At 70.4% G+C, this 55,654-nt stretch carries 52 protein-coding genes and 1 tRNA gene (1 of these 53 running past the window's edge); 35 read left to right on the top strand and 18 right to left on the bottom strand.

The window, feature by feature from the left end; genetic code table 11:
• A protein-coding gene (locus ACIBA9_RS31265) for a hypothetical protein (protein ID WP_399368285.1) crosses the window boundary here: on the top strand, positions 1–1,115 show its 3' portion. 37 nt of this gene lie to the left of the window's left edge; only the last 1,115 of its 1,152 coding nucleotides appear in the window; the start codon falls outside the window, past its left edge; it ends in the stop codon at positions 1,113–1,115.
• 292 nt (positions 1,116–1,407) lie between these two features.
• Here ACIBA9_RS31265 and ACIBA9_RS31260 read toward each other — a convergent pair whose 3' ends face one another.
• Positions 1,408–2,103, bottom strand: a complete 696-nt coding sequence (locus ACIBA9_RS31260; protein ID WP_399368283.1) for an HAD family hydrolase — start codon at positions 2,101–2,103, stop codon at positions 1,408–1,410.
• Positions 2,093–2,959: a GntR family transcriptional regulator gene (locus ACIBA9_RS31255; protein WP_399368281.1), complete on the bottom strand. Its 867-nt coding sequence runs from the start codon at positions 2,957–2,959 to the stop codon at positions 2,093–2,095. The genes ACIBA9_RS31260 and ACIBA9_RS31255 overlap by 11 nt, the downstream gene beginning before the upstream one ends.
• 814 nt (positions 2,960–3,773) lie before the next feature.
• On the opposite strand from ACIBA9_RS31255, the gene ACIBA9_RS31250 reads away from it, so the two are divergent.
• From ACIBA9_RS31250 to xerC, 13 genes are all read left to right on the top strand, one after another.
• Positions 3,774–4,043, top strand: a complete 270-nt coding sequence (locus ACIBA9_RS31250; RefSeq protein ID WP_399368279.1) for a DUF6284 family protein — start codon at positions 3,774–3,776, stop codon at positions 4,041–4,043.
• Positions 4,040–4,900 carry a protein spdB gene (locus ACIBA9_RS31245; RefSeq protein WP_399368277.1) on the top strand — a complete coding sequence of 287 codons (861 nt, stop codon included), beginning with the start codon at positions 4,040–4,042 and terminating at the stop codon, positions 4,898–4,900. Before ACIBA9_RS31250 ends, ACIBA9_RS31245 begins: the two co-directional genes overlap by 4 nt.
• On the top strand, positions 4,900–5,247 hold the full coding sequence (locus tag ACIBA9_RS31240) for an RRQRL motif-containing zinc-binding protein (RefSeq protein WP_399368275.1): 348 nt from the start codon (positions 4,900–4,902) through the stop codon (positions 5,245–5,247). The genes ACIBA9_RS31245 and ACIBA9_RS31240 overlap by 1 nt, the downstream gene beginning before the upstream one ends.
• 1 nt (position 5,248) lies before the next feature.
• Entirely contained in the window at positions 5,249–5,566 is a 318-nt protein-coding gene (locus tag ACIBA9_RS31235; protein WP_399368273.1) for a hypothetical protein, read from the top strand.
• 2 nt (positions 5,567–5,568) lie between these two features.
• Positions 5,569–5,739, top strand: a complete 171-nt coding sequence (locus ACIBA9_RS31230; protein WP_399368271.1) for a pRL2-8 — start codon at positions 5,569–5,571, stop codon at positions 5,737–5,739.
• 150 nt (positions 5,740–5,889) lie between these two features.
• Positions 5,890–8,001 carry an FtsK/SpoIIIE domain-containing protein gene (locus ACIBA9_RS31225; RefSeq protein ID WP_399368269.1) on the top strand — a complete coding sequence of 704 codons (2,112 nt, stop codon included), beginning with the start codon at positions 5,890–5,892 and terminating at the stop codon, positions 7,999–8,001.
• Between the two features lie 204 nt (positions 8,002–8,205).
• Positions 8,206–8,673, top strand: coding sequence for a hypothetical protein (locus ACIBA9_RS31220; RefSeq protein WP_399368267.1), 468 nt, complete (start codon positions 8,206–8,208; stop codon positions 8,671–8,673).
• A gap of 18 nt (positions 8,674–8,691) precedes the next feature.
• On the top strand, positions 8,692–9,168 hold the full coding sequence (locus ACIBA9_RS31215) for a hypothetical protein (RefSeq protein WP_399368265.1): 477 nt from the start codon (positions 8,692–8,694) through the stop codon (positions 9,166–9,168).
• An 88-nt stretch (positions 9,169–9,256) separates the two neighbouring features.
• On the top strand, positions 9,257–9,994 hold the full coding sequence (locus tag ACIBA9_RS31210) for a DNA methylase (RefSeq protein ID WP_399368263.1): 738 nt from the start codon (positions 9,257–9,259) through the stop codon (positions 9,992–9,994).
• Positions 9,991–10,830: a bifunctional DNA primase/polymerase gene (locus ACIBA9_RS31205; protein WP_399368261.1), complete on the top strand. Its 840-nt coding sequence runs from the start codon at positions 9,991–9,993 to the stop codon at positions 10,828–10,830. The genes ACIBA9_RS31210 and ACIBA9_RS31205 overlap by 4 nt, the downstream gene beginning before the upstream one ends.
• A 3-nt stretch (positions 10,831–10,833) precedes the next feature.
• The gene (locus tag ACIBA9_RS31200; protein WP_399368259.1) at positions 10,834–12,312 is read left to right on the top strand and encodes an ATP-binding protein; all 1,479 of its coding nucleotides are present in this window, start codon (positions 10,834–10,836) and stop codon (positions 12,310–12,312) included.
• A 483-nt stretch (positions 12,313–12,795) separates the two neighbouring features.
• Entirely contained in the window at positions 12,796–13,008 is a 213-nt protein-coding gene (locus tag ACIBA9_RS31195) for a helix-turn-helix domain-containing protein (RefSeq protein WP_399368257.1), read from the top strand.
• Positions 13,009–13,078: 70 nt separating this feature from the next.
• On the top strand, positions 13,079–14,257 hold the full coding sequence (gene xerC, locus ACIBA9_RS31190) for a tyrosine recombinase XerC (protein ID WP_399368255.1): 1,179 nt from the start codon (positions 13,079–13,081) through the stop codon (positions 14,255–14,257).
• Between the two features lie 83 nt (positions 14,258–14,340).
• Here the strand turns inward: xerC and ACIBA9_RS31185 are convergent.
• The 3 genes from ACIBA9_RS31185 to ACIBA9_RS31175 all read right to left on the bottom strand — a co-directional run bounded on the left by ACIBA9_RS31185 (position 14,341) and on the right by ACIBA9_RS31175 (position 16,307).
• Positions 14,341–14,414: transfer RNA gene (locus tag ACIBA9_RS31185), tRNA-Pro, on the bottom strand.
• A 66-nt stretch (positions 14,415–14,480) separates the two neighbouring features.
• Positions 14,481–15,239: a Pr6Pr family membrane protein gene (locus ACIBA9_RS31180; RefSeq protein WP_399368253.1), complete on the bottom strand. Its 759-nt coding sequence runs from the start codon at positions 15,237–15,239 to the stop codon at positions 14,481–14,483.
• A gap of 141 nt (positions 15,240–15,380) precedes the next feature.
• Positions 15,381–16,307 carry a metallophosphoesterase gene (locus tag ACIBA9_RS31175; protein WP_399368251.1) on the bottom strand — a complete coding sequence of 309 codons (927 nt, stop codon included), beginning with the start codon at positions 16,305–16,307 and terminating at the stop codon, positions 15,381–15,383.
• A gap of 94 nt (positions 16,308–16,401) precedes the next feature.
• On the opposite strand from ACIBA9_RS31175, the gene ACIBA9_RS31170 reads away from it, so the two are divergent.
• Entirely contained in the window at positions 16,402–16,869 is a 468-nt protein-coding gene (locus tag ACIBA9_RS31170; RefSeq protein ID WP_399368249.1) for a GatB/YqeY domain-containing protein, read from the top strand.
• Between the two features lie 232 nt (positions 16,870–17,101).
• On the opposite strand, the gene ACIBA9_RS31165 is transcribed toward ACIBA9_RS31170, so the two are convergent.
• Positions 17,102–19,465, bottom strand: coding sequence for a transglycosylase domain-containing protein (locus tag ACIBA9_RS31165; protein ID WP_399368247.1), 2,364 nt, complete (start codon positions 19,463–19,465; stop codon positions 17,102–17,104).
• A gap of 563 nt (positions 19,466–20,028) precedes the next feature.
• Between ACIBA9_RS31165 and wblA the strand changes: the two genes are divergently transcribed.
• Positions 20,029–20,367: a transcriptional regulator WblA gene (gene wblA, locus ACIBA9_RS31160; RefSeq protein ID WP_399368342.1), complete on the top strand. Its 339-nt coding sequence runs from the start codon at positions 20,029–20,031 to the stop codon at positions 20,365–20,367.
• A 422-nt stretch (positions 20,368–20,789) separates the two neighbouring features.
• Here wblA and ACIBA9_RS31155 read toward each other — a convergent pair whose 3' ends face one another.
• Together ACIBA9_RS31155 and ACIBA9_RS31150 are read right to left on the bottom strand one after the other, a co-directional pair.
• Positions 20,790–22,154 (bottom strand): ArsA family ATPase, encoded by a 1,365-nt coding sequence (locus ACIBA9_RS31155; RefSeq protein WP_399368245.1) that lies wholly within the window; start codon positions 22,152–22,154, stop codon positions 20,790–20,792.
• Positions 22,151–23,128 (bottom strand): ArsA family ATPase, encoded by a 978-nt coding sequence (locus tag ACIBA9_RS31150; protein ID WP_399368243.1) that lies wholly within the window; start codon positions 23,126–23,128, stop codon positions 22,151–22,153. The genes ACIBA9_RS31155 and ACIBA9_RS31150 overlap by 4 nt, the downstream gene beginning before the upstream one ends.
• A gap of 142 nt (positions 23,129–23,270) precedes the next feature.
• On the opposite strand from ACIBA9_RS31150, the gene ACIBA9_RS31145 reads away from it, so the two are divergent.
• The 4 genes from ACIBA9_RS31145 to ACIBA9_RS31130 all read left to right on the top strand — a co-directional run bounded on the left by ACIBA9_RS31145 (position 23,271) and on the right by ACIBA9_RS31130 (position 25,687).
• The gene (locus tag ACIBA9_RS31145) at positions 23,271–23,432 is read left to right on the top strand and encodes a DUF4177 domain-containing protein (protein ID WP_362150130.1); all 162 of its coding nucleotides are present in this window, start codon (positions 23,271–23,273) and stop codon (positions 23,430–23,432) included.
• The gene (locus ACIBA9_RS31140) at positions 23,429–23,893 is read left to right on the top strand and encodes a RidA family protein (RefSeq protein WP_362150133.1); all 465 of its coding nucleotides are present in this window, start codon (positions 23,429–23,431) and stop codon (positions 23,891–23,893) included. Before ACIBA9_RS31145 ends, ACIBA9_RS31140 begins: the two co-directional genes overlap by 4 nt.
• Positions 23,894–23,960: 67 nt before the next feature.
• Entirely contained in the window at positions 23,961–24,860 is a 900-nt protein-coding gene (locus ACIBA9_RS31135; RefSeq protein WP_399368240.1) for an NUDIX hydrolase, read from the top strand.
• Positions 24,857–25,687 (top strand): MBL fold metallo-hydrolase, encoded by an 831-nt coding sequence (locus ACIBA9_RS31130; RefSeq protein ID WP_399368238.1) that lies wholly within the window; start codon positions 24,857–24,859, stop codon positions 25,685–25,687. The genes ACIBA9_RS31135 and ACIBA9_RS31130 overlap by 4 nt, the downstream gene beginning before the upstream one ends.
• A gap of 162 nt (positions 25,688–25,849) precedes the next feature.
• Here ACIBA9_RS31130 and ACIBA9_RS31125 read toward each other — a convergent pair whose 3' ends face one another.
• Positions 25,850–26,524 carry a Crp/Fnr family transcriptional regulator gene (locus ACIBA9_RS31125; protein WP_353601515.1) on the bottom strand — a complete coding sequence of 225 codons (675 nt, stop codon included), beginning with the start codon at positions 26,522–26,524 and terminating at the stop codon, positions 25,850–25,852.
• 435 nt (positions 26,525–26,959) lie between these two features.
• Between ACIBA9_RS31125 and nth the strand changes: the two genes are divergently transcribed.
• The 3 genes from nth (at position 26,960) to ACIBA9_RS31110 (ending at position 29,838) form a co-directional block, all read left to right on the top strand.
• Complete coding sequence (gene nth / locus ACIBA9_RS31120) at positions 26,960–27,796, top strand: endonuclease III (protein WP_399368236.1); 837 nt, start codon at positions 26,960–26,962, stop codon at positions 27,794–27,796.
• A gap of 55 nt (positions 27,797–27,851) precedes the next feature.
• Positions 27,852–28,547: an NUDIX hydrolase gene (locus ACIBA9_RS31115; RefSeq protein ID WP_399368234.1), complete on the top strand. Its 696-nt coding sequence runs from the start codon at positions 27,852–27,854 to the stop codon at positions 28,545–28,547.
• 91 nt (positions 28,548–28,638) lie between these two features.
• Entirely contained in the window at positions 28,639–29,838 is a 1,200-nt protein-coding gene (locus ACIBA9_RS31110) for a MarP family serine protease (protein ID WP_399368232.1), read from the top strand.
• A gap of 16 nt (positions 29,839–29,854) precedes the next feature.
• On the opposite strand, the gene ACIBA9_RS31105 is transcribed toward ACIBA9_RS31110, so the two are convergent.
• The 6 genes from ACIBA9_RS31105 to ACIBA9_RS31080 all read right to left on the bottom strand — a co-directional run bounded on the left by ACIBA9_RS31105 (position 29,855) and on the right by ACIBA9_RS31080 (position 38,115).
• A complete protein-coding gene (locus ACIBA9_RS31105) occupies positions 29,855–30,034 on the bottom strand; it encodes a hypothetical protein (RefSeq protein ID WP_399368230.1) in 180 nt (59 codons plus the stop codon).
• Between the two features lie 139 nt (positions 30,035–30,173).
• Positions 30,174–31,106, bottom strand: a complete 933-nt coding sequence (locus ACIBA9_RS31100) for an alpha/beta hydrolase (protein WP_362150153.1) — start codon at positions 31,104–31,106, stop codon at positions 30,174–30,176.
• The gene (locus ACIBA9_RS31095) at positions 31,103–31,615 is read right to left on the bottom strand and encodes a phage holin family protein (protein ID WP_399368228.1); all 513 of its coding nucleotides are present in this window, start codon (positions 31,613–31,615) and stop codon (positions 31,103–31,105) included. Before ACIBA9_RS31095 ends, ACIBA9_RS31100 begins: the two co-directional genes overlap by 4 nt.
• A gap of 181 nt (positions 31,616–31,796) precedes the next feature.
• Positions 31,797–33,251: a Na+/H+ antiporter NhaA gene (nhaA, locus tag ACIBA9_RS31090; protein WP_399368226.1), complete on the bottom strand. Its 1,455-nt coding sequence runs from the start codon at positions 33,249–33,251 to the stop codon at positions 31,797–31,799.
• A gap of 209 nt (positions 33,252–33,460) precedes the next feature.
• A complete protein-coding gene (acs, locus tag ACIBA9_RS31085) occupies positions 33,461–35,416 on the bottom strand; it encodes an acetate--CoA ligase (RefSeq protein WP_399368224.1) in 1,956 nt (651 codons plus the stop codon).
• A gap of 92 nt (positions 35,417–35,508) precedes the next feature.
• Positions 35,509–38,115, bottom strand: coding sequence for a bifunctional SulP family inorganic anion transporter/carbonic anhydrase (locus tag ACIBA9_RS31080; protein ID WP_399368222.1), 2,607 nt, complete (start codon positions 38,113–38,115; stop codon positions 35,509–35,511).
• A gap of 339 nt (positions 38,116–38,454) precedes the next feature.
• Here ACIBA9_RS31080 and ACIBA9_RS31075 point away from each other — a divergent pair, with 339 nt between their 5' ends.
• On the top strand, positions 38,455–39,720 hold the full coding sequence (locus ACIBA9_RS31075; protein ID WP_399368220.1) for a hypothetical protein: 1,266 nt from the start codon (positions 38,455–38,457) through the stop codon (positions 39,718–39,720).
• Between the two features lie 3 nt (positions 39,721–39,723).
• Here the strand turns inward: ACIBA9_RS31075 and ACIBA9_RS31070 are convergent, their stop codons facing one another.
• On the bottom strand, positions 39,724–40,704 hold the full coding sequence (locus tag ACIBA9_RS31070) for an ATP-binding protein (RefSeq protein WP_399368218.1): 981 nt from the start codon (positions 40,702–40,704) through the stop codon (positions 39,724–39,726).
• A 100-nt stretch (positions 40,705–40,804) separates the two neighbouring features.
• Here ACIBA9_RS31070 and ACIBA9_RS31065 point away from each other — a divergent pair, with 100 nt between their 5' ends.
• Positions 40,805–41,629: an oxidoreductase gene (locus ACIBA9_RS31065; protein ID WP_399368216.1), complete on the top strand. Its 825-nt coding sequence runs from the start codon at positions 40,805–40,807 to the stop codon at positions 41,627–41,629.
• A gap of 424 nt (positions 41,630–42,053) precedes the next feature.
• Here ACIBA9_RS31065 and ACIBA9_RS31060 read toward each other — a convergent pair whose 3' ends face one another.
• A complete protein-coding gene (locus ACIBA9_RS31060) occupies positions 42,054–42,884 on the bottom strand; it encodes an HAD-IB family hydrolase (protein ID WP_362150174.1) in 831 nt (276 codons plus the stop codon).
• Positions 42,885–43,477: 593 nt separating this feature from the next.
• Between ACIBA9_RS31060 and ssd the strand changes: the two genes are divergently transcribed.
• The 7 genes from ssd (at position 43,478) to ACIBA9_RS31025 (ending at position 48,868) form a co-directional block, all read left to right on the top strand.
• On the top strand, positions 43,478–44,584 hold the full coding sequence (gene ssd / locus ACIBA9_RS31055) for a septum site-determining protein Ssd (protein ID WP_399368214.1): 1,107 nt from the start codon (positions 43,478–43,480) through the stop codon (positions 44,582–44,584).
• Positions 44,581–45,780 carry a TadA family conjugal transfer-associated ATPase gene (locus ACIBA9_RS31050; protein ID WP_399368212.1) on the top strand — a complete coding sequence of 400 codons (1,200 nt, stop codon included), beginning with the start codon at positions 44,581–44,583 and terminating at the stop codon, positions 45,778–45,780. The genes ssd and ACIBA9_RS31050 overlap by 4 nt, the downstream gene beginning before the upstream one ends.
• Complete coding sequence (locus ACIBA9_RS31045) at positions 45,780–46,661, top strand: type II secretion system F family protein (protein ID WP_399368210.1); 882 nt, start codon at positions 45,780–45,782, stop codon at positions 46,659–46,661. Before ACIBA9_RS31050 ends, ACIBA9_RS31045 begins: the two co-directional genes overlap by 1 nt.
• Positions 46,662–46,843: 182 nt before the next feature.
• Positions 46,844–47,623, top strand: coding sequence for a type II secretion system F family protein (locus ACIBA9_RS31040; protein WP_399368340.1), 780 nt, complete (start codon positions 46,844–46,846; stop codon positions 47,621–47,623).
• Positions 47,624–47,698: 75 nt separating this feature from the next.
• Positions 47,699–47,911, top strand: a complete 213-nt coding sequence (locus tag ACIBA9_RS31035; RefSeq protein ID WP_399368208.1) for a DUF4244 domain-containing protein — start codon at positions 47,699–47,701, stop codon at positions 47,909–47,911.
• Between the two features lie 22 nt (positions 47,912–47,933).
• Positions 47,934–48,293 carry a TadE family type IV pilus minor pilin gene (locus ACIBA9_RS31030; protein WP_399368206.1) on the top strand — a complete coding sequence of 120 codons (360 nt, stop codon included), beginning with the start codon at positions 47,934–47,936 and terminating at the stop codon, positions 48,291–48,293.
• Between the two features lie 155 nt (positions 48,294–48,448).
• Entirely contained in the window at positions 48,449–48,868 is a 420-nt protein-coding gene (locus tag ACIBA9_RS31025) for an Rv3654c family TadE-like protein (protein WP_399368338.1), read from the top strand.
• An 85-nt stretch (positions 48,869–48,953) separates the two neighbouring features.
• Here ACIBA9_RS31025 and ACIBA9_RS31020 read toward each other — a convergent pair whose 3' ends face one another.
• Complete coding sequence (locus ACIBA9_RS31020) at positions 48,954–51,731, bottom strand: DEAD/DEAH box helicase (RefSeq protein ID WP_399368204.1); 2,778 nt, start codon at positions 51,729–51,731, stop codon at positions 48,954–48,956.
• Between the two features lie 81 nt (positions 51,732–51,812).
• On the opposite strand from ACIBA9_RS31020, the gene bldG reads away from it, so the two are divergent.
• The 3 genes from bldG to ACIBA9_RS31005 all read left to right on the top strand — a co-directional run bounded on the left by bldG (position 51,813) and on the right by ACIBA9_RS31005 (position 55,505).
• A complete protein-coding gene (gene bldG / locus ACIBA9_RS31015; RefSeq protein ID WP_362150198.1) occupies positions 51,813–52,154 on the top strand; it encodes an anti-sigma factor antagonist BldG in 342 nt (113 codons plus the stop codon).
• A 189-nt stretch (positions 52,155–52,343) separates the two neighbouring features.
• Complete coding sequence (locus ACIBA9_RS31010) at positions 52,344–52,781, top strand: ATP-binding protein (protein WP_362150201.1); 438 nt, start codon at positions 52,344–52,346, stop codon at positions 52,779–52,781.
• 315 nt (positions 52,782–53,096) lie between these two features.
• Entirely contained in the window at positions 53,097–55,505 is a 2,409-nt protein-coding gene (locus tag ACIBA9_RS31005; protein WP_399368201.1) for a sodium-translocating pyrophosphatase, read from the top strand.
• The last annotated feature ends 149 nt before the right edge of the window (positions 55,506–55,654 follow it).

Raw genomic sequence — 55,654 nt, 5'->3', positions numbered from 1 at the left:
GCGATCCACGCCGCATCTCCCTCTATCTAACAAGCCATGGGTGGATCTCACACGAGGAGCGCGGCGGCACATTGTGGGTCACTCAGGACCACGCTTACGAAGCGTTCATCCCTCGTCATCGCCAAATGCGGGGCTATCTTTCCTATGTTGCGACACTGTTGAAGACTCTGTCCGTCGCCGAAGGACGCAGCGAGGCAAAGATTTCGCTGGAGATTTCCGTTTCAGATGCTGACGTCCATTACATCCACACGGACCCCGATGCGGATCCGGGGACTACTCCAATCGAAGAAGGCGTCAAAGCCTTCGAAAGTCTACAGCAATGGGTTCTCTCAGGGGCGGTCTTGACCGCCGCACCTCAGGCCCGAGTGGTGCAGCCAGCGCGCAAGCCCACCAAGGCACTTGATTTCATGAGATCCGTCAGACTTGGCCCTACCTTTGAGGGCAGTTACATCCTGACCGCCTATATTCCCGTACCCGGCCGAATCGGTCAGACCGAGATCGAAGTGGACGACCCGCTAGTAAGGCAGGCTAGCCAACCTTTTGAGCGATCCGTTTCACTCAAACTCAGAGAGGCCACTAAGGAAGCACTCGGGGCCGCGAATGAAGTAATTCAAAGTAGCGAGGGGGTCGAGGCATTCACTCGACGAGCCGAATGCGGAGTTAATGCAAATCTCTGCGAGGCGCTAGCAGGATTCACCACTAAGGAAGGTGGCCAAGCGAAAATCGACGCTACATGGGCACTGTCGCGTCCAGTGGCACCGACGGCTCCCATCATCTTGAGTCGAGATCAGGTAAGTGTCCTGCGTGATGCCGCGAAAGAAATGCGGGCGACCGCACCAGAAGACGACGTTACGATCGTCGGCGCCGTGGTCAGACTCCACAGGGAGGGGGCTTTCGGTCCGGGAGAAGTCAGCGTTGCCGGAATTATCGAAGACCGAGTTAATAACCGCCTACGTCGCATCTGGCTAGAGCTGGCCGAAGTTGATTACTCCCTGGCCACTCGCGCCCACTACAGCGGAGTTACGGTTGAGGTGACGGGAAGCCTGGAGAAACGCGGCAACAGATCCGTTCTTCGGAATCCGTACAATTTCGCGGTCCGCCCCGATTTTCCTTGAGGGTTGCCTCCCAAACCCGCGTTCTATGCACATATCACATCAGCCGAATGGTCAGACCACAAGCGGCTTGATGAGGTAGGGAAGCTCTGACCGCATAGACGCACTCGGGTCGGCCCGCCCCCGCCAGCCTCCCGCGAGGCACACGGGCGGGCCTGACGGCCGCCGCCCAACGACCTCCGCTTTTCAGGCCGCGTCCTGGTGCGGTCTGGCGGGGTCATGGTGTCGTGACCGCTCGCTGTCGGCAGCCACTGTGCGCCGACATTGGCGTACGCGTTGGCCTACGCCCACCTGGCTACCGACCAGGGCATTTCGCGAGTGCCTCCGCGAGGGCGTCCATGGAACCGATCACCGCATCCGCCCCGGCGTCGGCCAGGGACACATCCTTGCCTTCCCGGTTGGCAAAGCCGATGGACCGGGCCCCCGCCGCGACGGCTGCCTCTACGTCGCTCACTGAATCGCCCACGAGTGTGCATCGTTCTGGAGCGACGCCCAAGAGACCGGAAGACCTTAGTAGGGAGTAGGGCGCGGGTTTCATCAAGTGTGGCTTATAGATGGGACGGCCGGAGATTTCCTGCACGAGAGATGACAGGTGATGTTCAGCAAGGTATTTCTGCACGCACTCTGCCGAGTTATTACTAACAATTGCTACGGTCCGTCCGGACGTTCTGGCTGCTTCGAGTGAAGCAACAGCACCCGGTGTCGGCTCGCCGGCCGCTTTGACAGCCGCAAGCTCGGACTCGATGAGGCGTTCTTCCACGGCTCGTAGTGCGCGCTCTCCGCCTTGTGGAGACAGGCGGAGAGCGTCCATGAAGTCCTTCCCCTCCATCTCCTTCGAGACCTCGTGACTGAACTCACGCATCGTCTCGACAAGATTTCTAGCGACTTCGGAAGCTGGAATTCCTGAAAAGACATCGCAGATGGGGCCGTCAAAGTCAAAGAAGACGCTCTCCGTGGCTTGGACAGCTTCCAGTAGTTGCCTACTTACCATCAGGGTTGAAATCCCTTCCGATGGTGGTCCAGACGCTGTCGAACCACATCCTGGCTTGGTCTACCTGCTGGGCTCCGCTAGACGTCTCGCCCTCGTTCACGGAGTAGTGAAACAAGGTGGCGTCCGGCCCGATCAGGTCGAAGATCTCAACAGCCTCACCCTGCACGACCACCTTGTTGGGTCGAATCGGGTAGTACCCGAAGAACGCGTCCTCTTGATTGATCACATAGAGTTTGAAGAACTGGGTCCCGCTGTGCACTCGGACTTGAACTTTGGTCTCGGGTACGAGTCCAAGAAGGCTCAGCTCGTGGACTTGATTGGAAATCCCCCGCGTGAAACCAACCATCAAGTCGTGCATGCGCATTCGAAGCCGGGGGTCATCGGCGCCGTCGGTTTTCAGTACCGGAGCCGCTTGCGGCACGAACATATCCGGAACCAAAATGCGGATCGTGATGCTTGCTGGGGTGAGTCGACCTACCCGAATCTTATCGATCGGATCCTGAAGGGCCGCGTGTAGCGTTTCGCTCGAAAAACCGGCGAAGTCGATAGATACATTCTGGCTCGTGAACGCTTGCTCCACGTATGGGCGAAGTCCGGCAGGGCGTTCGGTCCTGTTTCGAACGAAGACCCCGCTTCCCTTCCGTGAAACGACCAGCCCCTCATCCTCAAGGTCGCGAAGGGCTCGCTGGATCGTGGCCCGAGCGAATCCGTACAGCTCGGTCAGTTTGCTGTGCGACGGCAGTTTTTCGCCCGGAGCGAGCCTTTTTGTGCGGATGGCGGCACTCAAGCTACTCGCCACCTGCTCGTAGGGGGGCCGGCTGTCGTCGGGATCCAAAGGCTCGGGCGTGAAGGTCATGCCCCAATGCTACGGCCCCGGCAGGCCATCGAGACAGCCAGGACAGCCAGGTGTTGACATGGCTAGCCATGCTGGCTACGTTGTGTCCATCGCAACCAGGCTAGCCAAGTTGGCCAGGTGGTGAAGGGTCGAGCTGTGCGGTAACGCTCAGGCCCGTTACCAGCCCTGAGCTGGGCGTCTTTGAGAACAGAAGAGTGATCGTGCAGGGCTGACGCGAGAGCGGCGGTTGCGGCAGGTGTCTAGGGCGAGGGCCCGGGGACAGACCACCGTGACGCACGTGGCTCTCCTCCTACGCGTCTGGCAGGCGCCACCCAGCTTTGGGTGGGGAGAAGCACAGCGGGGCCCTAATGCACGTGGCGGAAAGAGTGAGACCGCCCCCGCGTCGGCCGGGTGATGCCGTCGGCGGTACGCCGTCCTGCACCGAATCAGTGCAGACCGCCCTGCTGGCGTCAGAGCAGTGATGATGACGCACCCGATCATCCGGCTCGGGACCGGTGCACCGTGAACGGCGCATCGATGAAGCCGTGTTCCTGCGATGTGCGGGAGGTCGGTGTGAGCCGACGACATACGTAAGGCGCCGCCGGGGGGACCGGCCGGCGGTCCCCGATCAGCTCTCTTCCGGTCCTTTGCCTGGGCTCGCAGCGCTGGGGCGCTGCGGCCGGCTGCCTCTCCCGTCCGTACGGCCCGCCTTGCTCGGTGCTGGACGGACGGGAGCGCGGGGAGCCGGAGTCCGACTCCAACGGCGCGCACCCCCGGAGCGGCAACTCCGGGGGTGCTGTTCGGGCCGTCCACCCTTCGAGAGGAACACGACCCAATGGACCACATCGTCACTGTTCAGGACGCTGTTACCGCGTTCGCCGAGTTCATGGAGCCGACGAACGGGGAGCTGCACGCGATCCAGGGTGAGATGCCGCTGATCCTGGCGGAAGTCGAGCTGCTGGACGCGCACATCATCACCTTGGACCGCATCCCGTCCGAGCTGGACGCCCGTCGGATCCGCCGGGCCCGTCGCCGGGTGCTGGCGGAGCGGGCGGCGCTGACCAACCGCAACGCCGCGGTGACGCTGCCCGGGGGTGCGGCGTGAAAGGCAAGACCGTACTGCCCGCCGTTGCGATGACGGCGGTATCCATGGTTCTCACTCTGGCCGTGGTCGTTATATGGCTGGGCACCGCGGTGCCCTGGCCCGTCGCGCTGGTCGTCGGTCTCGGCATCGACGGCGGTTGGCTCGCAACCCTCGCCTACGAGCGGCGCCTGGCCGCGCAGGGCGACCACAACCCGGTGGTGACCGGTATCGGCTGGGCCTTCGGTGCCGTCGCGACCGGTGTTCTGATCGTCCATGCTCTTACCGCCGGCGATTCTGCGGGCGCGTGGCTGGCCGTGGCCTGGCTGCCGATCGCGGCCAAGGCGTTGTGGCTGGTGCACGGGCTGTGGGAGCGCACCGCGCTCACCACGGTCGCGCTCGACCAGATCCGTGAGATTCAGCAGAGTGCCCGCGATGACGCTGCCGTTGCCCGCGCCTGGCTTCGCGCCGAAGCCTCCACCGAGGAGACCCGCCTCGACGCCGTGACGGCGGCCGGGGCACGCGTCGCACGGGTGCAGTCCAAGACTGCCAAGCGGCTGTCCCACGCGTGGTCTGAACTGGAATCGGCCCGCAAGGGTGAGGGCACCGGCAGGGCACTGACCTGCGTGACGGCCCCCGTCACGCCCGACGTCGCATCCCGCTGGGAACTGCCCGTGTGGGGGCCTACGGAGCCGGTGCCGGCGCTGGAGCCGGCACCGGCGCTCACCGATGCGGCACTCGATGCGCTGGTGGATGAGATCCGCATCAGCCAGACCCCAGCCCTGTCCTACCGGGAGATGGCCGCCCGGTTCCGTGCGGCCGGCCACTCCGCCTCCGAGGTCCGCCTGCGCGCCGCCTGGAAGCGCGTGGCGGCCGCCTGATGGGCGCGCTGCCGGTGTTCCGGTGGCATCTGGCCCCGGACGGATACGCCACCCGCCGCCAACTCCGGGCCCGCGGACTGCGCCCCGGGGGCCAGGAAGTGGCGGCGCAACTCGAACGGCCGCGCCGTCGCCGGGCCCCGCTGGTCGCCCACCTGTACCTGGTCGACCTGGCCAAGCCTGTGCGGCCGATGACGTCGGCCCGGTGGGCGGCGCTGGCCAATGCCAACCGCGCTCGCCGGATCTGCCCCGAGTGCCGCCGTGACGCGGGCTATGTCATCCCGCCCTCACTCGGCATGTGCACCCCGTGCGCCTACCCCGAACCCCCTTCCGCCCTGAGGAGTGCCTGACATGGGCAAGCCCGACACCCGACGCCTGGACAAGGCCATCCAGCAGACCAGCCGCAAACTCGATGCGGTCCGCAACCGGGAGATGTGGCCGCTCGACGGCCGCGAACGGCGCGCAGTGCTCGCCGCGCTGGCCGGCGGCTCGTACCGCATCGCCCGCGGCAACAGCGCCGGCCGCGCCGAGCGGCAGATCGAGACCGCCTGGCAGTCCGCCGAAACACGGCTGGTCGCCGAGGTCGCCGCGCTCCAGGCGGAGCGACAGCGGGTCGTGAACGAGGCCGCCTCGGCGCGGGCGGCCAAGAAGTCGTCCGGGTGGTGGTGACCATGCCCGCTTCACAGACGCCGCCCGGGCAGTGCCCGCAGTGCTGGCAGCACGCCTACGACAAGTCCATTCACCGCAAGCTGGGACCGCGTGAGGACTGCCCGCAGTGCGTGGACCACATGATCAACGGCCACCCCTACACCGTGCCAAAGAAGGCATCCCGCTGGTGGTGACCGCGCGCCTGACTCGCTTCGGCGCTTGACGAACACCCCTTTCCCTTCTGCACGGGTCCGGTGGCTCTCCGCTCGACGGATCGAGCCCCGGGCCCGCCACACCCACCACTTCCCCCCAGCACGCCTGGGGGCAGTCAGGAGTACTCCGCCATGAGCACCATCGTCTCCCTGTTCAAGGACCCCGAGCCGCCCGAGCCGACCCCGGTCACCACCCTGACCGTGGTCCCCGATCCGCCGGCCGCACTCCCTGTACCGCGATGGGTGCGCTCCGGCCGCGCTCTGAAGCTGGCGGTCACCCACGAGAACACCAGGGCTTCCGCCCGCGCCGTGGCCCGGCACTCCCTCTACGTCGTCGGCGGCGCGAAGATCGTGGGCCGCAGGGCATGGGACGGCCGCACCGCGGCCCGCTACGAACGGTTCATGCGCACGGCGGAAGCCGCGGGGAACATGGAAGCGGCTGCCGAGTGGGAAGAGCGCGGGCAGCGCTACCGCGAGGCCCGCCACCGGCGCCGCATGGACCTGCTCCACTCCCCGCTGGACGCGGCCAAGGGCGCGGCCGTCGGCACCGGCATGGGCATCGGCGGCCTGGTCCTCCTCGGCATCGCCATGGCGGTAGCCACCAAGGATGCGTCCGACGTGGTCACGCCCTTGATGGCGGTGGTCAAGTTCATCAACCTGATGATCACGATCGTGCGAGTGGTGTGGGGCCCGGCCCTCACCCTCGGCCCGTTCCTCCTGCTGCTCGCCCTGTGGTCGGTCGGCGCCCACCAGAAAGCCGCACCGCAGTGGGCACTCCCGCCCAACGCCCGCACTGGCGACGGGGAACCGATCACACCCTCGATCGTGGTCAAGGCCCTGCGGGATCTCGGCGTGCCCGCACTGCGCAACGCGATCAAGGAGATGGGCGACGCCGGCGCCTCCATGCTGTCCCCGATCACGATCGCCGGATGCGGGGTGGAAGTCGATGTCACCCTGCCGTCCGGGGTGTCCACGATCGAGGTGCAAAACCGGCGGCGCAAGCTCGCCGAGAACCTCTCCCGGCACGAGCACGAAGTGTTCATCACCATCCCGCCGGCCGCCCGCACCGTGCGCCTGTGGATCGCGGACTCCGGGGCGCTGGACGAGCCGATCGGCCCCTCCCCGCTGGTCACGGACGACACGATGACCGCCGACTACGCCAAGGGCCGCGCCCCCTGGGGGCAGGACCTGCGCGGGGATGCCGCCGCCCTGAGCCTGTATCAGCGGCACCTGCTCATCACGGGTCTGTCCAACCAGGGCAAGACCGTCGCCCTGCGGTCCCTGGCCTTGTGGCTCGCGCTGGACAAGTCGGTGCAGTTCCTCATGGGTGATCTCAAAGGCGTGGGCGACTGGGCCATGTTCGACGGCCTCGCCCGCACCCTGATCCAGGGGCCGACCGATGAGCACGTCATCCAGGTGACGGAGATGGTCGAGGGCGCGGTGGAGGAGATGAACCGCCGTCTCATGGCGCCGCCCGGAACCGTCTTCCCCGCGCTGATCGTGCTGGTCGACGAGGCACAGGTCGCCTTCATGTGCCCGGTCAAGGACGACGACGGCCGCTACTACGGCGGCTCCAAGGCCACCTCCCGCTACTTCATGGCCGTCCGCAAGATCCACAACCAGGGGCGTGCGGTGAACGTCCTGATGTGGCAGGGCACCCAGGACCCCACCGACCAGAACCTTCCCAAGCTCGTGCGCGAGGGCGCCCACACCCGCGCCTCCCTCGCGCTGGGCACCGAGTCGCAGGCCCGGATGGCGCTGGGCGACAAGGCTGTTGACGGCGGCGCCGCGCCGAACCTGCTGCGCCCGGGTCTGGATCAGGGCACCCTCGTTGTCGCGTCGTCCGGCATCGACATTCCCAAGGGCCAGTCGTCCATCACGGTCCGCACGCACTACGTCGATGACGACGCGGCCAAGGCCATCATCGACCGTGCCAAGGCCCTGCGCGATGGCGTCACCACCCTCACCGTGATCGAGCGGGGCGAGACCCGTGATGCCCTCGCCGACATCGCCTCCGTCCTCGGCACCGCCTCCCGTGTGCTGACCGCCGACGTCCTCAAGCGGCTCTCCGCGCTCAGCGAGGACGCCTACGGCGCGTGGACCCCCGGGGACCTCAAGCGTGTGCTGGAGGACGCCGGCGCGGAGCCGTACAAGTCCGACGGCCGCATGGTCGTCGGCCGTGACCGCGTCGCCCGCGCCCTCGCCAACCGCGACGCAGACGGTTCCGCTTCCACCGCCGGATGACAGGGAGCCAACCCGACACGGGGCAGGGAGGCAGGGAGAACTCCCTGAACGCCTCCCTGCCCCCACTCCCTGGCTCTGAGCTGCACGAATGATCTATCAGGGAGTTAGGGAGGCGCGCAGGTCAGACCCCCGAAACCCCCCTCGCCAGCACCCCCGGCGGGGGGTCTTCTTGCCTCCCTGCTCCACCACCGGAAGGGATTCCACATGTCCCCCGAACCCACCCACCACGCACCCGCCGGCCGGATCGTCGACGCCCACCAACCGTCCCCCATCACCCCCGCCGCGGTCATCCCGGCACCCGTAGTCGCGGTCCAGCCGGACGGGGTGCCGACGGTCGCGAGCGTGGTCCTGCCGGACGGCCGAGTCGTCACCGGCTACGCGATCAACCACGCCCGGCCCGAACCGGTCGCAGCGAAGCCGGTCGTCTCCCGCGCAGCCGTCAACGTCGCCCTCGGCGGTGTCGGCTTCCTCGCCGTCTGCGGGGGACTACTGCTGCTCACCGCGTTCATCACCGCGCTCGCCGCGCTGGTGCAACAGCTCATCATCCTCGCCGCGGTCATCTTCGGCGGCTTCATCGCTGTCCAGGTGCTCACCGGTAAGGGCCACCACAAGGCCGGGACCACGGTGAATATCCGCCGCGCGGTCTTCAAGCGCAACCACTTCCACGGCTGAGAAAGAGACGAGACACCCGTGTTCGAGATCCGGATCATCTGCACCCCCGACGACACCGGCCACGTGGTCGCCGCACTCGACCGGGCGTTCACCGCCGGGACGGTGAGCGTCTACCCCACCCGCGACGGCACGAAGAACCGCCTCTACGTCCGCGCCGCCCACAAGAACACACCCCCGACGGACGCCACGCCCTGGCCCACCCCAGAGCAGGCCTACGCCGAGGCCCCCAGTATCAACAGCGAGATCGGCTGGACCGCCCGCACCCTCGCCGAGACTCCGTGCTTCACCACGCTGGGACGCGAGTTCTACCTGCGCAAAGCTGCGCTGCTCGACCGCATCGCCCTCCTGGACGAACGAGAGACGCCGGGTGACGCGACCGTGACCGCCGACGCGGCGGCCCTCGCCCTGCTCGACCTCGACGAGCCGGACGTGATCTGCGCTCCTCGCGCCTACGTTCGCCAGCAGTACTCGCGCTGGCTCGCCAACCACCAGTAGCTACGCCAAGGGCGGCCCCCGCATCTCGCCAAAGAACCGGGGCCGCCCTTGCCAGCCAGAACCCGTCAAGGAACTGGAGACATCCAGCATGACGCAACCCACCATCATCCGGCGAGCGCGCGCCCTGCCCAGCACTTTCTCGGTGTTGGACGCCTACTCGTGCATCGGCGGCGCGACACGGGGGTACCGGCTCGCGTTCCCCGGTTGCCGCATCGTCGGTGTCGACAGGGAAGCGCAACCGGACTACTGCGGTGACGACTTCCACCAGGGCGACGCGATCGAGTTCATCCGCGCCCACGGCCACGAATTCGACTTCATCCACGCCTCGCCCCCCTGCCAGGGAGAGGGCGCGCCCACCAAGGGCACGAACGCCCGGCGCAACGCGGTCATCGGCCGGACCTACCCGAGGCTCATCGCCCCGACCCGGGCCGCGCTGGAAGCCACGGGCCGGCCGTACGTGATCGAGAACGTCGCCGGGTCCGAGGTCCGTAAGGACATCCGGCTGTGTGGGGAACAGTTCGGCCTCGCCGTGCTGATGCACCGTTACTTCGAACTCGGCCGCTGGACAGCCGTACAACCCGCGCACCCCAGGCACCGCGGACGGGTACGCGGATGGCGGCACGGCGAGTACCACGACGGCCCCTACGTCGCCGCCTACGGCGCCGGCGGCGGCAAAGCAACCGTGGCGGAGATCCGGCAGGCCAAGGGCATCGACTGGTCCACCGACCACCTCCGCCTACGCGAGGCCCTGCCTCCCGCCTACACCGAATGGCTCGGCCGCGCCTTCCTCGACGACCGGCTCACTGCCCTGGGTGTGGCGGCATGAGCGAGCACCTGCGCACCGCGCTACGCCTGGCCGCCGACGGGGTGCCCGTGCTTCCCCTGCGCCGGGGGAAGCTGCCGTTCGGGAACTGTCCCGCCTGCGCGCTGAACGCCTGCGGCGGCCGGCCGAACATGAAGACACCGGGGCCCTGCGGCTGCCCGCGGCCGTGCCACGGCTGGGCCGCCGCCACCACCGACCCGCACGTGCTCACCTCATCTGCCTGGGTGTCGGCGTGGCGACACGCGGCGGCCGTGGCCTACCACCCCGGTGGCACGGGGCTCACGGTGGTTGACCTGGACAACGCGGCGGCCGTCGCGTGGGCCCGCGAGACCCTGCCCGCCACCCGCACTGTTGCGACGACGCGGGGCGAGCACTGGGTGTATCGGGGCGTCATGCCGTCCTCGAACGGCGTACGGCCCGGCGTCGACATCAAGTCCCTTATGGGATATGCCCGTTGCCTGGGAAACGGCACGGGCGTCACAGCTCCTCTGCCGGACGCTGTCCGCGCGTTGGCAGTAAGGGAACCGGCCCCGCCCCGCAGGGCGCCACAAAGCCGCACAGTGCCTCTGAGGGGCCATGGGGGCGAGTGCCCGCACCGCACTCCGACCTACCTGGAGCGCGGGATTTCCATGGCTGTGCAGCGGATCACCGGCGCTCGCAGCGCCGTGCACGCGACCGTGTACCGGACGTTCCTCGCGGTGCTGTCTACGCACGGCCGGTGTGGCTGCCTCACCGACGCTCATGTCACCCGGCTGTTCAACGCCGCGCAGGCCAAGGGCGAATCCCTGCGGCACTGCGCCGACGCGTGGACCAACGCCCTGACGACTTTGGGGATGTGAGTCATGGCCGAGGACGACAAGACTCCGGCCCGGCAGATCATCACCGACTACGCGCAAGCGCACTTCCGGTACTTCCGCACCATCGACGGGACCGTGTACGCGCAGCGCAACGGCCACCCCGTCGCCCGACCCATCCGCTCCCAGGGCACAACCGGGAGCCACCGGCAGGAACTCATCGTCGGCATGTACAGGGACGGCATCGGCGTGTTCAACGGCACGGCACTCAAGGAGGCACTCGACTTGATCGAAGCACTCGCCCTGACCGAGGACGTACAGCCCACCCACATCCGCGTCGCGCCCGGATTCGACGGTGCGACCTGGCTCGACCTGGGCCGCGACGACGGCAAGTCCGTCCGCATCCACCCCACCGGCTGGAACATCCTCACCCCCGACCCGCAGGAAGTCTGCTGGCGGCGCACCCAGCTCACCGGCGAACTCCCCCTCCCGGCCCAGGACACCAACGGCAAGGGCATCGATCTCCTGCTGCGCCTGTGCAACTTCGCCAGCGCCGAATCCGAGTGCCTGGCCATCGCCTGGCTGATCGGCTGCCTGGAACCTTCCGTGCCCGTGCCCGCGCCGTTCCTCACCGGCCCCCAAGGGGCGGGCAAGTCCACCGGCGGCCGGATGCTCGTGCGGATCATCGAAGGGATGAGCGGTGACCTGCGCCGGGCACCGAAGGACGAGGAGAACATGATCACGGCCGTGGCCGCCGGCTGGGTCACCGCCCTGGACAACCTCTCCCACCTGCCCCCGGACCTGTCGGACCTCATGTGCTGCATCGTGACCGGCGCCGAGAGCATCAAGCGCGCGCTGTTCACCGACGGGGATGTCGTCCGCTCCCGCTACCGGCGCCCCATGCTCCTGACCGGCATCGACGTCGGCGTCATCCGGCCCGACCTCGCCGAACGCCTCCTCCCACTGCGTCTCGTGCGGCCCCGGGTACGGCGCACCGAGGCAGAGCTGTGGGCGGAGTATGCGGAGATTCTGCCGGTCGTCCTCGGCTCCCTGCTGGACCTGACAGTGAAGGTGCGGGCGGCGCAGGCGGAGACTCCCACCGATCTTCGGATGGCGGACTTCGCGCACCTGTGCGCGCAGCTCGATGCGGCCACCGGCTTCGGCTCGCTCACCGCGTATCGGGCGAGCCTCGATGACCTCAACGACGACGTTATCGAAGGCGACCTCCTCGCGCAGACGGTTCTCAAGCACGCGGCCGGACTCGACGCGGGCGCGGAAGTCCGCATGACGTCCTCCGAGTGGCTGCACTGCCTCACCGGCCTCTACAGCGGCGAAGAGTGCCGTCCCCTGCCCAAAGGCTGGCCCACCACCGGCAAGGTGCTCTCCGACCGGCTCAAGCGGCTACAGCCGACCCTCGCCGCACGCGGCGTCCTCATCGACTGGGGCCGCACCAAAACGGCCCGCTACATCGAAATGACCCGCAGCACCCCGCTCACGCTCCCGCACGAGCAGGAAGCGGCGTTCTGACCCGCGCCACCCGGTGGGACACCGAACAAGCAAGAGGAGCACCCCGCGCCCGGGCGGTGCTCCTCTTGCTGTTCCGGCGGCTTGCCGCCGCTGCACAAGTCGCGCCGCGAAGCGGCTCCTTCTTCACGTGCTGAGCGACACCACACCACCACAGACACCACCCCTCTCTTTTTCCTAAGAGAGGAGACGCTGCGTCACCCACGTCACCAGCCGCCCGAAACCGGCCCCTGACCAGTGGCTACAGGGATGACGCGGACGGCCGACACCTGCGTCATCCGACGTCACCCGCGTCACGGGTGACAGAGCGCCGCCCCGCCCGGTGACACGCGCCGAGCTGCCCGCGTCACCGAATGCCGCAGGTCAGAGGCACAGATGACGTGAGTGACGCGATGACGCAGAAACGCGAACCTCGGACAGACGCGTGCCAAGGTCCCGAGTCCAACCCTCGAAGGCAAAGACGAACTGCCCAGGAGGCACCCCCGGATGACCATCACGATTGCCTCTCCCGCTGAGCGGGTGTTGTACCGACCAGAAGAAGCAGCGGCGGCCTTGGGCATCGGTCGCTCGCTGGTCTACGAGGAGATCCGCCTTGGGCGTCTCCAGACGGTTCGGATCGGCCGTCGGCGGCTTGTCCCGCCCGAGTACATCGCGCAGTACGTCGAGTTGCTTAAGCGCGAGGCAGAAGCCGCCGCCTGACTCACCTCCGTTCGTTCGCATCCACCGGGCCGCGCCATCGGGCGCGGCCCGCTCGTTTGGAGAACACCACATGACCGAGACGCCAAAGGTCCGCAGGGCTGGCCACGGTGAAGACACGATCTACTGGGACGCGGCGAAGAACCGCTTCGTGGGGGCCGTGTCCCTCGGGTACGCCCCGAACGGTAAGCGCCGACGGCCGAAGGTCTACGGCAAGACCAAGACCGAGGTCCGCCAGAAGATCCGGGACTTGAAGAAGGAAGTGCAGTCGGGCGTCAAGACACCAGCCAACTACACCGTGACCGATGCGGTGAATGACTGGCTGGAGCGCGGCCTGAAGGGGCGCGACGAGAAGGGCACCATCGGCAAGAACCGTTCGATGGCCAACAAGCATCTGATTCCGTTCATCGGCAAAGCCAAGCTGAAAGACCTCAGTGCGGACGACGTCGATGACTGGCTGGACGGCAGGGCCGAGTTTCTGGCGACGCGCAGTCTCCGCGACCTGCTCGCCATCCTGCGCCGTTCCATCGAGCAGGCTCAGCGCAGGGACAAGGCCGCGCGGAACGTCGCTGTGCTGGTCGCCGCTCCGGAAGGACGGCCGGGGCGTCCGAGTAAAGCCCTGAACCTCAAGCAGGCGGAGGCCGTGCTAGCCGCGGCTCGCCCTTCGCGGCTGTACGCCTACCTCGTGCTCTCGCTTCTCAGCGGCGTACGAACGGAGGAGGCGCGACCCCTCACCTGGGATCACGTCTTCCTGGAGACGGACGAGGGCACCCCGCCTCACGTCGCCGTGTGGCGATCGGTGCGCAAGCACGGCGAGACCAAGACCAGGAAGAGCCGGCGGACCATTGCTCTGCCGAAACAGGTGGTCGACGTCCTCGAAGAACACAAGCGGTGGCAGAAGCAGGAGAGGGCGTCCCGAGGTATGGAGTGGAGTCCGGCCGGCCGCGTCTTTACGACGCGGTCTGGTGAACCGCTGGACGCGGCCAACGTGCGGCGTGACTTCAAGGCCATCGTCAAGAAGGCGGGGCTGGTACCTGAGTGGACGCCGCGCGAGCTGCGGCACAGCTTCGTCTCGCTGCTCTCGGACCATGGCATCCCGCTGGAGCGCATCGCGCAGCTCGTCGGGCACACCAGTCAGGCGACGACGGAGGCCGTCTACCGGAAGCAGCTCCGGCCGGTCATCACCGAGGGCGCGGAAGCCATGGACGTGATCTTTGCTCAGCGTCGTGAGGCGACCGCCTGCGAGGCTTGATCAGAAACCTTTGGCCCCCCGTTTGGCCCCCGAGCACGACAAAGCCTGGGGGGTAAAACTACCCTCCCAGGCTTTGACCAGCGTCGGGGTGGCGGGATTTGAACCCACGACCTCTTCGTCCCGAACGAAGCGCGCTGCCAAGCTGCGCCACACCCCGATGTCGCTGCTTGTCGCGGCGACGACGTTTACTTTAGCCCACCGGTGCCTGTAGACGAAATCCGGTTTAGAGGCGGTGGCGGGCCGGGGTCGGGCGGGTGTGGTCCAGAGCCACCAGGAGGACCGCCAGGGCGTACATCGCGAGGCCCAGGAGGAGGGCGTTGGCCAGGCTGTGGCGGTAGCCGTGGGCGGTCACGTCCAGGAAGGGATACAGGTAGCGGGCCGGGTCGGAGGGCGGGAGGAAGGCTGCCCGGATCAGGGAGAAGGCCAGGTAGGCCAGGGGGTAGAGAAGCCAGCTCGCGGCCTGGCGCAGGTGCAGGTGGCCCCTGGGCGTGAAGACCAGCCAGTCCAGCAGGGCGGCCGCGGGCACCACCGTGTGCAGCAGCTGCAGCGCCCCCCACGCGACGTGCCAGCGCTCCGGGAGCGTCGTCGCGCCCGACATGGAGAACGGGGGCGTCGTGTGGGCCAGCAGCAGGTGGTAGACCAGCGCGCTGATCACGGCGTAGAGGAGTACGGCTCCCGTCACGGCGGACGGCAGCGGGCGGCGGGCCCGCCAGGCCCTGGACGCCGACAGGAACATGACCATGGCCAGCAGCACGTTGGTCTGGATCCCGAAGTAGCTCAGGGTGCGGCCCGGAGTGCCCAGCAGCAGTTCCAGTGCCACGCCCGCGGCCGCCGCCACGGCGGTCAGCAGGCGGAACGCGGCTGTCAGGGGCCGATGAACCGGCGCCACCACCGCCGTGGCCGGGACCGGAGAGGGCAGCAGCAGGGGCGGGCCCGGGACCGCGGGCAGGTCCGGGATCTCCCTGGGTATGGGGGCGGTCATGCCCTCACGCTAGGAGCGGGGGTAGGGCACGGCCATGCGGACTACGCCGGGTGGGTGACAGGGAGAGGAGGAGACGAGAGGAGAGGAGAGGAGAGGTCCCGGGGGCGGCGCCGACGGGACCACCGCTGATGCCCCGCCGGGTCAGTCCTCGCTCACCAGCGTCAGCAGCGTCGCCTCCGGTGGGCAGGCGAAGCGGACCGGGGTGTAGCGGTTGGTGCCGCAGCCCGCCGAGACGTGGAGGTAGGAGGTGTGGCCCTCGGCCGTGTGCCGGGAGAGCCCCTTCACCCGGTCCGTGTCCAGGTCGCAGTTGGTGACCAGGGCGCCGTAGAAGGGGATGCACAGCTGGCCGCCGTGGGTGTGGCCGGCCAGGACCAGGGGGTAGCCGTCCGCCGTGAAGGCGTCGAGGGCGCGCAGGTAGGGAGCGTGCACCACGCCGAGCGAGAAGTCGTACGTCCCGGACGGACCGCCCGCCACCCGCGCATAGCGGTCGCGCTTGATGTGCGGATCGTCCAGGCCGGTCAGCTCGATCGACGCGCCCTCGACCTTGAGGACACCGCGCGTGTTCGTCAGGTTCAGCCAGCCCGCCGCGTCGAAGCCGTCGCGGAGGTCCTCCCACGGGTTGTGGATGACGCCCACCGCCGGCGCGTTGCCGTTCAGGCCGTGGCGTCCGCTCGTCTTCTCCAGCAAGTAACGGGCGGGGTTGCGGAGTTTGGGGCCGTAGTAGTCGTTGGAACCGAAGACGTAGGCGCCCGGGAACTCCATCAGGGGGCCGAGCGCGTCCATGACCTCGGGTACGCCCTCGGGGTCCGACAGGTTGTCGCCCGTGTTGATCACGAAGTCCGGGCGCAGGCCCGCCAGCGACCGCAGCCAGCGCTGCTTCTTGCGCTGCCCGCTCACCATGTGGATGTCGGACACCTGCAGCACGCGCAGCGGGCGCATGCCGGGCGGGAGGACCGGGACCGTCACTCGTCGCAGGCGGAAGGAGCGGGCCTCGAAGCCCGCCGCGTACGCCACTCCGGCGGCGCCTGCCGCCATGATTCCCAGGGGTACTCCGTATCGCGCGCGCATACGACCATCGTGTCAGACCCCGGTGGTACGACGAGACCGGCCGCCCCTTTAATCGGCGGGCGTTCGAGCCGCCGCACCTGCGACAATCGACCGCATGACCACCACGCTCAAGTCGAAGCTGCACGACGACCTCAACGCCGCGATCAAGGAGCGGAACGAGCTGCGCTCCTCGACGCTCCGGCTGACGCTCGCCGCGATCACCAAGGAGGAGGTCGCGGGCAAGGAGAAGCGGGAGCTGTCCGACGACGAGGTCCTCAAGGTGATCACCCGTGAGGCGAAGAAGCGCAGGGAGGCCGCGGACGCCTTCGCACAGGGCGGTCGTACCGAGCAGGCCGAGCGGGAGAAGGCCGAGGGCGAGGTGCTCGCCGAGTACCTGCCCAAGCAGCTGTCCGACGACGAGCTGCACACGATCGTCGCCCAGGCCGTGGAAGAGGCGAAGGCGGCCGGCGCCGAGGGGCCGCGGGCCATGGGCGCCGTCATGAAGATCGTGAACCCGAAGGTGGCCGGCCAGGCCGAGGGCGGCCGCGTCGCCGCCGTGGTGAAGAAGCTGCTCCAAGGCTGAGCGGCACCGGCGGCCGCAAGCGGCAGGCGGCGAGCGACAGCCCGCAAGCGCTGACCGCTGACCCCTGCCCGGTACGACGGCGGGGCGCACCCCTGACCGGTACGACGGCGGGGCGCACCCCTGACCGGTACGACGCCGGGGCCGCACCCCTGCCCGGTACGACGGCGGGGCCGCACCCCTCACCGGGTGCGGCCCCGCCGTCGTGTTCCGTATTCCGGAGATCAGTGGTGGATCAGCCCCGCTGGCCCCCGCTGCGATTCGCGCCCCCGCCGTTGCCCTGGTTGCCGCCGTTGCCCTGGCCCTGGATGAGGTTGCCGGGGAGGGAGAAGGTCGGCGTCGGGAGGGTGCCGCCGGCGCCGTCGCCCGTGGTGCCGCCCGGCCCGCCCCCGGTGGTGTCCCCGCCCGTCGGGCCACCGATCAGACCGCCGATCAGACCGCCGTGGTTGTCACCGTTCCCCCGGCCGTGGCCCCTGTTGCCGTGACCGTTGCCGTCGCCCTGGTCGCCCTCGTCGTTGTTGTCGTCGGGGATGTCGACCAGATGGAAGTCCGGCGCGGGCTTGCCCTCCAGGGCGCCGGTCATCATGTCGCGCCAGATCGGGCCCGGGACCTCGCCGCCGAACACCTTGTCGTGCGGGACGCCGCCGATGGTGATGTTGATCATCTTCCGCTTGTGCTGCGGATCGCCGACCCACACCGCGCCCGCCATGTTCGGGGTGTAGCCGACGAACCAGGCCGCGAAGCGCTCGTCCGTCGTACCCGTCTTGCCCGCGTTCGCGCGGCTGTCGAGACCGGCCTCCTGGCCCGTACCGTCCTCGACCACACCCTTGAGGAGCGTGGTGACGGTGTCGGCGGTCTTCTCCGACATCGCGCGCGAGCAGGTCGACTTCGGCACCGCCAGCGACTTCTGCTCGCTGCCGACCTTCTGGGTGATCGACTCGATGGCGATCGGCGTGCAGTACATGCCGCGCGAGGCGAAGGTGGCGTACGCGCTCGCCATCGTCAGCGGGGACATCTCCTGGGTGCCCAGCGCGATCGACGGGGCCTGCTGGATCTTCCGGCCGTCCGCGCGCGCCACGCCCATCTTCTTGGCCATGTCGGTCACGGGGCAGATGCCGATGTCGCTGATCAGCTGCACATAGTAGGTGTTGACCGACTTGGCGGTCGCCTCCTTCATGCCGTACGGGCCGTGCTCCGACTCGTTCTCGTTGGCCAGCTTGGTCGGCTTGCGCGGATCGTCGTGCCAGGTCTTGCCGTCACACGCGGACACCGGGCTCGGGTAGGTCATCTGGTACGGCGACGGGTACTGCTGGGTCGCGGGCTTGCCGCCCTCGATGGCGGCGGCCGCGACGATCGGCTTGAACGTCGAACCGGGCTGGTAGCCCGCGCCGCCGCCCATGTCCTGGTTCACGGACAGATTGATCGACGTCTCGTGTTCCTTGATGCTGACGCCGTACGGGCGGGACTGGCCCATGGCGAGGATCTTGCCGGTGCCGGGCTCGACGACGGCCGCGGCGGTGGCGACGGAGTCGCTCTTGTACACGTGCTCCTTGATGGACGCCTGCGCCGACTCCTGCGACTGCGGGTCGAGCGTCGTACGGATCGTCAGGCCGCCCTGGTTCCAGAGCTTCGCCCGGGCCTCCTTGGACTTGCCGAAGGTGGGGTCGGTCAGGACGACCTGGCGCACGTAGTCGCAGAAGAAGCCGGCGCCCTTCACCGCGGTGATGCAGCCGTTCTTGGGCCGGCTGGGGTGGAGTCCGAGCGGCTTCCCCTTGGCCTCGTCGGCCTCCTTCTGGGAGATGTCGCCGAGTTCCGCCATGCGCTGCAGGACGATGTTGCGCCGTTTGGTGGCCTCGGCCTCGTCGTTGACCGGGTCGTAGCGGCTCGGGGACTGCACGATGCCGGCCAGCAGCGCGGCCTCCTGCACGTTCAGGGCCTTGGCGTGCTTGGAGAAGTAGCGCTGGGCGGCCGCCTCGACGCCGTAGGCCTGCTCACCGAAGAAGGTGATGTTGAGGTAGTTCTCGAGGATCTTCTTCTTGCCGAGCTTGTCCTCGATCTGGATCGCGTACTTCAGTTCCCGGATCTTGCGGCCGAGGGTCTGCTGGGTGGCCTGGGCGACCTTGGTGGGGTCGTCGCCGGCCTCCTCGATGAAGTAGTTCTTCACCAGCTGCTGGGTGAGCGTGGAGGCGCCCTGGGCGACCCCGCCCTCCTGCGCGTTCTTGTTCACGGCGCGCAGCACGCCCTTGAGGTCCACCGCGCCGTGCTGGTAGAAGCGCGAGTCCTCGATCGCGACGATCGCCTTCTGCATGTAAGGCGAGATGTCCTTGAGGTCGACCACCGTACGGTCACGGGAGTAGACGGTCGCGATCTGGCCGCCCTGGTTGTCCAGGATCGCCGTGCGCTGACTGAGCCGAGGGCTCTTCAGGTTGGCCGGGATCTCGTCGAAGCTCTTCACCGAGCCCTTGGCCGCGAGGCCCAGCGCGCCGGCCGCGGGCAGCGCGATGCCCGCCATCACGGCTCCCGCGAGCACACTGACACCGAGGAACTTGGCGGCCTGCTGGGTTACCGACAGGCCACTGCCCGAGCGCTTCTTTGGCATGGGGGCAGCCTAATCCGTACTCATGAGCGTTCCGAGGGACCGGCTCCCCGTCGGGATGTTCGGGTGCCGGATCGTGACGTACCGGTCGGAGAGCGCGGCATCGGGAAACGCCTGCGGGCGCCGAGAATCCGGCGGTCCGCGCCGATACACCGCAAACCGGGGGACCCAGGTTCTCATTCGCCGGACACGCGCGCAGGCCTTGGCCTAAGCTGCTCTCAACTGTCACGGCACCGCGGCCACGTATCAATACGTCCGACGACCCCGAATCGTTTCGGACGTGCCCCGTTTTTCTGTGGAAAACGTGTCCGAATCCGCCTCGTGTGTCACCTGGCGTCCGGTGTGGCGCACCACCGCTGTCCCGGATTGCCTGGATAGTCGCGTATGCCGCCAGCTCACTCCCGCGGGTGATCTGCCGCTTACCCATAGTCCGTTCGGGCCATTCAAGATTGGGCCCGAAGGGGGTGTTGCGCTGTCCCCACCTTCCGTAACGTCCTCAACTGGCGGCGGTGAATATGCCGCTGCCGCCGTGGGGGAGCCTCGATTCGGGAGAGGACGGCGCCGGTATGGGCTGGGTAACCGACTGGAGTGCGCAGGCCGCCTGCCGCACTACCGATCCGGATGAACTGTTCGTTCAGGGAGCAGCGCAGAACAGGGCCAAGGCGGTGTGCACCGGATGCCCGGTACGCACCGAGTGCCTGGCCGATGCGCTGGACAATCGCGTCGAGTTCGGTGTGTGGGGAGGTATGACGGAGCGCGAGCGCCGCGCGCTGCTGCGCAGGCGGCCCACCGTGACCTCCTGGCGCAGGCTGCTGGAAACCGCCCGCCTGGAGTACGAGCGGGGCCTCGGCATCCTGCCGCTCGACAGCGACGAGGTGTACGAGAGCTACGCGGCGGTGGGCTGAGGGCACTCGGGCATACGCCCCGGGCAACTTCCGCTTCCGCCACCGTCCACCGTCCATCGTCCGCCGAGGGCATCACCGGTCGCACCGGCCTGCCCGCACCGGCCTGCCGCGCCAGGCGGACGAGCGCGGTCAGGGGCGGGGAAGCGCCCTGAAGCCACAGCTCAAGCAGCAGGCGAAGTGGGCCCAGGCGCCGAGAACGGTGCGCCGGGGCACGGGACGCGTCGATCGGGCCCTCACCTGGGGGAGCCGCGATCGGTTCATCTCCCGCTGCCCCTACGACCGTCAGCCCACGTCAGGCCCCTACGGCGCGCCGCGTACCGCAGGCCCTGCCACGGCCGGCCCCCACACGCGCCCGCGTGTCCGCACGCCAGCGCGTGAATCGGCTCGCGCGCGATCGACCTCGGTCGGCGGCCTTCGGGCCGCTACCGCGACGGCTCCGTGCGCTCCGGTCCCTCCGCCTCGCCCGGGGTCTCCTCCGTCCCACCCGAGGCCAGCAGGGTGCCGATGTCGCGCAGGCCGACGAGGTCGTGGACGTCGCCGGGCAGTGCGGGTACGTCCACCACCGCCACCTCGGGGTGGCGGGCGGTGAACCGGTCACGCGTGCGCTGCTCGCGCGAGAGCAGCCGCATGCGCTCGGCGTGCAGCCTCAACAGGCCCGCGGTGAGCAGGTCGACGGGGCGTTCCGTGTCGGCGGGGGAGCCTTCCTCGGAAGCGGTGTCACCGGCTGCGGCCTCGGATGCCGGAGTGTGTGAACTGCCGTACGTGTCGAGAGAGTTACGAAGTCCAGCTTTCCCGTCCCCCTGATCCACAATGCGGGGGTCGTCAAGATTTTCCGCGGCGGCCAGCGCCCGCTCGGCCGACAGCCCGGCGGCGCCGGTGCCGTGCACCCGGTTCAGCACCAGACCGACCAGCGGCATGTGCTCCGCGGCCAGCCGCTCCACGAAGTAGGCGGCCTCGCGCAACGCGTCCCGCTCCGGCGCCGCCACCACCAGGAACGCCGTACCGGGCGCCTGGAGCAGCTTGTACGTGGCGTCCGCGCGGGTACGGAAACCACCGAACGTGGTGTCCATGGCGGCCACGAACGTCTGGACGTCCTTGAGCAGCTGACCGCCCAGCAGTTTGCCGAGCGTGCCCGTCATCATCGACATGCCGACGTTCAGGAAGGCCATTCCCGCGCGGCCGCCCAGCTTGGCGGGAGCGGTGAGCAGGCGGATCAGCCGGCCGTCCAGGAAGGAGCCGAGCCGCTTGGGCGCGTCCAGGAAGTCCAGCGCCGAGCGGGACGGCGGGGTGTCGACCACGATCAGGTCCCACTCGTCCCGGGCCCGCAGCTGGCCCAGCTTCTCCATCGCCATGTACTCCTGCGTGCCCGCGAAGCCCGCCGAGAGCGACTGGTAGAAGGGGTTCGCCAGGATCACCGCCGCCCGCTCGGAGTCCGCGTGCGCCTCCACGACCTCGTCGAAGGTGCGCTTCATGTCGAGCATCATGGCGTGCAGTTCGCCCGTGCCCTCGGTGCCCTTCACCCGGCGCGGCACGTTGTCCAGCGAGTCGATGCCCATGGACTGGGCGAGCCGCTTGGCCGGGTCGATGGTCAGGACGACCACCTTGCGGCCCCGCTCCGCCGCCCGCAGCCCCAGGGCCGCCGCGGTCGTCGTCTTGCCGACCCCTCCCGAGCCACAGCACACCACGATCCGTGTCCCGGGGTCGTCCAGCAGCGGATCGACGTCCAGCGCGCGCGTGGGGGACAGACGCCGGGGCGTCTCCTGGGCCTCGGCCGGGTCGGGACTCATGACAACCCCTGCTTCCGCAGCTCGGTGGCGAGTTCATACACGCCCGCCAGGTCCATGCCCTCGGCGAGCAGCGGCAGTTCGTGGGACGGCAGGCCCAGCTCGCCGAGGGCCGCGCGCTGCTCCTGCTCCAGCGCGTACCGCTCGGCGTACTCGGCGGCCTGGTTCAGTAGCGGGTCCACCAGCTTCCCGGCGTTCCCGCCGCGCCGGGCCCCGCCGAGCCCCGCGGCCGAGAGCGCCCGCGCGACCGAGGAGTGCTCCACGGTGCCCACGAGTTCCAGGTCCGCCGCGGTCAACACCTCCGGACGGACCATGTTCACGATGATCCGGCCCACCGGAAGCCGGGCCGCCCGCAGCTCGGCGATGCCGTCGGCGGTCTCCTGGACGGGCATCTCCTCCAGCAGTGTCACCAGGTGCACGGCCGTCTCCGGCGACTTGAGCACCCGCATCACCGCCTGCGCCTGATTGTGTATGGGGCCGATCTTCGCGAGGCCCGCCACCTCGTCGTTGACGTTCAGGAAGCGGGTGATGCGGCCGGTCGGCGGGGCGTCCATGACGACGTAGTCGTACGCGAACCGTCCCCTCTTGTCCTTGCGGCGCACCGCCTCGCACGCCTTGCCGGTCAGCAGGACGTCCCTGATGCCGGGGGCGATGGTGGTGGCGAAGTCGATGGCGCCGATCTTCTTCAGGGCCCGCCCCGCCCCGCCCAGCTTGTAGAACATCTGGAGGTAGTCCAGAAGGGCCAGTTCGGCGTCTATGGCGAGGGCGTGCACCTCCCCGCCCCCGGGAGCTACGGCGATCTTCCGTTCCTCATAGGGCAACGCCTCCGTCTCGAAGAGCTGTGCGATGCCCTGCCGGCCCTCGACCTCCACGAGAAGCGTCCGCTTCCCCTCGGTGGCGAGGGCCAGCGCGAGGGCGGCGGCGACCGTCGTCTTTCCGGTCCCGCCCTTGCCGCTGACGACCTGGAGCCTGCTCACGTCTTCGAGCCTAACCAGTCCGGCCGACACTCACGCGGGAGGCTGTGGATAACGGTGGTCACAGTCGGCCACGTGTTCGGCGCGAACCGGCGGCCCCGGACGTCCGTCCGGCCCCCCGGGGACAGCGGATAAAGTCGCCCCCATGACCAAGAAGTGGGAATACTCGACCGTGCCGCTGCTCGTCCATGCCACGAAGCAGATCCTGGACACCTGGGGCGAGGACGGCTGGGAGCTGGTGCAGGTCGTGCCCGGGCCCAACCCCGAGCAGCTCGTGGCCTACCTGAAGCGGGAGAAGCAGGCATGAGCGCGGTCGAGGCCAAATTGGCCGAATTGGGCCTGACCCTGCCGGAGGTCGTACCGCCGCTGGCCGCGTACCAGCCGGCCGTACGGTCCGGTGTGTACGTCTACACCGCGGGCCAGCTCCCGATGGTGGAGGGCAAGCTGCCGGTCACCGGCAAGGTGGGCGCGGAGGTCACGCCCGAGGAGGCCAAGGACCTGGCCCGCATCTGCGCGCTGAACGCGCTGGCCGCCGTGAAGTCCGTCGCCGGTGACCTGGACCGCATCGCGCGCGTGGTGAAGGTCGTCGGCTTCGTCGCCTCCGCGGCCGACTTCACCGGGCAGCCCGGCGTCGTCAACGGTGCCAGCGAACTGCTCGGTGCCGTCCTCGGTGACAAGGGCGTGCACGCCCGCAGCGCGGTCGGCGTCACGGTGCTGCCCCTGGATGCGCCGGTCGAGGTCGAGATCCAGGTGGAACTCGTCCCGTAGGCCGCCACGGCCCCGCTGACCTCGGGTACCTCTCGAACATTCGCCCTATACGGGATAGCCTCCGGCCATGGCGAACGGTCAGTGGTATCCCCCGGAGTGGCCGGACCGCATCCGCGCGCTCGCGGACGGCGCCCTCACCCCGGTGGCCCCCAGGCGCGCGGCCACCGTGCTGCTCCTGAAGGACACCCCGGACGGCCCTGTCGTCCACATGCTGCGCAGACGCGCCTCCATGGCCTTCGCCGGGGGCGCGTACGCGTATCCCGGCGGCGGTGTCGATCCGCGCGACGACGACCGCCGGGTCCGCTGGGCGGGCCCCACGCGCGCGTGGTGGGCCGAGCGGCTGGGCGTGGACGAGAACGGCGCCCAGGCCATCGTGTGCGCGGCCGTCCGGGAGACGTACGAGGAGGCGGGCGTCCTGCTCGCCGGACCCGACGCGGAGTCGGTCGTCGGCGACACCACCGGTGCGGACTGGGAGGCGGACCGGGCCGCCCTGGTGGCCCGTGAGCTGTCCTTCGCCGAGTTCCTCGACCGGCGCGGCCTGGTCCTGCGCTCGGACCTGCTGGGCGCCTGGGCGCGGTGGATCACCCCCGAGTTCGAGGCCCGCCGCTACGACACCTGGTTCTTCGTGGCCGTCCTCCCCGAGGGGCAGCGCACCCGGAACGCCTCCACGGAGGCCGACCGCGCGGTGTGGATCCGCCCCGAGCAGGCGGCCGGCGGCTACGACCGGGGCGAGCTGCTGATGATGCCGCCCACCATCGCCACCCTGCGCCGGCTCCTCCCGTACGCCACCGCCGCCGAGGCGCTGTCGGCCGCTCCCGCGCGCGACATGACGCCGGTCCTGGCGACCGCCCGCCTCCAGGACGGCGAGATCGTCCTGTCCTGGCCCGGGCACGACGAATTCACCAAGCACGTCCCGACGGCGACCGGGACGACGACTTCGACGACGACCGGTGGGGGCCCCGCATGAGCGACGAAGCAGCCCTGCCGGGCCGGCCCAGGGACTCGGTCCGCTCCGGCCCCGCCACCGAACGGGCCGTCAACGTCCTCGCGCCGAACCCCTCGGCGATGACCCTGGACGGCACCAACACCTGGATCGTCGCCGAGCCCGACTCCGACCTGGCCGTGGTGATCGACCCGGGCCCGCTGGACGAGGGCCATCTGCGCACCGTCGTGGACACGGCGGAGAAGGCCGGCAGGCGCATAGCCCTGACCCTCCTCACCCACGGCCACCCCGACCACGCCGAGGGCGCCGGCCGCTTCGCCGAGCTGACCGGCACACGCGTGCGTGCCCTCGATCCGGCGCTGCGGCTCGGGGACGAGGGGCTGGCCGCCGGAGACGTGATCACCGTCGGCGGCCTGGAGCTGAGGGTCGTACCGACCCCCGGGCACACCGCGGACTCGCTGAGCTTCCATCTGCCGGCCGACCGGGCCGTGCTGACCGGCGACACCGTCCTCGGGCGCGGGACGACGGTCGTGGCGCACCCCGACGGGCGGCTGGGCGACTATCTGGACTCGCTGCGGCGGCTGAGGTCCCTCGCGGTCGACGGCGGTGTGCACACCGTCCTGCCGGGCCACGGGCCGGTCCTGGATGACGCGCAGGGCGCCGTCGAGTTCTATCTGGCCCACCGCGCCAGCCGGCTCGCCCAGGTCGAGACGGCGGTCGAGAACGGGCTCCGCACCCCCGCCGAGGTCGTCGCCCACGTCTACGCCGACGTGGACCGCTCCCTGTGGCCGGCGGCGGAACTGTCGGTACGGGCCCAGCTGGAGTACCTGAGCGAGCACGGGCTGATCTGACCGAGCCCACGGGCGGCGTCGGGCGCGGGAGGGCGAGCGGGACGACGGGAAACGGCCCCGCCCGGCGCCCGGGGGCGAGGGACGGGGCCGTCTCGGGCCGTGGTCGGCGTCAGTCCGTGAGCCGCGACCGGCGTCGGCGGACCGCGGAGGCCGTAGCCGGCGTCAGCGGGACCGCTTGGCCAGGCGCTCGACGTCGAGCAGGATCACGGCCCGCGCCTCCAGGCGCAGCCAGCCGCGCTGGGCGAAGTCCGCGAGCGCCTTGTTCACGGTCTCGCGGGAGGCGCCGACCAGCTGGGCCAGCTCCTCCTGGGTGAGGTCGTGGACGACGTGGATGCCCTCCTCGGACTGCACGCCGAAGCGGCGCGAGAGGTCCAGCAGGGCGCGTGCCACGCGACCGGGGACGTCGGAGAAGACCAGGTCGGACATGGCGTCGTTGGTCTTGCGCAGCCGACGGGCGACGGCGCGCAGCAGGGCGCCGGCCACCTCGGGGCGGACGTTCAGCCAGGGCTGGAGGTCGCCGTGGCCGAGACCGAGCATCTTGACCTCGGTCAGCGCGGTCGCGGTCGCGGTGCGCGGTCCCGGGTCGAACAGCGACAGCTCGCCGATCAGCTCGCTGGGACCGACGACGGCGAGCATGTTCTCGCGGCCGTCGGGGGAGGTGCGGTGGAGCTTGACCTTGCCTTCGGTGACGACGTAGAGCCGGTCACCGGGGTCGCCCTCGTGAAACAGGGAGTCGCCGCGTGCGAGCGTCACCTCACTCATGGAGGCGCGCAGCTCCGCGGCCTGCTCGTCGTCGAGAGCCGCGAAGAGCGGGTTGCGCCGCAGAACGTCGTCCACGAGTTCTCTCCTTGTCGACCTGCTCAGGGGATCTTGCCCCCACGTGCCAGGGGACCGTGTTCCCCGTTTTGCCGGGCGGTCCAAACAGTGTGATCTGTCACAAGGATGCCGCACAGGTGTCCCGAGGTAAGCGGCAGGGGTCCAATCGGGGACCGCGCCCACCGGTCCGAGGAGGCTCCGGCCACCCGTCCGCGGGCCGACCGGGGGCCCAAGTGGCCGGTGACAGCAAGGCATAGCGGGCCGTACGGAGTTGCCGGACCGGTTGTATCCGAAGATTCCGCTGTGGGCGAACAGCGTCCGAAAGATGTGATGAATCGGATGAATCGGACCGACGGCAGCTGTCGTCGCGGCGGGTGCCGGGCCCCCGTCGCCCGAAGGACCGGTCCTCGTGGTGATCCACCACCGGCGCCCGTTCCGTCGGCGTAGCCTTCGTGCATGGCAGTGAGCAAGGCGCGCAAGGCGGCGACGGCGGTGACCGAGGCCGTGAAGCCCTGGAAGCCGGAGACCCGGACGGCGCTCGTGCGACGGGCCCGCAAGATCAACCGCGAACTCGCCGAGGTGTATCCGTACGCCCATCCCGAACTCGACTTCGAGAACCCCTTCCAGCTGCTGGTCGCCACCGTGCTGTCGGCCCAGACGACCGACCTGCGGGTCAACCAGACCACCCCGGCGCTGTTCGCCAAGTACCCGACTCCCGAGGACCTCGCGGCGGCCAATCCGGAGGAGGTCGAGGAGATCCTGCGCCCCTGCGGCTTCTTCCGGGCCAAGACCCGCTCGGTCATAGGGCTGTCCAAGGCGCTCACCGAGGAGTTCGGCGGCGAGGTGCCGGGCAGGCTGGAGGACCTGGTCAAGCTGCCCGGCGTCGGCCGCAAGACCGCCTTCGTCGTGCTCGGCAACGCCTTCGGCCGGCCCGGGATCACAGTGGACACCCACTTCCAGCGGCTGGTGCGGCGCTGGCGATGGACCGAGGAGAGCGACCCGGACAAGATCGAGGCCGCCGTCGGAGCGCTGTTCCCGAAGAGCGAGTGGACCGATCTGTCCCACCACGTGATCTGGCACGGCCGGCGCATCTGCCACGCCCGCAAGCCCGCCTGCGGCGCCTGCCCCATCGCCCCGCTCTGCCCGGCCTACGGCGAGGGCGAGACCGACCCGGAGAAGGCGAGGAAGTTGCTGAAGTACGAGAAGGGCGGCTTCCCCGGACAGCGCCTCAACCCTCCGCAGGCCTACCTCGACGCCGGCGGCAGGCCGGCGCCCCCGCTGGGGGCCGCGTGACGGGAACGATCCCGGGGACGTCGGGCGTTGGACAGGCACAGCGACGGGGGTGGAGATGACGAGGGCCAGCGAGACGCACCGCGGCGCGGTGACGCTCAGCACCGAGGGGCTGCCGGACTGGCTGGACCCGGTCGTGCGCGCCGCCGAGACGGTCAAGCCTTTCCAGCTCAGCCGTTTCCTGCCGCCGGAGAACGGCTCGGGCCGCAAGTCCGCCGTGCTGATCCTGTTCGGCGAGGGCGAGCGCGGTCCCGAGCTGCTGCTGATGGAACGGGCCGGCTCGCTGCGCTCGCACGCGGGACAGCCCTCCTTCCCGGGCGGCGCGCTCGACCCCGAGGACGGCGATCCGCAGGGCGACGGCCGGCTGCGGGCGGCGCTGCGCGAGGCCCAGGAGGAGACCGGCCTCGATCCGTCCGGCGTACAGCTCTTCGGCGTGCTCCCCGCCCTCTACATCCCGGTCAGCGGCTTCGTCGTCACGCCGGTGCTCGGCTGGTGGCGCGAGCCCAGCCCGGTCGGCGTCGTCGACCCGAACGAGACCGCGCGTGTCTTCACTGTCCCCGTGGCGGATCTCACTGACCCCGCCAACCGCGCCACCGCCGTGCACCCCCGCGGCCACCGGGGTCCGGCATTCCTGGTCGAATCGGCCCTGGTCTGGGGCTTCACGGCCGGAGTGATCGACCGCCTGCTGCACTACGCCGGCTGGGAGCGCCCCTGGGACCGGGAACAACAGGTCCCGCTCGACTGGCGCGCATGACAGGGTGAACCCCGTGCTGTATCCCCCGGGGCCCATCCCGGACCCCCGGCCGAGCTGCTGGGAGCGGAGTGAGTAGGCGAGGCCTGAAGCGGTGAACGTGCTGGACATCCTGTTGCTGGTCGCGGCCGTGTGGTTCGCGGTCGTGGGCTACCGCCAGGGCTTCGTCGTCGGCATCCTGTCGGTGATCGGGTTCCTGGGCGGCGGCCTCGTCGCCGTGTACACGCTGCCCGTCGCCTGGGACGCCGTGAGCGACAAGGCGCGGGTCGGCACCACCGCGGCCGTCGTGGCCGTGGTCGCCGTCATCCTCTGCGCCTCGGTCGGCCAGGCCCTGACCACGCATCTGGGCAACAAGCTCCGCCGGCACATCACCTGGTCCCCGGCCCGCGCCCTGGACGCCACCGGCGGCGCGCTGGTCAACGTCGTGGCGATGCTGCTCGTCGCCTGGCTGATCGGCTCCGCCCTGGCCGGTACGACGCTGCCGACGCTCGGCAGGGAGGTCCGCGACTCCAAGGTCCTCCTCGGCGTCTCGCGGACGCTGCCGACGCAGGCCGACACCTGGTTCGCGGACTTCTCCTCCGTCCTCGCGCAGAACGGCTTCCCGCAGGTCTTCAGCCCCTTCGCCAACGAGCCGATCAAGGACGTCCGGCCGCCCGACCCGGCCCTGGCGCGCGGTGCGGTGCCCGCCCGGGCCGAGCGCTCCATCGTCAAGGTCACCGGGACCGCCCCGAGCTGCGGGAAGGTCCTGGAGGGCACAGGATTCGTCTTCGCCGACCGCCGGGTGATGACCAACGCCCACGTCGTGGGCGGCGTCGACGCGCCGACCGTGCAGATAGGCGGCGAGGGCCGCAAATACGACGCCAAGGTCGTCCTGTACGACTGGAAGCGGGACATCGCCGTCCTCGACGTACCGGACCTGAAGGCGAGCGCCCTGCGGTTCAGCGGCCGGGACGCCGCCGGCGGGGACGGCGCGATCGTCGCGGGCTTCCCGGAGAACGGCTCGTACGACGTGCGTGCCGCCCGGCTGCGCGGGCGCATCACGGCCAACGGCCCGGACATCTACCATCGCGGCACCGTCCGCCGTGACGTCTACTCGCTGTACGCGACCGTCCGCCAGGGCAACTCCGGCGGCCCGCTGCTCACACCCGAAGGCCAGGTGTACGGCGTGGTCTTCGCCAAGTCCCTCGACGACGCGGACACCGGCTACGCCCTGACGGCGGACGAGATCCGCCCGGACATCGACCGGGGTCGCACGGCGAACGAAGAGGTGGGCACCGACAGCTGCGCGCTGTGAGGCCCGGGCGGACGGTTCAGCCGCGCGGGTGACGCAGCCGTACCGAGACCCAGCGGGCCCGACGGCGCAGGATACGCGGAATCCCCACCCTGAGGTCTCCTTCCGCCAGTTGCGGAGTACCTCGCTGAGGCGTGCTCAGACCGGTGGTCGAGCGCCGGTTGCGGGGTGCGTCACTGTAGTCGTGCGTCCAGCCCATACCCGGACGTGTGCCCCCGCCCCAAGGTCCATAACCGCCTGGGCGCGCCCCAATTGGCCTATGCGGCAGGCATGTGGCCGTTCGAAGGACAACTGTTCATGATTCGGATACCTGGCGCATCCAATTGCTCACAGAACGGTCACCGGTCGGGCTCGGGGTCCTTCAGCCAGTTGACCAGTTCGGTGGAGAACGCCGCCGGGTCCTCCTCGTGCGGGAAGTGCCCGAGACCGTCGAACAGCCGCCAGCGGTAGGGCGCTTCGACGTACTCGCCCGAACCCGCCGCGCTGCGCGTGCGGCTCACCGGGTCCAGCGAGCCGTGCAGATGCAGTGTGGGCACCCGCACCGGCCGCTTCATCCGGCGGTAGAACTGGATGCCGTCCGGGCGGGCCAGCGAGCGCACCAGCCAGCGGTACGGCTCGATCGCGCAGTGCGCCGTGGAGGGGATGCACATCGCCCGCCGGTACGTCTCCACGGCCTCGTCCTCGGGCGCTCGCGGTCCGGACCAGTCCCGGATCAGACGGCCCACCAGAGCACCGTCGTCCGCGGTGAGTTGACGCTCCGGCAGCCACGGCCGCTGAAAGCCCCAGATGTAGGAGTTGGCGGCCGTCTGCCGCGCGTCGCGCAGCATCGCCGCGCGCCAGCGCCGCGGATGAGGCATCGACACCACCGCCAGGCGCCGGACCAGCTTGGGCCGCATCGCGGCGGCCGTCCAGGCCAGATAGCCGCCCAGGTCGTGGCCGACCAGCGCGGCGTCCGGCTCGCCGAGCGAGCGGATCACGCCGGTGACGTCCAGGGCGAGGCCCGCGGGGTCGTACCCGCGGGGCGTGCGGTCGCTGCCGCCGACGCCCCGCAGGTCCATCGCCACCGCTCGGTAGCCCGCGTCCGCGAGCGCGACGAGCTGGTGCCGCCAGGTCCACCAGAACTGGGGGAAGCCGTGCAGCAGCAGCACGAGGGGGCCGTCGCCGAGTTCGGCGATGTGGAAGCGGGCGCCGTTCGCGGCGACGTCCCGGTGCGTCACCTGCTGCCCGTGGGGCAGTTCGATGCGTACGGCCGAGGGGGCGGGGTCGGTCATGACGACGAGCGTGCCACAACCTCGGACCGCGAGTGTGCCACCGCCTCGATGGCCGCGGGTGCCCGGTCCTCGGGCAGCTCCGGGCGCGGGTGGGGCTTGGCGTTCTGCAGGACGCTCGCCGACTCCTTCATGGACGCGGCCACCTTCTGCGGGCCCTGGCCCTTCTTGGCCTTCTTCGCGAACATCACGCCGATGAGCGCGAGGAGGCCGGCGACCAGCACGTTGGCCGCGAACGACAGCAGGAAGCAGACCGCCAGGTTCCAGCCGCTCCAGGTCCGGATCGCGTACGCCAGGGCGAAGTTGAGCATGGGCAGGGAGAACAACAGGACCGCGCCCGCCACCGAGAAGGCGCCGCCGCTGGTCGCGCCGCGCTTCACGTCCTGCTTGAGCTGGGCCTTGGCCAGCGCGATCTCGTCGTGCACCAGCGCCGACAAATCGGTCGTCGCCGAGGCGAACAGCTGGCCGATGCTGCGTTCGGCGCCGACCGGGCTGCCGTCGGGTGCGCTCATCGCGGTTCTCCCTCTGAGGTCTCTTGTGCCGCAAGTGTGCCGTGCCGGGTGGCCGTCGTGCCCGGGCGGCCGGCGTGTCGCCGTAGAGCCCGGTGGCCGTGTTCGTGGCCGTCCTGCCCGGTGGCCTCGGGTGCGGGCGCCCGGGTCGCACGGCCGTCTTGATTTGTACCGTCTCGTCAGATCATGCCGGACGGTCGCCCTCCTCGCCTGCCCCGCCCGGTACTTCCTGAAGCCCGTGGCGCGCCTCCGCCGCCCGCTCGGCGGCCCGCTCGGCCGCGATCCGCCGGTGTTCGGCGGCCTTGCGCTCATGCATCGCGGCCATGCGCAGGTGATAGGCCGGGTCGTCCTGCTCGTAGACGTCCGGGATGCCGTCGAGGTCCTCGTCGCGCTCCTCGTCCTCCCAGAGCCTGCGGTAGCGGGCGTTGCGTATCTTCAGCAGCACCGTCGCGCACACCGCCGCGATCAGCGATCCGGTGAGCACCGCCGCCTTCACCTCGTCGGTGAGGACGGCGTCGCCGGCGAAGGCCAGTTCGCCGATGAGCAGCGAGACCGTGAAGCCGATCCCGGCGAGGGAGGCCACCGCGAAGACGTCAGCCCAGGCGAGGTCGTCGCTGAGCGAGGCGCGGGTGAAGCGGGCGGTCAGCCAGGTGCCGCCGAAGATGCCGAGCGTCTTGCCGACGACCAGGCCGATGACCACACCGAGCGTCTCCGGCCTGGTGAAGACGTCCCCGAGCGCCCCGCCGGTCACCGACACCCCGGCGCTGAACAGGGCGAACAGCGGCACGGCGAGCCCGGCCGACAGGGGCCGCACCAGATGCTCGATGTGCTCGCCCGGCGAGTGGTCCTCGCCCTCCCGGGCGGTGCAGCGCAGCATCAGGCCCATCGCCACGCCGGCGATCGTGGCGTGCACGCCGCTGTTGTACATCAGCGCCCAGATCACCAGGGCGAGCGGCACGTACACGTACCAGCCGCGCACGCCCTTGCGCAGCAGCAGCCAGAAGACCAGCAGGCCCACGACGGCTCCGCCTAGCGCGGCGAAGTCCAGCCGGTCGGTGAAGAAGATCGCGATGATCAGGATCGCGAAGAGGTCGTCGACGACCGCGAGGGTGAGCAGGAAGGCGCGCAGCGCGCTGGGCAGCGATGTGCCGATGACCGCCAGGACGGCGAGCGCGAAGGCGATGTCGGTGGCGGTGGGCACCGCCCAGCCCCGGGCGGAGCCGTGCCCGAGAAGGCTGGTCAGGGTGTAGACGAGCGCCGGTACGGCCATACCGCACAGCGCGGCCACCACGGGCAGCGCGGCGGCCTTCGGGTCGCGCAGGTCTCCGGCGACCAGTTCGCGCTTGAGCTCGATGCCGGCGACGAAGAAGAACACGGCGAGCAGCCCGTCGGCGGCCCAGTGGGCGACGGACAGGTCGAGGCCGAGCGCGCCGGGGCCGAAGCGCAGGTGGCCGACCGTCTCGTAGCTGTGCGCCAGGGCGGGGATGTTCGCCCAGACCAGCGCCGCGACGGCGGCGAGGAGCAGCAGGACGCCACCGACGGTCTCGGTGCGCAGCGCGTCCGTGACGAACGTCCGCTCCGGCAGGGACAGACGTCCGAGGACCCTGCGCGGCGACGAGGGGATACGGGGCGCGGGCACGGCGGGACCTCCGGTGGCTGGGCAGGACGGCTCACATGCCGACCAGACTTCCCGGCGCCCCTGTGGATCTTGTCGCGTCCTTGACGCTTTTATTACTTTACCCGACAGGGGGCGGCCGGAACCGGTGATCCTCACGGTAGACGCGCGAGGGGCACCCGGCGCGTCGTCCTGGTGCCCCTCGCGGTGTCCCTGTGGTGCGGCCGTGCGGGTCAGTCCTCGCTCGGCGCCGCCGGGAGCTTGGTCTGGATGAGGTCCATGACGGTGGAGTCCGTCAGCGTGGTGACGTCACCGAGCTGGCGGTTCTCGGCCACGTCCCGCAGCAGCCGGCGCATGATCTTGCCGGAGCGGGTCTTGGGCAGCTCCGCCACCGGCAGGATCCGCTTGGGCTTGGCGATCGGGCCGAGCGTGGCGCCGACGTGGTCGCGCAGCTCACCGACGAGCGCCTCGGTCTCCGACGCCGTGCCGCGCAGGATGACGAAGGCGACGATCGCCTGGCCGGTGGTCTCGTCGGCGGCACCGACGACGGCCGCCTCGGCCACCGACGGGTGGGAGACCAGCGCCGACTCCACCTCGGTGGTGGAGATGTTGTGCCCGGACACGAGCATCACGTCGTCCACCCGGCCCAGCAGCCAGATGTCCCCGTCGTCGTCCTTCTTCGCGCCGTCACCGGCGAAGTACTTGCCCGGGAAGCGGGACCAGTAGGTGTCGATGAACCGCTGGTCGTCGCCCCAGATCGTGCGCAGCATCGACGGCCACGGCTCGGTCAGCACCAGATAGCCACCGCCGCCGTCGGGCACCTCGCGCGCCTCGTCGTCCACGACGGTCGCGCTGATGCCGGGCAGCGGACGCTGAGCCGAGCCGGGCTTGGCCTCGGTGACGCCCGGCAGCGGAGAGATCATCATCGCGCCGGTCTCGGTCTGCCACCAGGTGTCCACGACGGGGGTGCGGTCGGCGCCGATGTGCTTGCGGTACCAGACCCACGCCTCGGGGTTGATGGGCTCGCCCACCGACCCCAGCACCCGCAGGCTGCCCAGGTCGAACTTGGCGGGGATGTCGTCTCCCCACTTCATGAACGTCCGGATCGCGGTCGGCGCGGTGTAGAGGATCGTGACGCCGTACTTCTGCACGATCTCCCAGAACCGGCCCTGGTGCGGGGTGTCGGGCGTGCCCTCGTACATGACCTGCGTCGCGCCGTTGGCCAGCGGCCCGTAGACGATGTACGAGTGCCCGGTGACCCAGCCGACGTCGGCCGTGCACCAGTACACGTCGGTCTCCGGCTTCAGGTCGAACACCGCCCAGTGCGTGTACGCCGCCTGGGTGAGGTAACCACCGGAGGTGTGCAGGATGCCCTTCGGCTTACCCGTGGTGCCCGAGGTGTAGAGGATGAACAGCGGGTGCTCCGCCTCGAACGCCTCCGGGGTGTGCTCGGTGGACTGCCGTCCGACCAGCTCGTGCCACCAGACGTCGCGTTCGTCGTTCCACGCCACGTCCTGCCCGGTGCGACGCACCACGAGCACGTGCTCGACGATGCCCGCCTTGTCGACCGCCTCGTCCACGGCGGGCTTGAGCGCGGACGGCTTGCCGCGCCGGTAGCCGCCGTCGGCGGTGATGACGACCTTGGCGTCGGCGTCCTGGACGCGCGTCGCGAGCGCGTCCGAGGAGAAGCCGCCGAAGACGACCGAGTGCGCCGCGCCGATCCGGGCCGAGGCCAGCATCGCGATCGCGGTCTCCGGGATCATCGGCATGTAGATGGCGACCCGGTCGCCCTTGCGGACCCCCAGCTCCAGCAGGGCGTTGGCGGCCTGGGAGACCTCGTCCTTCAGCTCCGCGTAGGTGATCGAGCGGCTGTCGCCGGGCTCGCCCTCGAAATGGATGGCGACGCGGTCCCCGTGGCCGGCCTCCACATGCCGGTCCACGCAGTTGTACGCGACGTTCAGCTCGCCGTCCTTGAACCACTTGGCGAACGGCGGATTCGACCAGTCCAGCGTCTCGGTCGGCGTCTTGGCCCAGGTCAGCCGGCGGGCCTGCGCGGCCCAGAAGCCGAGCCTGTCAGCCTTGGCCTGTTCGTACGCCTCCGCGGTGACATTGGCATGCGCGGCCAGGTCGGCGGGCGGCGCGAACCTGCGTTCTTCCTTGAGCAGGTTGGCCAGGCTTTCGTTGCTCACGACATCTCCCTTTCCAAGGGTGTCCGTTGTGTCCCAAGCCACAGCTCATCAGACGCGGGGGGCCGATGACAAGGGTCGGCGGGAAAATTGGTTTAGACCTTTGCGTGAGGTGGCTGTTCAACCAGCACCGGGACCACCTCGCCCGCATCCCGCATATCCTCGCCGATGCCGTCACCGACCCTCTCACCGGTGTCTTCGCCGCCACCCTCGCCGGCGTCTTCGGTGACGCCTTCGCCGACGCCCTCGAAGACCGTGTCTCCTTCCGTTCCCGTGAGCAGGTACGCCTGTGCCTCGCCGACGTGGAAGTACATTCCGTGCAGCTCCAGTTCGCCCCGGGCCACCGCCCTGGCGACGGAGGCGTGCGCCCGCAGATGGTCCAGCTGCTGGACCACGTTGGTCAGGCACAGCTGCTCCACCGCGTCCGCGGCCGCCCGCCCGGCCAGCCGGGGCCGGGTGTCCGGGTCCCCCGTCAGCCGCGCGAGGCTCGGCAGCCCGTGCCGCAGCCACCGCCGTAGCGGGGTGTCCCCCTCCCGACCGCCCCCTTCCCGACTGCCCCCACCGCCCGCGCCCTCCTCGCTCTCTGTCCCCTCCTCGCTCTCCCTCCCCTCCTCAGTCCGCGCGCCCGTCCCGCTTCTCACGTCGGTCCCGCTCCCCATGTCGGTCCCGCTCTGCGCGCCCTTCCCGCTCCGCGCGCCCGAACCGCCCCCCACGTTCCCCGTGCCCTCCGCAGTCAGCAGTGCCTGCATCGCCCCGCAGCGGGAGTGCCCGCACACCGTGATCGAGCGCACCCCCAGCACGTCCACCGCATACTCGATGGCGGCCGCCACCGAGTCGTCGCCATGGTCTTCGCCCGGCGGCGGCACCAGGTTGCCGACGTTGCGGACGACGAACAGGTCCCCGGGGCCGCTGGCGGTGATCATCGATGTGACGAGCCGGGAGTCGGCGCAGGTGAGGAAGAGCTGCGAGGGCTGCTGGCCCTCCCGGGCGAGCCTGGCCAGCTCCTCGCGCACCAGCGGTGCGGTGTTCCGCTGGAACGAGCTGATCCCGCGCGCCAGTTCCCGCACCGCTGCCTGGCCGACGGGGGTGGCGGAAGCGTCCGAGAAGCAGGCCTGGTGGTTGCGCCAGGGCGTCCAGGGCCGGCACCGGCACTCGGCGGACGGGGGCGGCTCGGCGATCCGGATGACGCCACGCCGGCCCGACAGCTCGACCGTGCCGCCCCGCGCGGTGTGGGCGCCGCGCCAGTCCTGCAGTGACTCGTACGCCGCGTGGTCCATGAACGAGCCGTCCAACTCCACGACGACGTCGGCGCCTTGGGGTACGAGATGCAGGACCCGGCTGAGCCGGGGAACCGCGAGGAACGTCAGTTGGCCTCGGATTCGTACGTGATGGACTCCTTCCGTCCGTGTATGGGTGACGCGGGTGCGGGTGAGGCGGTGCAGGGCGACGGCGACCGCCACGGCGACCCCGAGGAGCACGCCCTCCAGGACACCGAGGAACACCACGCCGAGGGTGGTCACGGCGTAGACCGGCACTTCGCGGTGGCGGGTCACCGAGCGGATGTGGTGCAGGGACACCATCTGGATGCCGACGGCCATCACCAGGGCGGCGAGCGAGGCGAGCGGGACCGCCTCCAGGATCGGGACCATCAGCAGCGCGGCGACTACTACGAGAACGCCGTGCAGCATCGTGGAGTTCCGGCTCACGGCACCCGAGTTGACATTCGCGGTGCTGCGCACGGCCACCCCGGCCACGGGCAGGAGTGCCCCGGAGACGATGTTGGCGGCGCCCTGACCCAGCAATTCGCGGTTCAGGTCGGAGCGGCCGACGCGGGACTGCGGGCCCGGGCGTGAGGCCAGCAGCTTGTCCACGGCCACCGCGCCGAGCAGTGACTGCACGCTGCACACCAGGGTGGTGGTGAGCACCGCCGCCACGACGCCGAGCACCGGACCCTCGGGCAGTCCGGCCAGCGCGTGACTGCGCCAGGACGGCAGATCGACCCTGGGCAGGGTCAGCCCGGTGAGGGTGGCGGTCACGGTGGCCCCGGTGACGGCGACGAGAGCGGCCGGCACCTTGCGCAGCCCCCTGCCGAAGCGGCCTGGCAGGCGTGGCCAGGTCAGCAGCAGGGCGAGGGTGAGGGCGCTCACGGACACCGCGGTCGGGTGCAGTCGAGCCAACTGGGCGGGCAGCGCGAGCAGGTTGGCGAGGACGGAACTGTCCGGTCTGCCGCCGAGGACGATGTGGAGCTGGGCGACGGCGATGGTGATGCCGATCCCGGCGAGCATGCCGTGCACCACGGCCGGGCTCACCGCGAGCGCGCCACGGGCCACCCGCAGACAGCCGAGGCCGAGCTGGGCGATGCCGGCGAGGACGGTGATGCCGCAGGTGGCCCGCCAGCCGTAGTGGTGGATCAGATCGGCGGTGACCACGGTGAGGCCGGCGGCGGGGCCGCTGACCTGCAACGGGCAGCCGCCGAGCCGGCCGACGACGACTCCCCCCACCGCGGCGGCGACGAGGCCGGCCTGGAGCGGGGCGCCGGTGGCGAGGGCGATGCCCAGGGACAGCGGCAGGGCGATCAGGAAGACCGCGACGGCCGCCGACACGTCGGCGCCCTCGACCCGCAAGCGGCGGGGGCGCCCAGGTGCGGGGCGGTGCGGGACGTCGGGGTGTTGGGCGTGAGGGGGTGCGCAGGCTGAGGGCATGTTCCCGTCTCCTCCGGGGCGGCGCGGTCGCGGACTGGATGGACCCGCCTCGATGGGCGGGGGCTCGCTCGCGGCCGTGGGTCACGGCGTGTCGTGGCGGGATGGATCAACGCTCGGTAAACGAACCGTAATGCAAAGTAAAGACAAGGCATAACTTTGCGGGGCAAATGGCGTATCCGATCCACCGCCCGAGTGAAGTGGGCATTTCATCGGCTTGTCGTATTAATTCCCCTCTCGGCCCTGTGGGACCTTGGCGACGCTGCTGGGACAAGCCCGGCATATCACCACAAAAGGCCCTGTCAGCGCTCGTCCGAGAGAAGGAAGAAGGTGGGGCGGAACATGGCCGCCACCCAGAGAATCGCCGTCGGCGCCGTGGCCGCCGCGGCCTGTGCCGCGTCACTCGCCGGTTGTGCGACCGGCTCCAAAGCCCCGAAGGAAGGAGCGCCCGGTCCCCGCCAGGGCGCGCCGGCACCCAACAGCGCGCTTCGGCTGATCGGTGACGGGTCCACCGCGTACACGGGTGGGCAGCCGCACCAGCCCACGCCCGAGCGGTTGAAGCCCGGTGCGAAGCCCCCGCAGTTCGTGGTGTTCTCCTGGGACGGCGCGGGCGAGGACAGCCAGAAGCTGTTCTCCCACTTCCGCAAGGTCGCCAAGGAGAACCACGCGACGATGACGTACTTCCTCAGCGGCGTGTACACGCTGCCGGAGGAGAAGCGTGACCTCTACCGGCCCCCGCAACACGCCCAGGGCGCCTCGGACATCGGCTTCAACGACGCGCAGGGCATCTCCGACACCATCAAGCAGGTGCGGCTGGCCTGGCTGGAGGGCAACGAGATCGGCACACACTTCAACGGCCACTTCTGCGGCCCCGACGGCGGTGTCGGCCAGTGGTCGGTGAACGAGTGGAAGAGCGAGATCGCCCAGGCCAAACAGTTCGTGAAGTCCTGGAAGACCAACACCGGCATGACGAAGGCGGCCCCGCTGCCCTTCGACTACGACAAAGAGCTGATCGGCGCCCGCACGCCCTGCCTCGAAGGGCAGAAGAACTTCACCAAGGCCGCCCGCCAGTTGGGGTTCCGCTACGACTCCAGCGGTGTCAACGACCAGCTCTGGCCCAAGAAGAAGGAGGGCCTGTGGGACCTGTCGATGCAGCTGGTGCCCTTCCCCGGCCACACGTACGAGCAGTTGACCATGGACTACAACTTCATGGTCAACCAGTCGGGCACCGAGACCCAGGGTGACCCCGACAAGTTCGACTACTGGGGTGACCAGATGCGAGACGGTCTGATCAAGGGCTTCTACCGCGCCTACGACGGCAACCGCGCCCCGCTGGTCATCGGCAACCACTTCGAGTCCTGGAACGGCGGCACCTACATGCGCGCCATCGACGAAGTGGTGCACGAGGTGTGCAACAAGCCCGAGGTGCGCTGCGTCTCCTTCCACCAGCTGGCCGACTGGCTGGACGCCCAGGACCCGACGGTGCTGCAGAGGCTGCGCACCCTGAAGGTGGGCGAGGCCCCCCGGCAGGGCTGGGCGTCCTTCCTCTCCGGCCGCCCCGCCCCGGCGCCCAAGGGCGTGCCCGGGGCGCCGGCGGTCAAGCAGTAGGCGTCATACGGGCGTCGCCACATGCTCACCCAGTACGAACCCGGGGTCGACCTGCGCCGCCAGGTCGGCCCCGGTGCGCTCGTTGCCCCACGCCTCGGCGTTCTTCAGATGGAAGTGCACCATCTGACGCGTGTAGCGCTCCCAGTCCCGCAGCTCGTAGGTGGCGTCCGCGGCGGCCCGGAGGGTGTGCAGCGCCTGCGAGTTGGCCTCTTCCAGGAGGTCGAACCGCGGCGGCCTGCCCTTCTCCATGGCACGCACCCAGTCCGAGCGTCCGACCGTCACCAGCAGATCGTCCCCGACCTCCGCGCGCAGGAAGTCGATGTCGTCCTGTTCCTGGATCTTGTTGCCGACGACCTTCAGGGTGACCCCGAAGTCGCGGGCGTAGTCCTTGTACTGGCGGTAGACGGAGACCCCCTTCCGGGTCGGCTCGGCGACGAGGAACGTCATGTCGAAGCGGGTGAACATGCCGGAGGCGAAGGAGTCCGAACCGGCCGTCATGTCGACCACGACGTACTCGTCGGGGCCGTCGACGAGGTGGTTCAGGAACAGCTCCACCGCTCCGGTCTTGGAGTGGTAGCAGGCGACCCCCAGGTCGGCGTCGGTGAAGGGGCCGGTGACCATCAAACGGACGGCCCCGCCGTCGAGTTCCACCGGACGCGAGCAGGCGTCGTAGACCGGATTCGGTTCCCGGATCCGGACCAGCCGGGAGCCCTCACCCGGCGGGGTCGTCTTGATCATGGTCGCGGCGGAGGTGACGCGCGGATTGCCGCCGCGCAGATAGTCCTTGATCAGCGAGAGCCGTTCGCCCATGGCGGGCAGCGCGGCCGCCTCCGCCTCGTCGAGGCCGAGCGCGGGTCCCAGGTGCTGGTTGATGTCCGCGTCGATGGCGACGATCGGGGCACCGGCGGCCGCGAGGTGGCGGATGAAGAGGGAGGAGAGCGTCGTCTTGCCGCTGCCGCCCTTCCCGACGAAAGCAATTTTCATGTTCACGAAGCGTAGTCGGTTCATAGCTGTGTGTGGCAGGGGGAGTGAAGAAGACCACTCCTTCGTGGGGTCGGCCCGCGGGATGCGTAGGGTCGTACTCATGAGTACGACAGGTGCGGCCGCCGATCCGCTCGCGGCCCTGGGCTCGCTGCCCGGCGTGGCCGAATCCGTGGAGTCCGTCCGCAAGGCGGTGGACCGGGTCTACGGCCACCGGATCATGCGCCGCCGCAGTGACGCGGTCACCTCCGAGGCGGCCCTGCGCGGCGCCCGGGGCTCGGCGGCGCTGGCCGGTGCGGACTGGGCCCTGGAGGAGGTGCGGCGGCGTACCGACTTCAGCGCCGACGCCGAGGCGCGGGTCGTGGGCGCGGCCCTGAGGCTGTCCGCCGAGGGGGGCCAGCTGCTGTCCATCTGGCGGCAGTCGCCCCTGCGGGTCCTGGCCCGGCTGCATCTGGTCGCCGCGGCGGGCAGGGAGGACCAGGTCGGCAGGCCGCGGCAGGCCGGCGAGGCCGTGGACGAGCCGCTGATCGAGCTTGCGCTGCCGGACGCCCGTGAGGTGTCGGGCCGTCTGGAGGGGCTGGCCGATCTGGTCATCGCGGGAACGTCCGCACCCGCGCTGGTGACGGCCGCCGTGGTGCACGGCGAACTGCTCGCGCTGCGCCCCTTCGTGTCCCACAACGGGCTGATCGCGCGCGCGGCCGAGCGAATCGTGCTGATCGGCAGCGGTCTGGACCCCAAGGCGGTCTGCCCGGCCGAGGTCGGCCACGGCGAGCTGGGCCGTGCCTCCTACCTGGCGGCGCTGGACGGATACGTCTCCGGCACCCCCGAAGGCATGGCGGCCTGGATCGCGCACTGCGGCAGGGCGGTCGAGCTGGGTGTCCGCGAGTCGACCGCGGTGTGCGAGGCGCTGCAGCGCGGCGCGGCCTGAGAAACTCCGGACAAGATCCCTGCGCTCCGGAAAGGCCCCTGTGTGAAGCCCTGAACAGGGTTGCGGCGGTACGAGTTCTCGTACCGCCGCTGGCATGCGCACCGGGTTACCAAGCGTCCTCGATATGTGCCCATCAGGTCGGGAACTTTGCCCGTCACCTGGTGCGGCTGGCCCGTAATCGACGGGTCGACGTCGCGTGGGTGCCCGGTGTTCATGCGTGGGTCCGTGGGGCCGAATGCGTAGTGGTAGGAGATCCTCTCGGATGTCCAGTGGTCTCGCGGGCCGCTGAATCCTTTGTACTGCAAGGCCGTAGTAAGCGGAACCCCTCCCCACACTTCTTTACTTTCCGCCGCGAACAGGCGTGAAAGGCCGCGAACAGGAGCGAAGGAGTCAAGCGGTGCGAACCGGAGGAAAAAGGGAGGGCTCAGGCGGTGCCGCGGCGTCGGGTGGCGTACCAGACGAGGCCGGCGGTCGCCGCCGCCGCTCCGACGGCCGCGGCCGCGACGAGTGCCGGGCGGGGCGGTACGGAGAACGTGGGCAGCCGCTTCTTCAGCGGGACCGGGCGACGGAACTCCAGGACCGGCCACCCGCGCGCGAGTGCTTCCCGGCGCAGTGAGCGGTCCGGGTTCACGGCGTGCGGGTGTCCGACCGCCTGAAGCATCGGCAGGTCGGTCGCGGAGTCGCTGTACGCGTAGCAGCGCTCGAGGTCGTAGCCCTCGGAGAGGGCCAGCTCGCCGATCGCCTCGGCCTTGGTCGGGCCGTAGGCGTAGTACTCCACCTCGCCGGTGAAACAGCCGTCCTCGCCGACGACCATCCGGGTGGCCACCACTCGGTCGGCCCCCAGCAGTTCACCGATCGGCTCGACGACCTCGGCGCCGGAGGTGGACACGATCACCACGTCCCGTCCCGCCGTGTGGTGCTCCTCGATCAGGGAGGCGGCCTCGTCGTAGATGATCGGGTCGATCAGGTCGTGCAGGGTCTCGGCGACGATCTCCCGCACCTGCTGGACGTTCCAGCCCCGGCACAGAGCGGACAGATAGGCGCGCATGCGTTCCATCTGATCGTGGTCCAGGCCGCCGGCCAGGAAGACGAACTGGGCATAGGCGGTACGCAACGCGGCCCTGCGGTTGATCAGGCCGCCTTGGTAGAAGGACTTGCTGAAGGTGAGCGTGCTCGACTTCGCAATGACCGTCTTGTCCAGGTCAAAGAAGGCTGCTGCGCGAGGCAAGGAGTGGTTTTCCACGACCCTGAGCATAGGCGCCCACCATTCGGCGTAAGGTGGGGCGCGTGGGTTTGCCTGAGAGGGCTCTCGGGTACACCATGGAAGTCACGGATCGTTCGCGACCGTGCTAACCCGGCCCGACTCCTCCCCCCCCCGAGTCGGCCGTGGGGACGACCCCCGCTCTCCCCCCCGGCGGGGGTCGTCGCATGTCCGGATGGGTTTTCTCGCCCCTCCTCCCCCTGTGAACGGCCACACGGCCGGAGCTGTGACGCTCCGGACCGGTGCTTCGTCACACCCATGATCCGTCACGCTGGGTAATCGTGACGCTGCTCTGCGGAAGTCGCACAGCGATCGGAACAGGGGTCACCGGTATGGGTGACGGAGTTATTCACAACCTCTCGGTTGTCCACCGTTTTCGACCAAGATCCACACGATTTCGCGGATCGCTGCACCGTGATTCCAGCGCCTCCGGCCACGGCGAGTTCATGGCCGGTTCCGATTGCCGGAGTGCGTATGGCCGGTTCCTATCGGCCGCTCATATGGAGGCCGCTCGCCGGTTCTTCACACCTTGGGGAATCGCGTGGTCGAAGGGGCCGCGCGGCACACGCAGCGAAGGGGAAGCTCACGTGACCGGAACCGTCACCCACGACCCGCCGGCCGCCGGCGGAGGCCGGCCCGGACGGCCGCTCATCCTGACCGAGGACGCCGAACTCCTGGACGACCTGCTCCGCCTGTGCGCGGCCGCCGGCGCCACACCCGAGGTCCACCACGGTCTACCGGAATCCGGCGATGGCTGGGAAACGGCGCCCCTGGTACTCGTCGGCGACGACGCCGCCCGCCGGGTCCGCGGGTCCTCGCGACGGCGCGGAGTGGTCCTGGTCGGCCGTGACCAGGACGACTCGGAGGTATGGAAACGAGCCGTGCGGATCGGCGCCGACCACGTCCTGATGCTGCCCGACGGAGAACAGTGGCTGGTCGACCGCATCGCCGATGTGGCCGAGGGGGTCGGCCGCCCCGCTCTGACCGTGGGGGTGATCGGCGGCCGGGGCGGAGCGGGCGCGTCCACACTCGCCTGCGCGCTCGCCGTCACCTCCGCGCGTGAGGGATTGCGCACGCTTCTCGTGGACGCCGATCCGCTCGGTGGCGGACTCGACGTCCTCCTCGGCGGCGAGAGCGCCGACGGGCTGCGCTGGCCCGCCTTCGCCGCCTCCCGAGGCAGGGTCGGCGGTGGCGCACTGGAGGAATCGCTGCCGGAGCTGCACGCGCTGCGGGTGCTCAGCTGGGACCGCGGCGACTGCGTCGCCATCCCGCCCCAGGCGGTGCGCGCGGTCCTCGCCGCCGCCCGGCGGCGCGGCGGCACGGTCGTGGTCGACCTGCCCCGCCGCCTCGACGACGGTGTCGCCGAGGTCCTCGCCCAACTCGACCTGGCCCTGTTGGTCGTCCCGGCCGAGCTGCGGGCGGTCGCGGCCGCCGGACGTGTCGCGTCCGCCGTCGGAATGGTCGTACGGGACGTCCGGATCGCCGTCCGCGGACCCTACGCCCCCGGCCTGGACGACCAGGAGGTGGCCCGGCTGCTCGACCTGCCGCTGGCCGGCGAGGTGCCCGTCGAACCGGCACTCCTGCGCCCCCTCGGCAGCCCGAAACCGCCCGCCGCGACCGGTCGCGGCCCACTCGCCCGCTTCTGCCTGGACTTCTGGGAGCGCGCCCTGGCCGAGGCGGGGGGCACCCGATGACACTCCCCGGACTCGACCGGGCCGACGGCGCTGCCCTGCTCGACGGTGTCCGGCGCCGCCTCGCCGAGAGCGGCGCCGAACCCACCCCCGCGCGCGTGGCACAGGCCCTGCGCGAACAGGGGCGAGTGCTCGGGGACGCCGAGGTCCTCGGCACCGCCCGGCGGCTGCGGTCCGAACTTGTGGGCAGCGGACCCCTGGAGCCGCTGCTCGCCGACCCCCGCGTCACCGACGTCCTGGTGTCCGCGCCGGACCGGGTGTGGGTGGACCGCGGCGGCGGCCTGGAGCTGACACCGGTGACCTTCCCGGACGCGGCGGCCGTACGGCGGCTCGCGCAACGGCTGGCCGCCGTGGCCGGACGCCGGCTGGACGACGCCCGGCCCTGGGCGGACGCCCGGCTGCCCGACGGAACCCGGCTGCACGCGGTGCTGCCCCCTGTCGCCGTCGGCTGCACCTGCCTCGCCCTGCGGGTGGTGCGGCCCCGGGCTTTCACCCTCGAGGAGTTGGTGGAGGCGGGCACCGTCCCGCCGGGCGGCGACCGGATCCTGCGGGCGCTGCTGGCCGCCCGGCTGTCCTTCCTCGTCAGCGGCGGCACCGGAAGCGGCAAGACGACCCTGCTCAGCGCGCTGCTGGGGCTGATCGGGCCGGGCGACCGGATCGTGCTCGCCGAGGACTCGGCCGAACTGCGGCCCGATCACCCGCATGTGGTCCGGCTGGAGACCCGGCCCGCCAACCAGGAGGGCGCCGGCCTGGTCACCCTCGAGGACCTGGTCCGGCAGGCACTGCGGATGCGGCCCGACCGGCTGGTCGTCGGGGAGGTGCGTGGGGCCGAGGTCGTGCATCTGCTCGCCGCTCTCAACACCGGTCATGAGGGCGGTTGTTGCACGATCCACGCCAACGCCGCAGCGGATGTGCCGGCCCGCCTGGAGGCGCTGGCCACCGCGGCCGGACTCGACCGGGCCGCGCTGCACAGCCAGTTGGCCGCGGCCCTCTCCGTGGTGCTCCACCTCGTACGGGACCGGTCCGGGCGGCGCCGGATCGCGGAAGTACACGTCCTGGAGCGGGACGCCACCGGACTGGTGCGGACGGTGCCGGCCCTGCGCTGGGGCGAGCGGGCCTTCGAACGGGAGCGCGGCTGGGAGCGACTGGAACGGCTGCTCGGCGGCTCAGACGATCACGGAACCGAAGGGCAGAGGTGATGAGGGTGGTCGGTGAGACGTCCTTGGGGGCGGCGTTCGTCTGCCTCGGCGCGATGATCTGGCTCCTGGGCGGACGGCACTGCGGGCTGCGGCGGGCGCGTCTGCTGCTCGCGGGCGGCGCGGTGGCGGCCCCCGGTCCGCCCGCCTGGGAGCGCGCCTTCGAAGGATTACGACGGCTGCGCGACCGCCTGGGGGCCGAGTGGTGGGCGCTCGCCGCCGGGCTGCTGCTGGCGTTGCTGGGGGCGTCACCGCTTCCGGCCGCCGCCGGGGCGGCCGGCGTGCCGTTGCTGCGGCGGGTGCGGCGGGCTCGGCAGGCCAGGCGCCTCCGGGAACGGCGGGCGGACGCGGTGATCGCCCTGTGCGGGGCCCTCGCCGGTGAGGTGCGCGCGGGACGGCAGCCCGGCGAGGCACTGCTGCGGGCCGCGCGGGACTCCGGCGGACTCGGCGACGCGCAGCCGGCCGTGGTCGCCGCAGCGCGGTTCGGCGGGGAAGTGCCCGGGGCGCTCGCCGCGGCCGGCCGGCAATCGGGTGCGGAGGGGCTGCTCGGACTCGCAGCGTGCTGGCGGGTGGCCGTGGACCAGGGCGCGGGCCTCGCGACCGGTCTCGACCGCCTGGAGGCGGCCTTGCGCGCCGAACGGGACCAACGCGCGGATCTGCGGGCCCAGCTGTCCGGGGCCCGGGCGACGGCGGTACTGCTCGCCGCGCTGCCCGCCCTGGGCCTTCTCCTCGGCGCGGCCATGGGCGCCGACCCACTGCGGGTGCTCCTGCACACCGGCGCCGGCCTCGGCTGCCTGGCGGTCGGGACGGCGTTCGAGGGGGCCGGTACGTGGTGGGCGACGCGGATCGTGCGCGGAGCGGAGGGGGTGAGGAGGCGGGGATGACGGGAGCCGCGGTGAAGGGGGCGGCGGGGTGGTGAACGCGGCGGGAGCGATCGCGCGCGTTGGGCGCCGGTGATGGCGATGACGGCGGCGGCTGGAGTGATCGAGGTGGCTGGAATGTGCGTAAGTGACCGAATCACACGGAAGGGGTGGGTGTGATGAGCGGGGAAGTCATCCACAGGCTGATGAGCGGGGAAGTCATCCACAGGCTGGGGACGGCCGGGGCGACGGTGATGGCCCTCGGGTGGGGCTTCAGGCACTTGGCGGCGGTACGGCGGCGACGGCGGGCGCGACGCCGGGTGGCGGAGCTGCTGAGTCGCGAAGTCGCACTCGTCAGAGCCCCGTTGAAGGTTCCGGATGCGGTCCGGCGAGGGCTTCCGGCGGCCGGGGCGGCCTGTGGTGCCTGGGTGCTGGTCGGCGGAGCCGGCGGCCTTCTGCTGGGCCTGGGCGCGGGGGTGGTGCTGTGGCGGTGGCGGGAGCGTCAGATGGCGGCAGGGCGTGACGAGGCAGTCGACAGCGCGGCTGCGGCTCGTCAACTCCCTCTCGCTGCCGACCTGCTGGCCGCCTGTGTCGCGGCCGGCGGGGGCCCGGTGATCGCCGCACAGGCGGTGGGGGAGGCTCTCGGCGGCCCGGTCGGCGAGGCGTTGGCGCGCGGCGCGGCGGAGGTGCGGCTCGGTGGCGAGCCGGCCGATGCCTGGCGGCGATTGGCTGATCTCCCCGGTGCCGGCGCCCTGGCCCGACTTCTGGAGCGGGCCGACGAGTCCGGGCTGCCCGCGGCGGGCCCGGCCGTCCGTCTCGCCTCGGACGCCCGCGCGGAGTGGGCCCGTACCGCGACGGCCCGGGCGCGTCGGGCGGCGGTACTGATCTCCGCGCCGGTCGGCCTGTGCTTCCTGCCCGCCTTCATCGCGATCGGTGTACTGCCCGTCGTGATCGGGCTGGCGGGTGGGGTGGTGGGAGGGAGGTGAGCCGAAACAAGAACGGTCCGGCGCGGGACACGGAGCCGGAGAAGGACAACGAGCGTGCATCACAAGGAGGTTGAGATGAACGGCAGGAAGATCGGGGAAGTGGCGGCGCGGGTGTGGGGGAGGTGCCGTCGGCATCGCCGGGATGCGGGGATGGTGACCTCCGAGTACGCGATGGGGATCATCGCGGCCGTCGGATTCGCGTTGCTCCTCTACGAGGTCGTCACCAGCGGTCAGGTCAGGGCGGAACTGCAGAACATCGTGAAGAAGGCCCTCAGTGCGCGGATGTGAGCAAGGGGCGGACCGGGGGTTCGTGACCGCGGAGGCGGCCGTGGTGCTCTGCGTGCTGGTGGCGTTCACCATGGCGCTGGTCTGGGGCCTGCTCGTGGTGGCGGCGCAGATCCAGTGTGTGGACGCCGCCCGTACGGGCGCCCGGGCCGCCGCCCGGCAGGACGGGGCCGACGCGGTGGTGACCGTGACCAGGGATGCGGCGCCGCGCGGGGCGCGGGTGTCGGTGGGGCGCGAGGGCGACCGGGTCCGGGTGACGGTGGTGGCGCGGCCGCCGGTACTCGGCGGGCTCCCTTTCGAGGTACGCGAGGAGGCCGTGGCACTGATCGAGGAGACGACGGGGACGCCGGAGCCGGCGGATGCGGCGAAGGGGGCGGGGCGGTGAACGGCACGACAGCCGTGCGGGGCGGTGAACGGCACGGTCGGCGGCCTTGGCTCCGGCGCTGGTCGGCCCCGAGACACCTCGTCCCGGGGCGCCCTGACCCGGGGCCGTGCGACCGGGAGCCCTGCGTCCCCGGCCCCTGCCTCCCCGGGCCCCGCATCCCTGGGCCCTGCGCCCCGGAGGCATCCGACCGGGGATCGGCCACCGTCTGGAGCCTGGGGGTGATCACCCTGCTCTGCGTGGTGTTCGGTGCCGTGCTCGCGCTGGGGCAGGCCGTCGTCGTCCGGCACCGGGCGGCCGGCGGTGCGGATCTGGCGGCGCTCGCGGCGGCCGATCACTGGGCCGAGGGCGGCGAGGCGGCCTGTGCCCGGGCCGAGCGGTTGGCGGCGGACCAGGGGGTACGGCTGGTGCGGTGTGCGATCGAGGGCGAGACCTCGGACGTGACGGCTGCCTCGGGAAGCGGGCCGTTCGCGGCGGAGGTGAGGGCGAGAGCGGGACCGGCGGGACCCGCCGTGCCTCCGGCAGCCCCGGGTGGGCCCCAGTCCCCGCCCAGAGGCGCCGCCGAGCCGCCTTACTGACCTCCGGGACCCCAGGGGCCCCGTCGGCCCCCCGAAGCCGTCGGAGCCGTCGGACCTCGCCCCAGCCGCGTTCAACCGCGGCTGGCTAGCCGGCCTCCAGGCCCTCCCTCGGCGTCCGCTCGGCGTCCTGGTGACCCGCTTCCGCGCTTGGCCCCGGGCTGGTCCGACCGCGCTCCGCGAGAAGCTTGTCCGAAGGCTCCCCGGCCCGCTCGGTTCCCTCGGCCGGTGTCCCCTCTGCGCGCCCGGTTCCCTCGGTCCGCGTCCCCTCGGCCGGTGTCCCGCCGGTCCCGTTCGTCCCGTCGGTCCCGTCGGTCCCGTCAGTCCCGTCAGCCCTCTCGGTCTCCCGGGTCCGCCCGGTCCCCTCCGTCTCCCCACCCCCCTCGGTCCCCTCTCCGGCCCCGTCGTCCGCCTTCTTCTCCGGGGCGCCGCGCAGCAGCACGGTGAGGAGGCGTACGGCGCCCCTCTTGTGCAGCGGGTCGTTGCCGTTGCCGCACTTGGGGGACTGGATGCAGGACGGGCAGCCGGCCTCGCACTCGCAGGATGCGATGGCCTCGCGGGTGGCGGTGAGCCACGTACGGGCGGTGTGGAAGGCGCGCTCGGCGAAGCCCGCGCCGCCGGGGTGGCCGTCGTAGACGAAGACCGTGGGCAGGAGGGTGTCTGGGTGCAGCGGTACGGAGACCCCGCCGATGTCCCAGCGGTCGCAGGTGGCGAAGAGGGGCAGCATGCCGATGGAGGCGTGCTCGGCGGCGTGCAGGGAGCCGCCGAGGATCTCGGGGATGATCCGGGCCTCGTCCAGCTGGTCCTCGGTGACCGTCCACCACACCGCGCGTGTGCGCAGCGTACGAGGAGGGAGGTCGAGTTTCGTCTCGCCCAGCACTTCGCCCGTGATCAGGCGTCTGCGCAGGTAGGAGACGACCTGGTTGGTGACCTCGACGGAGCCGTAGCAGAGGCGGCCGGCGCCCCAGGGGATCTCGGTGTCGGTCTCCAGGATGGAGATCGACGTGGTGTCGCGCGCGACCGTGGAGTACGGCGGGTCGGCCTGTTCGACGAGGGCGACCGAGTCCTCCAGGTCGAGGGAGCGCACCAGATAGGTGCGGCCCTGGTGCAGATGGGTCGCGCCCTCGTGGACCGTGGAGTGCGCGGCGCCGGCGTCGACCGTGCCGAGCAGGCGACCGGTGCCCTCCTCGACGACCTGGACCGGGCGGCCGCCCGCGCCGCGGATGTCGGTCAGGTCGGCGGCCCGTTCCCGGCGGGTCCAGTGCCAGGCCCTCGTCCGCCGGCGCAGCAGCTTCGCGGCCTCCAGCTGCGGGAGCACATCCGCGCAGGCGGGCCCGAAGAGGTCCAGGTCCTCCTCGGTCAGCGGGGCCTCCGCGGCGGCGGCGCACAGGTGCGGGGCGAGCACGTAGGGGTTGTCGGGGTCGAGGACCGTCGATTCGACCGGCTGGCCGAACAGGGCCTCTGGGTGGTGGACGAGGAAGGTGTCCAGCGGGTCGTCGCGGGCGACGAGGACCGCCAGGGCGCCTTGTCCGGAGCGGCCCGCGCGGCCCGCCTGCTGCCACAGGGACGCCCGGGTGCCCGGGTAGCCGGCGATCACCACGGCGTCCAGGCCGGAGACGTCCACGCCCAGCTCCAGGGCCGTCGTGGCGGCGAGGCCGAGGAGGTCGCCGGAGTGCAGGGCGCGTTCCAGGGCGCGGCGCTCCTCGGGGAGGTAGCCGCCGCGGTAGGCGGCGACACGCCGGACCAGGGAGCGGTCGACCTCGGCCAGTTTCTCCTGGGCGATGACCGAGATCAGCTCGGCGCCGCGCCGGGACCGTACGAAGGCCACCGAGCGCACGCCCTGCACGGTGAGGTCGGTCAGCAGGTCGGCGGTCTCGGCGGTGGCGGTACGCCGTACGGGTGCGCCCCTCTCGCCCCGCAGCTCGGTGAGCGGCGGCTCCCAGAGGGCGAAGACCACCTCGCCGCGCGGGGAGGCGTCGTCGGCGACCTCGACCACCGGCAGTCCGGTCAGCCGGCGGGCGGCGACGGCGGGCTCGGCGGCGGTCGCGGAGGCCAGCAGGAAGACCGGTGAGGAGCCGTATCGGGCACACAGGCGGCGCAGCCGCCGGATGACCTGGGCGACGTGCGAGCCGAACACGCCCCGGTAGGTGTGGCACTCGTCGATGACGACGTACCGGAGCGATTTCAGGAAGGAGGCCCAGCGCGGGTGGGAGGGAAGTATGCCCCGGTGCAGCATGTCGGGGTTGGTGAGGACGTAGTTGGCGTACTGGCGGACCCACTCGCGTTCCTCGAACGGGGTGTCGCCGTCGTACACGGCCGGGCGTACGGCGTTGCCCAGAGGTTGTGAAAGTTCCTTCACCGCACGGCACTGGTCGGCCGCGAGCGCCTTGGTGGGGGCCAGGTAGAGCGCGGTGGCACCACGTCCGTTCGGGGCCTGTGAGCCCTCCAGGAGGGTCGACATGACCGGAACGAGGTAGGCGAGGGACTTGCCGGAGGCGGTCCCCGTGGCGACGACCACCGAATCGCCGTCCAGCGCGTGCTCGGCGGCCAGCGCCTGGTGGGCCCACGGGTGCTCGATGCCGCACGCTTGTACGGCCGCGATCACCTCTGTACGAATTCGATCAGGCCAGACTGCATGGCGGCCCGTGCGCGGGGGCAAGTGCTCCGTATGAGTGATGCGCGCAGCCCGGCTCGGCCCCGAGGCGAGCCGGTCCAGGATCGTGCCTGGAGACGGGCGGGACGCCGGGTCCGCCGGGGTTCGATCGGATCGGTGATTCTTGGCCATCGGCACCGAGTGTGTCACTGGCGTGACGGACAATGGAGCCAAGGCGTCGTGCACGCCTGCCGGTAAGTGATTGAATGCCATCGCGGCTGGCGATGCGTCCCGGGGGCCGCAAGTGAAGGTGCCCGAGGGGCGACCGCTCGATAGCAAGGTGCTGGAGGATCCGTGGACCTGTCCCTGTCGACCCGTACCGTCGGCGATCGTACGGTCGTCGAGGTCGGTGGCGAAATCGATGTATACACCGCGCCCAAGCTGCGCGAGCAGCTGGTCGAGCTGGTGAACGACGGCAATTTCCACCTTGTCGTCGACATGGAGGGTGTGGACTTCCTCGACTCCACCGGACTCGGCGTATTGGTCGGCGGTCTGAAGCGAGTGCGTGCCCATGAGGGCTCGCTGCGCCTGGTCTGCAACCAGGAGCGCATCCTGAAGATCTTCCGGATCACCGGCCTCACCAAGGTGTTCCCGATCCACACCTCGGTCGAGGAAGCGGTGCAGGCCACCGACTGACCCTGACCGGTCGTCGGCGTCTGGCTCCCGCCTGGAGTCCGCCGCCGGCCGGTCCCGTCCCGGACTTGACGAACCGATTCGCCATGGGTCGGTGCGGTCGAGGCGGTCCGGGGCACACAAGCACACGAGGAGTGCGGGGTCTCGGCGGCCCCGGCTCCGATCGCACGCCCGTAGTCGCTAGGGGGATGCATGGCCACCGTCGAACTCCGTTTCAGCGCGCTGCCCGAACACGTCAGGACCGCCCGGCTGGTGGCGGCGGCGGTGGCGCGCAGGGCCGGAGTGGACGAGGCCGTTCTGGACGAGGTCCGGCTCGCCGTGGGCGAGGCCTGCTCCCGGGCCGTCGGACTGCATCAGAGCCATGACATCACCGCTCCGGTGAAGGTCGCGCTGGTCGAGGAGGAGAAGCAGTTCTCCATCGAGGTCGGCGACGAGGCCCCGCACGCGGTCATGGGCGGCGACACGCCCGGCGCCACGCCCGGCGGTGACGCGGACCTCGAAGAGGACGAGATGGGTCTCGCGGTCATCAGCGGACTCGTCGACGACGTCGAGGTCAGCGCCGGACGGAACGGCGGCCTGATCCGCATGACCTGGCCGACCGCTCGGACGACCTCCACGGTGGTTCTCTGAGCCCCACGGGCCGCCACGAGCCGCCACACGAACTTCGCGAGGGCCCTGCTGAGCAGGGCCCTTGTCGCATTTTCCGCCCGGCTGCGGAATTCGTGAAAGAATTCACGATCAATATCTCCGATAATTTGATCAAGAGTCAATGCGGTCGTCAATGCTTTTGGGGCATTACCGCTTTCGGGTTCATCGACGTGACCTCGATCATTTGCTGGCGGGCGTGAGAAGGCGAATTCCGTTTCCCGTCCCCTGTTTAGATCACTCGCGGGTACCTACAATCCGTCCACATCTTGAGCTCAGCCCAAGCGTCAAGGAGGACGAATGGCGGGGCTTTCTACCCCTCATCAGTTGGGTCACCCCACAACCCTCGCGGCCGCGGTCCTGACCGACGACAACCGGATCATCGTGGCCGTCATCGCGGCCGTAGCCCTGGCCGCCTTGGTGGTCGCGGGGATCCTGGTGCGTCAGGTGCTGGCGGCCGGCGAGGGCACCGACAGCATGAAACGGATCGCCGAGGCGGTCCAGGAAGGTGCCATGGCGTATCTCGCCCGGCAGCTGCGCACGCTCGGCGTATTCGCCGTCGTCGTCTTCTTCCTGCTCATGCTGCTGCCCGCGGACGACTGGAATCAGCGTGCCGGTCGATCGGTGTTCTTCCTGATCGGAGCGGTGTTCTCGGCGGCCACCGGCTATATCGGCATGTGGCTCGCCGTGCGCAGCAATGTGCGCGTCGCCGCCGCGGCCCGGGAAGCGACTCCGGCCCCGGGCGAACCCGAAAAGGATCTCACTACCGTCTCGCACACCGCGATGAAGATCGCATTTCGCACGGGCGGCGTCGTCGGCATGTTCACGGTGGGGCTCGGCCTGCTGGGCGCCTCCTGTGTGGTGCTGGTGTACGCGGCCGACGCGCCGAAGGTGCTGGAGGGCTTCGGCCTCGGTGCCGCCCTGATCGCGATGTTCATGCGGGTGGGCGGCGGCATCTTCACCAAGGCCGCCGACGTCGGCGCCGACCTGGTCGGCAAGGTCGAACAGGGCATCCCGGAGGACGACCCGCGCAACGCCGCGACCATCGCCGACAACGTGGGCGACAACGTCGGCGACTGCGCGGGCATGGCGGCCGACCTGTTCGAGTCGTACGCCGTCACCCTCGTGGCCGCGCTGATCCTCGGCAAAGCCGCCTTCGGCGACTCCGGACTGGCCTTCCCGCTGCTGGTGCCCGCCATCGGCGTGATCACCGCGATGATCGGCATCTTCGCGGTCGCCCCCCGGCGCACCGACCGCAGCGGCATGTCGGCGATCAACCGCGGCTTCTTCATCTCCGCGGTGATCTCCCTGGTGCTCGTCGCGGTCGCGGTCTTCGTCTACCTGCCCTCGACATACGCGGGGCTCGACGGAGTCACCGACGCGGCGATCAAGGGCAAGGACGGCGATCCGCGCGTCCTCGCGCTGGTCGCGGTGGCCATCGGCATCCTGCTCGCCGCGGTCATCCAGCAGCTGACCGGCTACTTCACCGAGACCAGCCGCCGCCCGGTGCGGGACATCGGCAAGACCTCCCTCACCGGCCCGGCCACGGTCATCCTCTCCGGCATCTCGCTGGGCCTGGAATCGGCCGTCTACACCGCCCTGCTCATCGGCCTCGGCGTGTACGGGGCGTTCCTGCTCGGCGGCACGTCGATCATGCTGGCGCTGTTCGCGGTGGCCCTGGCCGGCACCGGCCTGCTCACCACGGTCGGCGTGATCGTCGCCATGGACACCTTCGGTCCGGTCTCGGACAACGCGCAGGGCATCGCCGAGATGTCCGGTGACGTCGAGGGCGCGGGTGCGCAGGTGCTCACCAACCTGGACGCGGTCGGCAACACGACCAAGGCCATCACCAAGGGCATCGCCATCGCCACCGCCGTGCTCGCCGCGTCGGCGCTGTTCGGGTCGTACCGCGACGCGATCACCACCAACGCGCAGGAGGTCGGGGCGAGGCTCAGCGGGCCGGGATCGCCGCTGACCCTGGCGCTGGACATCTCACAGCCCAACAACCTCGTCGGCCTCATCGCGGGCGCCGCGGTCGTCTTCCTCTTCTCCGGGCTGGCGATCAACGCGGTCTCGCGGTCGGCGGGCTCGGTGGTGTACGAGGTGCGGCGGCAGTTCCGCGAGCACCCCGGGATCATGGACTACACCGAGAAGCCCGAGTACGGGCGGGTCGTCGACATCTGTACCAAGGACGCCCTGCGCGAGCTGGCCACACCCGGTCTGCTGGCCGTCATGGCGCCGATCTTCATCGGCTTCACGCTCGGCATCGGCGCGCTCGGTTCCTACCTCGCCGGCGCGATCGGCGCGGGCACGCTGATGGCGGTGTTCCTCGCCAACTCCGGTGGTGCCTGGGACAACGCCAAGAAGCTGGTGGAGGACGGCCACCACGGCGGCAAGGGCAGCGAGGCCCACGCGGCCACGGTGATCGGTGACACGGTCGGCGACCCCTTCAAGGACACCGCCGGACCGGCGATCAACCCGCTGCTGAAGGTCATGAACCTGGTGGCACTGCTCATCGCGCCCGCGGTGATCAAGTTCTCCTACGGCGACGACAAGAACATCGGTGTGCGGATCGGGATCGCGGTCCTCGCGCTGCTGGTGATCGTCGTCTCCGTGTACATCTCCAAGCGGCGCGGGATCACCGTCGGGGAGGGCGAGGACAGCACGGAGCGGGTCGCCAACTCGCCGGACGCCGCGGTGGTTTCGTAGACGACGGGAGGAAGTCCCGCGCAACGGGCGGGGGGGGGGGGGGGGGGGGGGGGGGGGCCCCCCCCCCCCCCCGGGGGGGGGGGGGCCCCCGGGGGGGGGGGGGGGCCGCGGGGGGGGCGGGGGAAAAAAAAAAAAAAAAAAAACAGGAC

The sequence above is a fragment of the Streptomyces sp. NPDC051452 genome, from assembly GCF_044454765.1.
Classification (GTDB): Bacteria; Actinomycetota; Actinomycetes; order Streptomycetales; family Streptomycetaceae; genus Streptomyces.
Note: the sequence above shows the minus strand (reverse complement) of the source record. Positions and strands in the feature narration are given on the sequence as shown.

Bases quoted from the DNA above. Each gene is read 5' to 3' on its own strand.
- ACIBA9_RS31260 (WP_399368283.1), bottom strand. From the start codon at position 2,103: ATGGTAAGTAGGCAACTACTGGAAGCTGTCCAAGCCACGGAGAGCGTC.
- ACIBA9_RS31255 (WP_399368281.1), bottom strand. From the start codon at position 2,959: ATGACCTTCACGCCCGAGCCTTTGGATCCCGACGACAGCCGGCCCCCC.
- ACIBA9_RS31250 (WP_399368279.1), top strand. From the start codon at position 3,774: ATGGACCACATCGTCACTGTTCAGGACGCTGTTACCGCGTTCGCCGAG.
- ACIBA9_RS31240 (WP_399368275.1), top strand. From the start codon at position 4,900: ATGGGCGCGCTGCCGGTGTTCCGGTGGCATCTGGCCCCGGACGGATAC.
- ACIBA9_RS31235 (WP_399368273.1), top strand. From the start codon at position 5,249: ATGGGCAAGCCCGACACCCGACGCCTGGACAAGGCCATCCAGCAGACC.
- ACIBA9_RS31230 (WP_399368271.1), top strand. From the start codon at position 5,569: ATGCCCGCTTCACAGACGCCGCCCGGGCAGTGCCCGCAGTGCTGGCAG.
- ACIBA9_RS31225 (WP_399368269.1), top strand. From the start codon at position 5,890: ATGAGCACCATCGTCTCCCTGTTCAAGGACCCCGAGCCGCCCGAGCCG.
- ACIBA9_RS31220 (WP_399368267.1), top strand. From the start codon at position 8,206: ATGTCCCCCGAACCCACCCACCACGCACCCGCCGGCCGGATCGTCGAC.
- ACIBA9_RS31210 (WP_399368263.1), top strand. From the start codon at position 9,257: ATGACGCAACCCACCATCATCCGGCGAGCGCGCGCCCTGCCCAGCACT.
- ACIBA9_RS31205 (WP_399368261.1), top strand. From the start codon at position 9,991: ATGAGCGAGCACCTGCGCACCGCGCTACGCCTGGCCGCCGACGGGGTG.
- ACIBA9_RS31200 (WP_399368259.1), top strand. From the start codon at position 10,834: ATGGCCGAGGACGACAAGACTCCGGCCCGGCAGATCATCACCGACTAC.
- ACIBA9_RS31195 (WP_399368257.1), top strand. From the start codon at position 12,796: ATGACCATCACGATTGCCTCTCCCGCTGAGCGGGTGTTGTACCGACCA.
- xerC (WP_399368255.1), top strand. From the start codon at position 13,079: ATGACCGAGACGCCAAAGGTCCGCAGGGCTGGCCACGGTGAAGACACG.
- ACIBA9_RS31180 (WP_399368253.1), bottom strand. From the start codon at position 15,239: ATGACCGCCCCCATACCCAGGGAGATCCCGGACCTGCCCGCGGTCCCG.
- ACIBA9_RS31175 (WP_399368251.1), bottom strand. From the start codon at position 16,307: ATGCGCGCGCGATACGGAGTACCCCTGGGAATCATGGCGGCAGGCGCC.
- ACIBA9_RS31170 (WP_399368249.1), top strand. From the start codon at position 16,402: ATGACCACCACGCTCAAGTCGAAGCTGCACGACGACCTCAACGCCGCG.
- ACIBA9_RS31165 (WP_399368247.1), bottom strand. From the start codon at position 19,465: ATGCCAAAGAAGCGCTCGGGCAGTGGCCTGTCGGTAACCCAGCAGGCC.
- wblA (WP_399368342.1), top strand. From the start codon at position 20,029: ATGGGCTGGGTAACCGACTGGAGTGCGCAGGCCGCCTGCCGCACTACC.
- ACIBA9_RS31155 (WP_399368245.1), bottom strand. From the start codon at position 22,154: ATGAGTCCCGACCCGGCCGAGGCCCAGGAGACGCCCCGGCGTCTGTCC.
- ACIBA9_RS31145 (WP_362150130.1), top strand. From the start codon at position 23,271: ATGACCAAGAAGTGGGAATACTCGACCGTGCCGCTGCTCGTCCATGCC.
- ACIBA9_RS31140 (WP_362150133.1), top strand. From the start codon at position 23,429: ATGAGCGCGGTCGAGGCCAAATTGGCCGAATTGGGCCTGACCCTGCCG.
- ACIBA9_RS31135 (WP_399368240.1), top strand. From the start codon at position 23,961: ATGGCGAACGGTCAGTGGTATCCCCCGGAGTGGCCGGACCGCATCCGC.
- ACIBA9_RS31130 (WP_399368238.1), top strand. From the start codon at position 24,857: ATGAGCGACGAAGCAGCCCTGCCGGGCCGGCCCAGGGACTCGGTCCGC.
- nth (WP_399368236.1), top strand. From the start codon at position 26,960: ATGGCAGTGAGCAAGGCGCGCAAGGCGGCGACGGCGGTGACCGAGGCC.
- ACIBA9_RS31115 (WP_399368234.1), top strand. From the start codon at position 27,852: ATGACGAGGGCCAGCGAGACGCACCGCGGCGCGGTGACGCTCAGCACC.
- ACIBA9_RS31105 (WP_399368230.1), bottom strand. From the start codon at position 30,034: ATGGGCTGGACGCACGACTACAGTGACGCACCCCGCAACCGGCGCTCG.
- ACIBA9_RS31100 (WP_362150153.1), bottom strand. From the start codon at position 31,106: ATGACCGACCCCGCCCCCTCGGCCGTACGCATCGAACTGCCCCACGGG.
- ACIBA9_RS31095 (WP_399368228.1), bottom strand. From the start codon at position 31,615: ATGAGCGCACCCGACGGCAGCCCGGTCGGCGCCGAACGCAGCATCGGC.
- ACIBA9_RS31080 (WP_399368222.1), bottom strand. From the start codon at position 38,115: ATGCCCTCAGCCTGCGCACCCCCTCACGCCCAACACCCCGACGTCCCG.
- ACIBA9_RS31075 (WP_399368220.1), top strand. From the start codon at position 38,455: ATGGCCGCCACCCAGAGAATCGCCGTCGGCGCCGTGGCCGCCGCGGCC.
- ACIBA9_RS31070 (WP_399368218.1), bottom strand. From the start codon at position 40,704: ATGAAAATTGCTTTCGTCGGGAAGGGCGGCAGCGGCAAGACGACGCTC.
- ACIBA9_RS31065 (WP_399368216.1), top strand. From the start codon at position 40,805: ATGAGTACGACAGGTGCGGCCGCCGATCCGCTCGCGGCCCTGGGCTCG.
- ACIBA9_RS31060 (WP_362150174.1), bottom strand. From the start codon at position 42,884: ATGCTCAGGGTCGTGGAAAACCACTCCTTGCCTCGCGCAGCAGCCTTC.
- ACIBA9_RS31050 (WP_399368212.1), top strand. From the start codon at position 44,581: ATGACACTCCCCGGACTCGACCGGGCCGACGGCGCTGCCCTGCTCGAC.
- ACIBA9_RS31045 (WP_399368210.1), top strand. From the start codon at position 45,780: ATGAGGGTGGTCGGTGAGACGTCCTTGGGGGCGGCGTTCGTCTGCCTC.
- ACIBA9_RS31040 (WP_399368340.1), top strand. From the start codon at position 46,844: ATGAGCGGGGAAGTCATCCACAGGCTGGGGACGGCCGGGGCGACGGTG.
- ACIBA9_RS31035 (WP_399368208.1), top strand. From the start codon at position 47,699: ATGAACGGCAGGAAGATCGGGGAAGTGGCGGCGCGGGTGTGGGGGAGG.
- ACIBA9_RS31020 (WP_399368204.1), bottom strand. From the start codon at position 51,731: ATGGCATTCAATCACTTACCGGCAGGCGTGCACGACGCCTTGGCTCCA.
- ACIBA9_RS31010 (WP_362150201.1), top strand. From the start codon at position 52,344: ATGGCCACCGTCGAACTCCGTTTCAGCGCGCTGCCCGAACACGTCAGG.
- ACIBA9_RS31005 (WP_399368201.1), top strand. From the start codon at position 53,097: ATGGCGGGGCTTTCTACCCCTCATCAGTTGGGTCACCCCACAACCCTC.